General features: G+C 42.8%; 54 protein-coding genes (2 of these 54 cut by a window edge). 46 read left to right on the top strand and 8 right to left on the bottom strand.

The features are described 5' to 3' along the window. From EQM06_RS12080 to EQM06_RS12055, 6 genes are all read left to right on the top strand, one after another. Nucleotides 1-36: the 3' portion of a virulence RhuM family protein gene (locus EQM06_RS12080; RefSeq protein ID WP_128746609.1), read on the top strand. Its footprint begins 978 nt before the window's first position; 36 of the gene's 1,014 nt are visible here — the last part of the coding sequence; its start codon lies beyond the left edge, outside the window; it ends in the stop codon at nt 34-36. A 701-nt stretch (nt 37-737) separates the two neighbouring features. Then, complete coding sequence (locus tag EQM06_RS12075) at nt 738-1,916, top strand: acetyl-CoA C-acetyltransferase (protein WP_128746608.1); 1,179 nt, start codon at nt 738-740, stop codon at nt 1,914-1,916. 159 nt (nt 1,917-2,075) lie between these two features. After that, a complete protein-coding gene (locus EQM06_RS12070; protein WP_128746607.1) occupies nt 2,076-3,236 on the top strand; it encodes a DUF362 domain-containing protein in 1,161 nt (386 codons plus the stop codon). 271 nt (nt 3,237-3,507) lie between these two features. Next, nucleotides 3,508-4,344 carry an amino acid ABC transporter substrate-binding protein gene (locus tag EQM06_RS12065; RefSeq protein WP_128746606.1) on the top strand — a complete coding sequence of 279 codons (837 nt, stop codon included), beginning with the start codon at nt 3,508-3,510 and terminating at the stop codon, nt 4,342-4,344. Between the two features lie 14 nt (nt 4,345-4,358). Beyond that, nucleotides 4,359-5,099: an amino acid ABC transporter permease gene (locus EQM06_RS12060; RefSeq protein ID WP_330548337.1), complete on the top strand. Its 741-nt coding sequence runs from the start codon at nt 4,359-4,361 to the stop codon at nt 5,097-5,099. Further along, a complete protein-coding gene (locus EQM06_RS12055) occupies nt 5,087-5,842 on the top strand; it encodes an amino acid ABC transporter ATP-binding protein (RefSeq protein WP_408608682.1) in 756 nt (251 codons plus the stop codon). The genes EQM06_RS12060 and EQM06_RS12055 overlap by 13 nt, the downstream gene beginning before the upstream one ends. A gap of 95 nt (nt 5,843-5,937) precedes the next feature. Here the strand turns inward: EQM06_RS12055 and EQM06_RS12050 are convergent, their stop codons facing one another. After that, nucleotides 5,938-6,564 carry a DUF4397 domain-containing protein gene (locus tag EQM06_RS12050; protein WP_164914454.1) on the bottom strand — a complete coding sequence of 209 codons (627 nt, stop codon included), beginning with the start codon at nt 6,562-6,564 and terminating at the stop codon, nt 5,938-5,940. A 108-nt stretch (nt 6,565-6,672) separates the two neighbouring features. Beyond that, a complete protein-coding gene (gene coaBC / locus EQM06_RS12045; RefSeq protein ID WP_205666556.1) occupies nt 6,673-7,878 on the bottom strand; it encodes a bifunctional phosphopantothenoylcysteine decarboxylase/phosphopantothenate--cysteine ligase CoaBC in 1,206 nt (401 codons plus the stop codon). A gap of 180 nt (nt 7,879-8,058) precedes the next feature. On the opposite strand from coaBC, the gene EQM06_RS12040 reads away from it, so the two are divergent. After that, nucleotides 8,059-9,735, top strand: coding sequence for a glutamine--tRNA ligase/YqeY domain fusion protein (locus EQM06_RS12040; protein WP_230974975.1), 1,677 nt, complete (start codon nt 8,059-8,061; stop codon nt 9,733-9,735). 99 nt (nt 9,736-9,834) lie between these two features. Here the strand turns inward: EQM06_RS12040 and EQM06_RS12035 are convergent, their stop codons facing one another. Then, nucleotides 9,835-12,420, bottom strand: a complete 2,586-nt coding sequence (locus EQM06_RS12035) for an ATP-binding protein (protein ID WP_164914453.1) — start codon at nt 12,418-12,420, stop codon at nt 9,835-9,837. Nucleotides 12,421-12,589: 169 nt separating this feature from the next. Here EQM06_RS12035 and yhbY point away from each other — a divergent pair, with 169 nt between their 5' ends. From yhbY to scpB, 24 genes are all read left to right on the top strand, one after another. Continuing rightward, nucleotides 12,590-12,892 carry a ribosome assembly RNA-binding protein YhbY gene (gene yhbY, locus EQM06_RS12030; protein WP_128746602.1) on the top strand — a complete coding sequence of 101 codons (303 nt, stop codon included), beginning with the start codon at nt 12,590-12,592 and terminating at the stop codon, nt 12,890-12,892. A 33-nt stretch (nt 12,893-12,925) separates the two neighbouring features. Continuing rightward, nucleotides 12,926-13,729 (top strand): tRNA pseudouridine(38-40) synthase TruA, encoded by an 804-nt coding sequence (gene truA, locus EQM06_RS12025; RefSeq protein ID WP_128746601.1) that lies wholly within the window; start codon nt 12,926-12,928, stop codon nt 13,727-13,729. Nucleotides 13,730-13,794: 65 nt separating this feature from the next. Next, nucleotides 13,795-14,244, top strand: a complete 450-nt coding sequence (locus EQM06_RS12020) for a deoxycytidylate deaminase (RefSeq protein WP_128746600.1) — start codon at nt 13,795-13,797, stop codon at nt 14,242-14,244. A 7-nt stretch (nt 14,245-14,251) separates the two neighbouring features. After that, nucleotides 14,252-15,424 carry an MraY family glycosyltransferase gene (locus EQM06_RS13215; RefSeq protein WP_230974974.1) on the top strand — a complete coding sequence of 391 codons (1,173 nt, stop codon included), beginning with the start codon at nt 14,252-14,254 and terminating at the stop codon, nt 15,422-15,424. A gap of 12 nt (nt 15,425-15,436) precedes the next feature. Next, a complete protein-coding gene (wecB, locus tag EQM06_RS13210) occupies nt 15,437-16,543 on the top strand; it encodes a non-hydrolyzing UDP-N-acetylglucosamine 2-epimerase (protein ID WP_230974973.1) in 1,107 nt (368 codons plus the stop codon). A gap of 35 nt (nt 16,544-16,578) precedes the next feature. Next, complete coding sequence (locus EQM06_RS12010; RefSeq protein ID WP_164914452.1) at nt 16,579-17,907, top strand: MATE family efflux transporter; 1,329 nt, start codon at nt 16,579-16,581, stop codon at nt 17,905-17,907. Nucleotides 17,908-18,311: 404 nt separating this feature from the next. After that, nucleotides 18,312-18,614: a hypothetical protein gene (locus EQM06_RS12005; protein WP_128746598.1), complete on the top strand. Its 303-nt coding sequence runs from the start codon at nt 18,312-18,314 to the stop codon at nt 18,612-18,614. 67 nt (nt 18,615-18,681) lie between these two features. Then, complete coding sequence (gene atpB, locus EQM06_RS12000) at nt 18,682-19,374, top strand: F0F1 ATP synthase subunit A (protein WP_128746597.1); 693 nt, start codon at nt 18,682-18,684, stop codon at nt 19,372-19,374. Nucleotides 19,375-19,513: 139 nt separating this feature from the next. Further along, a complete protein-coding gene (gene atpE, locus EQM06_RS11995) occupies nt 19,514-19,732 on the top strand; it encodes an ATP synthase F0 subunit C (protein ID WP_205666554.1) in 219 nt (72 codons plus the stop codon). 45 nt (nt 19,733-19,777) lie between these two features. Beyond that, complete coding sequence (gene atpF / locus EQM06_RS11990) at nt 19,778-20,284, top strand: F0F1 ATP synthase subunit B (protein ID WP_128746595.1); 507 nt, start codon at nt 19,778-19,780, stop codon at nt 20,282-20,284. After that, nucleotides 20,272-20,805, top strand: a complete 534-nt coding sequence (gene atpH / locus EQM06_RS11985) for an ATP synthase F1 subunit delta (RefSeq protein WP_128746594.1) — start codon at nt 20,272-20,274, stop codon at nt 20,803-20,805. The genes atpF and atpH overlap by 13 nt, the downstream gene beginning before the upstream one ends. Before the next feature lie 16 nt (nt 20,806-20,821). Further along, nucleotides 20,822-22,330: a F0F1 ATP synthase subunit alpha gene (gene atpA, locus EQM06_RS11980; RefSeq protein ID WP_128746593.1), complete on the top strand. Its 1,509-nt coding sequence runs from the start codon at nt 20,822-20,824 to the stop codon at nt 22,328-22,330. Between the two features lie 107 nt (nt 22,331-22,437). Next, complete coding sequence (atpG, locus tag EQM06_RS11975; protein ID WP_128746592.1) at nt 22,438-23,304, top strand: ATP synthase F1 subunit gamma; 867 nt, start codon at nt 22,438-22,440, stop codon at nt 23,302-23,304. Between the two features lie 35 nt (nt 23,305-23,339). Continuing rightward, the gene (gene atpD, locus EQM06_RS11970) at nt 23,340-24,734 is read left to right on the top strand and encodes a F0F1 ATP synthase subunit beta (RefSeq protein ID WP_128746591.1); all 1,395 of its coding nucleotides are present in this window, start codon (nt 23,340-23,342) and stop codon (nt 24,732-24,734) included. Between the two features lie 27 nt (nt 24,735-24,761). Continuing rightward, on the top strand, nt 24,762-25,196 hold the full coding sequence (locus tag EQM06_RS11965) for a F0F1 ATP synthase subunit epsilon (RefSeq protein ID WP_128746590.1): 435 nt from the start codon (nt 24,762-24,764) through the stop codon (nt 25,194-25,196). A gap of 150 nt (nt 25,197-25,346) precedes the next feature. Next, entirely contained in the window at nt 25,347-27,572 is a 2,226-nt protein-coding gene (locus tag EQM06_RS11960) for a diguanylate cyclase domain-containing protein (protein WP_128746589.1), read from the top strand. Nucleotides 27,573-27,825: 253 nt separating this feature from the next. Beyond that, complete coding sequence (locus EQM06_RS11955; protein WP_128746588.1) at nt 27,826-29,208, top strand: citrate/2-methylcitrate synthase; 1,383 nt, start codon at nt 27,826-27,828, stop codon at nt 29,206-29,208. A gap of 381 nt (nt 29,209-29,589) precedes the next feature. Further along, the gene (locus EQM06_RS11950) at nt 29,590-30,681 is read left to right on the top strand and encodes a lytic transglycosylase domain-containing protein (protein ID WP_164914451.1); all 1,092 of its coding nucleotides are present in this window, start codon (nt 29,590-29,592) and stop codon (nt 30,679-30,681) included. Nucleotides 30,682-30,953: 272 nt separating this feature from the next. Then, on the top strand, nt 30,954-31,619 hold the full coding sequence (gene sdaAB, locus EQM06_RS11945) for an L-serine ammonia-lyase, iron-sulfur-dependent subunit beta (RefSeq protein ID WP_128746586.1): 666 nt from the start codon (nt 30,954-30,956) through the stop codon (nt 31,617-31,619). A gap of 18 nt (nt 31,620-31,637) precedes the next feature. Continuing rightward, the gene (gene sdaAA, locus EQM06_RS11940; RefSeq protein ID WP_128746585.1) at nt 31,638-32,513 is read left to right on the top strand and encodes an L-serine ammonia-lyase, iron-sulfur-dependent, subunit alpha; all 876 of its coding nucleotides are present in this window, start codon (nt 31,638-31,640) and stop codon (nt 32,511-32,513) included. Between the two features lie 114 nt (nt 32,514-32,627). After that, a complete protein-coding gene (gene mtnA / locus EQM06_RS11935) occupies nt 32,628-33,701 on the top strand; it encodes an S-methyl-5-thioribose-1-phosphate isomerase (protein WP_128746584.1) in 1,074 nt (357 codons plus the stop codon). A gap of 23 nt (nt 33,702-33,724) precedes the next feature. Continuing rightward, nucleotides 33,725-34,609, top strand: coding sequence for a DMT family transporter (locus EQM06_RS11930; RefSeq protein WP_128746583.1), 885 nt, complete (start codon nt 33,725-33,727; stop codon nt 34,607-34,609). Beyond that, nucleotides 34,599-35,378, top strand: a complete 780-nt coding sequence (locus EQM06_RS11925) for a segregation and condensation protein A (RefSeq protein WP_128746582.1) — start codon at nt 34,599-34,601, stop codon at nt 35,376-35,378. The genes EQM06_RS11930 and EQM06_RS11925 overlap by 11 nt, the downstream gene beginning before the upstream one ends. Then, on the top strand, nt 35,368-35,955 hold the full coding sequence (gene scpB / locus EQM06_RS11920) for an SMC-Scp complex subunit ScpB (protein ID WP_128746581.1): 588 nt from the start codon (nt 35,368-35,370) through the stop codon (nt 35,953-35,955). Before EQM06_RS11925 ends, scpB begins: the two co-directional genes overlap by 11 nt. Before the next feature lie 64 nt (nt 35,956-36,019). Here scpB and EQM06_RS11915 read toward each other — a convergent pair whose 3' ends face one another. Both EQM06_RS11915 and EQM06_RS11910 read right to left on the bottom strand, forming a co-directional pair. Continuing rightward, nucleotides 36,020-36,967: a hypothetical protein gene (locus EQM06_RS11915; protein WP_128746580.1), complete on the bottom strand. Its 948-nt coding sequence runs from the start codon at nt 36,965-36,967 to the stop codon at nt 36,020-36,022. Nucleotides 36,968-37,034: 67 nt separating this feature from the next. After that, nucleotides 37,035-37,937 carry a D-alanyl-D-alanine carboxypeptidase family protein gene (locus EQM06_RS11910; RefSeq protein ID WP_164914450.1) on the bottom strand — a complete coding sequence of 301 codons (903 nt, stop codon included), beginning with the start codon at nt 37,935-37,937 and terminating at the stop codon, nt 37,035-37,037. Between the two features lie 183 nt (nt 37,938-38,120). Here EQM06_RS11910 and scfA point away from each other — a divergent pair, with 183 nt between their 5' ends. The 15 genes from scfA to EQM06_RS11835 all read left to right on the top strand — a co-directional run bounded on the left by scfA (nt 38,121) and on the right by EQM06_RS11835 (nt 54,555). After that, a complete protein-coding gene (scfA, locus tag EQM06_RS11905; protein WP_128746578.1) occupies nt 38,121-38,267 on the top strand; it encodes a six-cysteine ranthipeptide SCIFF in 147 nt (48 codons plus the stop codon). A 310-nt stretch (nt 38,268-38,577) separates the two neighbouring features. Continuing rightward, complete coding sequence (gene scfB, locus EQM06_RS11900) at nt 38,578-39,963, top strand: thioether cross-link-forming SCIFF peptide maturase (protein ID WP_128746865.1); 1,386 nt, start codon at nt 38,578-38,580, stop codon at nt 39,961-39,963. 231 nt (nt 39,964-40,194) lie between these two features. Continuing rightward, entirely contained in the window at nt 40,195-40,557 is a 363-nt protein-coding gene (locus EQM06_RS11895) for a CidA/LrgA family protein (RefSeq protein WP_128746577.1), read from the top strand. After that, a complete protein-coding gene (locus tag EQM06_RS11890; RefSeq protein ID WP_128746576.1) occupies nt 40,554-41,246 on the top strand; it encodes an LrgB family protein in 693 nt (230 codons plus the stop codon). The genes EQM06_RS11895 and EQM06_RS11890 overlap by 4 nt, the downstream gene beginning before the upstream one ends. 13 nt (nt 41,247-41,259) lie before the next feature. Then, nucleotides 41,260-41,856 carry a cytidylate kinase-like family protein gene (locus EQM06_RS11885; RefSeq protein ID WP_128746575.1) on the top strand — a complete coding sequence of 199 codons (597 nt, stop codon included), beginning with the start codon at nt 41,260-41,262 and terminating at the stop codon, nt 41,854-41,856. Beyond that, entirely contained in the window at nt 41,837-42,511 is a 675-nt protein-coding gene (locus tag EQM06_RS11880; protein WP_164914449.1) for a FadR/GntR family transcriptional regulator, read from the top strand. The genes EQM06_RS11885 and EQM06_RS11880 overlap by 20 nt, the downstream gene beginning before the upstream one ends. A gap of 316 nt (nt 42,512-42,827) precedes the next feature. Continuing rightward, entirely contained in the window at nt 42,828-46,634 is a 3,807-nt protein-coding gene (locus EQM06_RS11875) for a phosphoribosylformylglycinamidine synthase (RefSeq protein ID WP_230974972.1), read from the top strand. Nucleotides 46,635-46,644: 10 nt separating this feature from the next. Beyond that, nucleotides 46,645-47,124 carry a 5-(carboxyamino)imidazole ribonucleotide mutase gene (gene purE / locus EQM06_RS11870; RefSeq protein ID WP_128746572.1) on the top strand — a complete coding sequence of 160 codons (480 nt, stop codon included), beginning with the start codon at nt 46,645-46,647 and terminating at the stop codon, nt 47,122-47,124. A gap of 66 nt (nt 47,125-47,190) precedes the next feature. Next, a complete protein-coding gene (purC, locus tag EQM06_RS11865) occupies nt 47,191-47,895 on the top strand; it encodes a phosphoribosylaminoimidazolesuccinocarboxamide synthase (protein ID WP_128746571.1) in 705 nt (234 codons plus the stop codon). A gap of 69 nt (nt 47,896-47,964) precedes the next feature. Then, entirely contained in the window at nt 47,965-49,392 is a 1,428-nt protein-coding gene (gene purF, locus EQM06_RS11860; protein ID WP_128746570.1) for an amidophosphoribosyltransferase, read from the top strand. An 11-nt stretch (nt 49,393-49,403) separates the two neighbouring features. Beyond that, the gene (purM, locus tag EQM06_RS11855) at nt 49,404-50,435 is read left to right on the top strand and encodes a phosphoribosylformylglycinamidine cyclo-ligase (protein WP_128746569.1); all 1,032 of its coding nucleotides are present in this window, start codon (nt 49,404-49,406) and stop codon (nt 50,433-50,435) included. After that, nucleotides 50,429-51,016 carry a phosphoribosylglycinamide formyltransferase gene (gene purN / locus EQM06_RS11850; RefSeq protein WP_128746568.1) on the top strand — a complete coding sequence of 196 codons (588 nt, stop codon included), beginning with the start codon at nt 50,429-50,431 and terminating at the stop codon, nt 51,014-51,016. The genes purM and purN overlap by 7 nt, the downstream gene beginning before the upstream one ends. A 58-nt stretch (nt 51,017-51,074) precedes the next feature. Then, nucleotides 51,075-52,607 (top strand): bifunctional phosphoribosylaminoimidazolecarboxamide formyltransferase/IMP cyclohydrolase, encoded by a 1,533-nt coding sequence (gene purH / locus EQM06_RS11845; RefSeq protein WP_128746567.1) that lies wholly within the window; start codon nt 51,075-51,077, stop codon nt 52,605-52,607. A gap of 39 nt (nt 52,608-52,646) precedes the next feature. Further along, a complete protein-coding gene (gene purD, locus EQM06_RS11840) occupies nt 52,647-53,909 on the top strand; it encodes a phosphoribosylamine--glycine ligase (RefSeq protein ID WP_128746566.1) in 1,263 nt (420 codons plus the stop codon). A 319-nt stretch (nt 53,910-54,228) separates the two neighbouring features. Beyond that, nucleotides 54,229-54,555, top strand: a complete 327-nt coding sequence (locus tag EQM06_RS11835) for a hypothetical protein (protein WP_128746565.1) — start codon at nt 54,229-54,231, stop codon at nt 54,553-54,555. Between the two features lie 101 nt (nt 54,556-54,656). On the opposite strand, the gene EQM06_RS11830 is transcribed toward EQM06_RS11835, so the two are convergent. From EQM06_RS11830 to EQM06_RS11820, 3 genes are all read right to left on the bottom strand, one after another. Then, the gene (locus EQM06_RS11830) at nt 54,657-55,007 is read right to left on the bottom strand and encodes a PqqD family peptide modification chaperone (RefSeq protein ID WP_128746564.1); all 351 of its coding nucleotides are present in this window, start codon (nt 55,005-55,007) and stop codon (nt 54,657-54,659) included. Continuing rightward, nucleotides 54,997-56,913: an OPT/YSL family transporter gene (locus EQM06_RS11825; RefSeq protein WP_128746563.1), complete on the bottom strand. Its 1,917-nt coding sequence runs from the start codon at nt 56,911-56,913 to the stop codon at nt 54,997-54,999. Before EQM06_RS11825 ends, EQM06_RS11830 begins: the two co-directional genes overlap by 11 nt. An 84-nt stretch (nt 56,914-56,997) precedes the next feature. After that, nucleotides 56,998-57,671, bottom strand: partial view of an aminoacyl-histidine dipeptidase gene (locus EQM06_RS11820; protein WP_128746562.1) — the end only. It continues 790 nt past the right edge of the window; the window shows 674 of its 1,464 coding nt (coding positions 791-1,464); the start codon falls outside the window, past its right edge — the gene reads right to left on this strand; it ends in the stop codon at nt 56,998-57,000.

The raw sequence follows: 57,671 nt of genomic DNA, 5'->3' as shown, positions 1-57,671 counted from the left end.
GAAGCTAAGAAGAAAACAAGAAGTAGTAAAAAGTGACGAGACATAATACTTAGGGTTTATGGCATAAGGGGTGTAGATGTATAGTATCTATTATTTCAATTTTCCCAAATCATATGAAATATAGAAGGAAAAAATCATCAAAAGAATGCGGGCTGGGTTTATACGAGGGAAAATAAAAAAGGATATTGTTAAAATAAAAGACAACAAATTGTAAGAGTAAATAAGGATATATATTTATTGTTCCAAGACATTGATTCAAGAATATATGAAATAGAGGAAAGAAACCAGCTGTAAAGATTTGGAAAAATCTGCAGCATTAGAGCACGCTGTTTCATTATGATAAAAACGTATTAATCCTGTTTCCCAAAAGTGGGTTTACGAAAGAGTGCGTAGCCCTGGCAAATAGTATGGAACATGTAATGGTCATAAGCTTTGAGGATATGGCTTGGAAATAGCAAATAATATATTGACAAACTACTGCATAAATATTAAAATGAAGTAAAATTGTGAAATATATAACAATAAGAAGAGATTTTGTCTGGTTAATATATTGCAATTGGCGGAAAATGTGATATGATATATTATAATGCGGGACTTGTGGTGACGAACCGTTATGCTCCCAAATCAAATTGAGATAATTATGTTACATTTATTTTTAAGAAAAACTCTTAAATAAAAATTCATAATTTATTTATAACACATTTTATTTGCAAGTTGTTTTAAGGAGGACTGAAAACATGAGAGAAGTAGTAATTGTGAGTGCAGCTAGAACGCCTATCGGCAGTTTTGGGGGAACTTTAAAGGATGTTCCTACAAGAACCCTTGGTGCTGTTGCAGTCAAAGGCGCTATTGAAAGAGCTGGAATTAAGCCTGAACAGGTTGACGAAGTTGTTATGGGTTGTGTATTACAAGGTGGTCTTGGACAGAATGTCGCAAGACAGATCAGCCTTGATGCAGGACTTCCTAATGAAGTTCCGGCAATGACTATAAATAAAGTATGCGGTTCAGGTCTTAGAGCTGTATCTTTAGCAGCACAGATGATCAAAGCAGGCGATGCAGACATCGTTGTTGCAGGCGGTGCAGAAAACATGTCAAAGACAGCATATGCTTTACCTACAGCAAGATACGGAGCTAGAATGAATAACACTCAGCTTGTAGACATGATGGTAAACGATGGACTTTGGGATGCATTTAATAACTATCACATGGGCATTACCGCTGAAAACATTGCTGAACAGTGGGGAATCACAAGAGAAGAATTAGACCAATTTGCAGTAACTTCACAGAACAGAGCAGAAGAAGCTATCAAAACTGGCAAATTTAAGGACGAAATCGTTCCTGTAACCATTCCTCAGAGAAAGGGCGATCCAATTGTATTTGATACAGATGAATTCCCTAAGTTTGGATCAACGATAGAAAAGGTTGCAAAATTAAAGCCTGCATTCAAAAAGGATGGTATCGTTACAGCAGCCAATGCTTCCGGTATCAATGATGCTGGCGCAGCAGTAGTTGTTATGTCAAAGGAAAAGGCTGATGAATTAGGAATCAAGCCTCTTTGCACCATCAAATCCTATGCTTCTGCAGGCGTAGATCCTTCAATCATGGGTATCGGACCTGTTCCTTCCTCCAAGAAGGCTCTTGAGAAGGCTGGATTAACGATTGACCAGATTGATTTAGTAGAAGCAAACGAAGCTTTCGCCGCTCAGTCTGTAGCAGTTAGAAGAGATCTTGGATTAGATCCTGAAAAGACAAATGTAAACGGCGGAGCTCTTGCTCTTGGACATCCAATCGGAGCATCCGGAACAAGAATCCTTATTTCACTTCTTTTCGAAATGGCTAAGAGAGATGCCAAGACTGGTCTTGCTACTCTTTGCATCGGCGGTGGACAGGGAACTGCTCTTGTTGTTGAAAGATAATAGGCAGATATTAATTCAATAAAAATCATGAAAGATGGCTGGATTTTCAGCCATCTTTTTTGTATAATGGGGTATAACGCAAAATTTTCTTGTTATGTAAGAAATATCTCTTGCCATATAACGAAATACAGGAGTAAGACAGATTTATTGGAGGAACAAATGGATAAATCAAAAGTATATTTTACCAGCATGAAAACAGAGCCCGGAATCAGTTTGCTCATGAAGCTGGATAAATTAATTCGAAAAGCCGGTATGGATTCCATTGATTTTAAAGAAAAATACACGGCAGTTAAAGTTCATTTCGGAGAGCCGGGAAATCTGGCTTATTTAAGACCCAACTATGCTAAGGTGCTCGTAGATTTAATCAAGGAGCAGGGGGGAAAGCCCTTTTTAACAGATTGTAATACCTTGTATGTAGGCGGAAGGAAAAATGCTTTGGATCACTTGGATTCAGCCTACGTGAATGGCTTTTCACCATTTTCCACAGGCTGTCACGTGATTATTGCGGACGGACTAAAGGGAACGGATGAGGCGCTTATACCTGTAAAAGGCGGAGAATTTGTGAAAGAGGCCAAGATTGGGCGGGCTGTAATGGACGCAGACATTTTTATTTCCTTGAGCCATTTTAAAGGGCATGAGTCTACCGGATTCGGCGGAGCTATAAAAAATATTGGGATGGGGTGCGGCTCGAGAGCCGGAAAAATGGAACAGCACAGCGCAGGAACCCCTATGATAAGCCAAAAGAAGTGTATCGGCTGCGGACAATGTACCACCGTGTGCGCACAGGATGCCATCAAGATAGAAGCAAAAAAGGCTTATCTTGATGAGGAGAAATGCGTGGGCTGCGGCAGATGTATAGGGGTCTGTCCCACAGATGCAATTGGTGCAAAGTGGGATATATCCAACGATATTTTAAATAAAAAAATGGCAGAATATGCGTGGGCTGTTTTGAACGGCAGACCGCACTTTCATGTATCCTTAGTGGTAGATGTATCTCCGAATTGTGATTGCCGCCCTGAAAACGACATTCCAATCGTGCCGGATATTGGCATGTTTGCCTCTTTCGACCCTGTTGCTCTGGATATGGCCTGTGCAGATGCGGTAAATAAGCAAATACCGATTTCAGGAAGTTTATTGGAAGAAGCCAGGCATAAACATCACCCAGATACCTGTTCCTGCGGGTGTGGCGGTGAGACGGAAGGGTGCGGTTCCGATCATTTTAAAATGACCCATCCCGATACGGACTGGACGGTTTGTTTGGAGCACTGTGCAAAAATGGGCATAGGAAGCTTGGATTACGAGCTCATTAGTGTAAAATAACATATGAAATACAATAAAGCGTTGTCAATGTTTCAAAATGAAGGATTGACAACGCTTTTCTATTTAACAGGAAATATCGTTTCCTGTTAAGTAAAAAAATGGGGAATGCAGAGGGGGCGCCCCTCGCCGACGAGGGTGCTCGGGACTGCATCCAAAAACAAGTTGACAATAACCATAAAATATGGTACTATAATTTAGCAGTGCTTTAATGAGTTAAAGCGACAATGGGTAAAACAGAAACACTATTTATTACAGAAGGAGGACAATGAGAATGAAGAAATTATTTACAATTTTACTTACAATAGCCTTAGTATTCGGAATGCTCACTGGATGTGGAAAAACAGAACAGAAAGAGGGAAGCAGCTCAGAGCTGACCGGATGGGACTACATAAAGGACAAGGGTGAATTGGTAATCGGACTGGATGATGCGTTTGCCCCAATGGGATTTCGTGATGAGGCAGGAAATCTGGTCGGTTTTGATATTGATCTTGCCAATGCGGTAGCCGAACAGCTGGGCGTTAAAGCTACATTTAAGCCAATAGACTGGAATGCAAAGGACATGGAATTAAAGTCAAAAAGAATCGACTGTGTCTGGAACGGGATGTCTGTAACAGATGAAAGAATGGAAAAAATGGCTTTGACCGATAAGTATTTAAACAATAAGATCATCGTAATGGCAAAAGATGACACGATTAAAGTTGAAAAAGCCGCAGATCTGGCAAAGTACAATGTTGGAACACAGGCGGATTCTTCGGCTCTTGAGGTATTGAAGGCAAATCCGGATTATGATAAATTTGCTGACAAGGTTTCTGAGTATAAAACGTATGATGAGGCTCTCATGGATATGAAAGCTGGTCGAATTGACTGCATTGCGGTAGATCAGGTCTTAGGAGAATACAAAAATTCAAAATTAAGCAAGAAAATGGTGGTATGCGACTATAACTTTGGTGACGACTATTATGCCATCGGATGCCGTAAGGAAGATAAGGATGTAGCGGCTAAAATAACAGAAGGACTCGATGCTGTAATAAAGAGCGGAAAAGCCGAAGAAATCAGCAATAAGTGGTTTGGACGAAACATCGTTATATTGGAAGGGTATGATAAATAAGGAGTAATAGTACAGTGAATCAATTTTTATATCAGCTGACAGAGACTATGAACTATGTGGGCGTTTTAATGCCTACGTTATTGCAAGGAGCTTGGGTAACCGTCAAGCTCTTTGCTTTTACGTTAATTTTGTCTCTGCCTTTAGGTCTGCCTTTCGCACTTGGCAGCAACAGTAAATTTGCACCTTTCAGGTGGATTTCAAAAACATATATCTGGATATTTCGAGGAACCCCTTTAATGCTCCAGTTGTTTTTCTTCTATTTTTTCATTCCTATTGTTATGGATTTAAGATTAGATGCTTTTACGACTGCGGTCATTACTTTTGTTCTGAATTATGCTTCTTATCTGGCAGAAATATACAGAGGCGGTATCGAAAGTATCGATAAAGGACAGTATGAGGCGGCTCAGTCTTTGGGTCTGAGCAGGAGGCAAACTATGTTTGGCATCATACTTCCTCAGACGATAAAAAGAGTATTGCCTGCAGTATCCAATGAAGCGATCACTCTTATAAAGGATACCGCATTAGTTTCCGTACTTTCGGTAGGAGAATTGCTGAAAGCATCAAGCAGTGCAGTAAACCGAGACGTAAATGCGACGGCTTTTGCTATTGCAGCAATTATATACTTAATATTTACTTTCCTGCTGACATTACTAACAGGATATCTTGAAAAGCATTATTCAAAATACGAAGGCAAAGAAGTTCAGACTGTCAACGAAAAAAGGAGGAGCGGCATATGGAAGATATTTTGCAAATGAACGACATCGTGAAAGAGTTTGCAGGATGTACGGCGTTGGATCACGTAAACTTCTCCATGAAAAAGGGGGAAACAGTGGCTATTATTGGTCCTTCCGGCTCAGGGAAAAGTACGCTTTTAAGGTGCATAAACTGCCTTGAAAGGATTACCAGCGGAAGTATTACACTGAATGGAGATACGTTTGCGGAAACAAAGAATGGTCAAAGGGCAGCGTATCTGCCAGATAAGGCATTAAAGAATATATGCGCAGAGACGGGAATGATCTTTCAGCACTTTAATCTTTTTCCGCATATGACTTGCTTAGAAAATGTGTGCTATGCTCCGGTCAAGGTAAAGAAACAGAGTAAAGCAGACGCCCAGAAAAGGGGACGTCAGCTTCTGGATATGGTAGGGCTTGCCCATAAGGAAGACGCTTATCCGGCACAGCTTTCAGGCGGACAGAAGCAAAGAGCAGCCATAGCCAGAGGACTTGCCATGAATCCTGAAATCATGTTGTTTGACGAACCAACAAGTGCTCTTGATCCGGAGATTACCGGAGAAGTTCTCAATGTTATGAGAAAATTATCAACAGCACATACGACCATGGTCATTGTGACTCATGAAATGGGGTTTGCCAAGGAGGTAGCGGATCGCGTCATATTCATGGATGCCGGAAGGATCGTTGAAGAAGGAACAGCCGAGGAGATATTTCAGAATCCCAAAAGCAGCAGATTAAAAGAATTTCTGAGTTCTGTACTGCGATAGGTAATCTGGTGCGGGAGCATAGAAGAGATCATAGAGTTGTGGCATATAGGAAAAATAAAAATCTTTCTATATGCCGCTTTCAGTTTTTGAAGCTTTCATTTGATCATGGGACTGTCCTCGGATATAACCGTTTGAAATGCAGGCATGCCGGATATCAATCCTATGGCATAAACGGTATAAAACGTATGAGATTCAAAGGCAACATCCGGCAGGGACAGAAGCGTTGTAGTGGTTCTTGACATCCTGATCTGCAGGTCATGGGGTTCAGGGGATATAGGTGAATAGGAAGAGGCCTGTTTAAAAGAAATATTTCGAAATAAAAACGTAGTATTTGCCTGTGTCAGATCTAGCTGGGGTGCGTCCGGAGACAAATGTACAAGGCGCACCCATGCATTAACCGCACCTGCAAGCCTGTTGAAATCTGTGATTGCTAAAAAACTGATGCTGCTTAGCAGACCACAAACGGCGACGGTAAAAACATCAGAGGAATGAACAGTTAGCATATTAGATAACAGCGGGAAGCGGTGCTGACCTGTCTCATAAAGCATTATCGTATAGGTACCTTCATCCAGATGCACGTAATCTGTGTAGCTGCCATAGGGCAGATTTTCCGCAATTAATGTATCGTCCGCATATACATCCATATTCGGTGCATCGGGAACAGCATGAAATACGCGGACGTAGCCTAAAGAATTATTTTCAGGAACCGTTAAATTATTCATATTCTCACCCCATAGTTTTAATAAGATAAATTCGTTTAGATTACAATCTAACATAATATATTATGTTACAAAATATATGGGGTTCGTGAAAAAGGCTGTACTGAAAAACTATTCCATAGATTCTTTATAGAGCCTTAAGGCCGCATCAACGATTTCATTGGCCGTATCAAATTTGGACATAATAGGGAATTCTTCAAATCCATCCTTTGTGATAATGGTCACAATGTTGGTATCTGTTCCAAACCCGGCACCGGCTACCTTTAGGTTGTTTGCCACAATCATATCTACATTTTTTTTAATCAGCTTTGCTTGGGAATTTTCCAGCATATTTTCAGTCTCCATGGAGAAACCGCATAGAATTTGTCCCTTCTTTTTTATGGAACCTAAATGTTTCAGGATATCTTCCGTCCTTGTCAAAGGAATCGATAAATCTTCATCCTTCTTTTTTACTTTATTTTCATAGGTTACGGATGGTGTGTAGTCCGATACGGCAGCAGCCTTGAACACCAGATCGGCTGTTTGAATTTTTGCACATACCGCATCATACATTTCTTTGGAAGAGGTGATAGGCATCACTTCCACGAACATAGGGGGCTCCAGAGCTGTTCTTCCGGTGATTAAGGTGACCTGCGCCCCGCGGAGCATACAAGCCTTTGCCAGAGCATAGCCCATTTTACCTGTAGAATGGTTCGTGATAAATCGCACCGGATCTATGGCCTCCTGTGTAGGTCCGGCCGTTACTAGAACCTTTTTTCCTGCCAAATCCTTCTTCAAAGCCAGATGCTTTAAAATGTATTCGAAAAGAACTGCCGGCTCCGGCATTTTTCCTTCTCCCACGTCATTACAAGCAAGCAGACCGGTGGCGGGATGAATGATTTCAAATCCGTAATGCCGTAATTTTTGCAGGTTGTCCTGAGTGATAGGACTCTGATACATATTGGTATTCATGGCAGGAGATACTAGTTTTATAGCTTTAGAGGCTAAGACAGTAGTGGTGAGCATATCATCTGCAATGCCTCCCGCCAGTTTGGCTATGACGTTGGCACTTGCCGGTGCGATCATGATCAGATCCGCCTTTTTAGCAATAGATATATGCGTGACATCAAACTGAAAATCCCGGTCAAATGTATCTGTCAGGCATTTATTTCCTGTAAGGGTTTCAAATGTAAGCGGTGTGATAAATTCACAGGCGTTTTTGGTCATGATGACGTGCACATCACAGTGCTGCTTTTTTAAAGCGCTTGCCAGATATGCCGTTTTATAAGCAGCAATGCTGCCTGTTACGCCGAGAACGACGGTTTTTCCTGTTAGCATAATGTAAGTTACCTTTCTACGCAATGAAAATTTGTGTGCAGCCACAAAATCTTTTGCGGCACGCATTACCATTATTGTAAATACTTATTGCGCGAAAAGCAACCAGAATGTTATAATATTAACTTAGATAGTAACGGCGTTGCCGTTTAAATAATTACAAAGAAAGAAGGAGGAAGGATAATGGCTGACATGGACAAAAAGGTTCGCTCCGAAGCGGCAGAGACGCAGACAGCTTCCAATTTTATTCATAACATTATAGATAAAGATTTGGAAACTCAAAAGTATGGAGATAGGGTATACACAAGATTCCCTCCGGAACCAAATGGATATCTTCACATAGGACACGCTAAATCCATATGTTTAAATTTTTCAACAGCACAAAAGTATGGCGGAAAGTGCAATTTAAGATATGACGACACGAATCCGATCAAGGAGGACATGGAATACGTCGATTCCATCGAGGAAGATGTAAAATGGCTTGGATTTCAGTGGGATAAACGGCTTTGGGCCTCAGATTATTTTGATAAGATGTATGAAGCGGCTGTTGATCTCATAAAAAAGGGAAAGGCTTTTGTATGTGATTTAAATGCAGAGCAGATCAGAGAATATAGAGGAACCTTAAAAGAACCGGGAAAGGAAAGTCCTTACCGAAATCGAAGCATAGAAGAAAATCTGGCACTTTTTGAAGAGATGCGGGATGGCAAATATGCAGATGGGGAAAAGGTTCTCAGAGCTAAGATTGATATGGCTTCTCCAAATATTAATTTAAGAGACCCCGTTATATACCGAATCGCTCATACTTCACACCACAATACGGGAGATAAGTGGTGCATCTATCCAATGTATGATTTCGCTCATCCCATTGAAGATGCTATAGAAGGAATCACACATTCCATATGCACTTTGGAATTTGAGGATCACAGGCCTCTTTACGAGTGGGTGCTCCATGCACTGGGCTGGTGGGAAGCACCGCCGCAGCAGATTGAATTTGCCAGATTGAACCTTACCAATACGGTGATGTCCAAGAGATATTTGAAGGCTATGGTAGAAGATGGAACGGTAGAGAGCTGGGATGATCCCCGTATGCCGACCATTGCCGGATTGAGAAGGCGGGGCTATACGCCGGAAGCTGTAAGAGATTTCTGTGAAAGGATCGGTGTATCCAAAGCCAACAGCCTTGTGGATATAGCACTGCTGGAACACTGTGTCAGAGAAGATCTGAAGAGCAAGGTACAGAGCAGAAATGTTGTGGAAAATCCAATCAAAATAGTTCTGACCAATTATCCGGAAGACAAGACAGAAGAACTGGAAATTGAAAACAATAAAGAAGTGCCGGAGATGGGCAGCCGAAAGGTTCCTTTTTCCAGGGAGCTTTATGTGGACGGCGAGGACTTTATGGAAGTCCCTGTTAAGAAGTATTTCAGGCTGTTTCCGGGGAATGAAGTCCGGTTTAAAGGAGCATACTTTATTACCTGCAATGAGGTCATAAAAAATGAAGATGGCAGTATCAAGGAGCTTCACTGTACGTATGATCCTGAGACGAAAAGCGGAAGCGGATTTGAGGGCCGTAAGGTCAAAGGAACCATCCATTGGGTAGATGCCAGAACGGCAGTTAAAATTAAGATTCGCCAGTATGATTATCTGATGATCGAAGATGAAAACGGCGAAAATATTATAAACCCGAATTCATTAAAAGAAATTGAAGCCTATGCGGAACCTGCCGTTGCCGGAGCAGAACCCGGAGAACGTTTCCAGTTCTTCAGGCATGGCTATTATATTGCGGATACAAAGCTTTCAACTGATACGGAAAAAGTATTTAACAGGATTGTAGATCTGAAGAGCTCCTGGAAGAAATAAAGAGATTCAGCGGCTATATAAAATAAGAATATTAATAGAATCAAGAACAAAAAAATAGGGAGCACAAAAGTATGCAAAAAGTATATTGTGCTCCTTTTTTTAATTACAATCAGAGCCTTCTTTGCATACTCCGTCAAGCTCATATCTAAACATTGGGAGAAGCGTTGTCGCTTTTTCCGATTCTTCTTTCAATGCCTCCTCTAATTCGGATGCAACCTGCTGCAAGGGGATTAATCCTAAAGTTCCGGCGAGACCCTTTACAGAATGGGCTATTCTGTGCGCTTCCGTAAAGTTCTTGTCCAGAAGCAGTTCCTGAATATCATTGTCAACGTGGGCATAAGACGTTTTAAACTTTGTTAAATGCTTTATATATTGTTTCTCTGAGCAGCCTAAGTTCTTGGCGGCTTCCGCAAGGTTTAAATTGTCAGGGGTCTCCGGACTTTCCGACTCGGCAGAAGAGGAAAGCGAATCTGAGTCCTGAACACTTCCGAAGTATGGGAGCAGAGCTCTGTAAAATTCTTTATAACGGAACGGCTTGCTAATGAATCCGTCCATGATCCCTTTATATTTTTCTTTGGTTTCAGCATCAATATTGGTTGCCGTTAAAGCCAGTATAGGGCACGTAACGCCGATTTCGGTTTTCAGAATCTCAGCGGCGGTATAACCGTCCATGTTAGGCATATGGATGTCCATGAGAATCAGCGTATAGTAATCCTCAGGAACCTTGATGCACATGTCAATCGCTTCCTGCCCGTCACAGGCATGTTCACAGATAATGTGAGAATCCCCCAGCATGTTTTGCGTCACTTCATAATTTAATTCAGTATCCTCCACGACCAGAACGCGGTGACCTTCACCGTTCAAAACAGAAAGGGAGCCGGACGCTGTGCTTGAAACGTCACATAAAGCCGGATCCACTGTGCGTGTCCAAATGGTAAACTGAAACCTGCTGCCGGTGCCTTTCTGACTTTCCACCCAGATATCACCGCCCATAGCATGTACCACATGCTTGCAGATAGCCAGTCCAAGACCTGTTCCCTGATGCTGTTTTGTCAAATGATTCTCCAGCTGCTCGAATTCTTGAAATACCTTTGGTATATCTTCTTCATCTATCCCCATGCCCGTGTCTTCCAGTGTAAACTTTAACAGAACAGAATTTTTTTGACTGTCAAGCTGTTCAATGACGAGCCGGATATGCCCTGATGTTGTAAATTTGCAGGCATTGTTTATTAAATTTAAGAGAACCTGCGCCAAACGGGTCTTATCCGTGGATAAACATAAATCCGGTGGAAATTTAAAATCCTTGATAAACTCAAGCCCTTTATTATATATGATTGGTCTGAAAATTTCCTCCGATTCATTGAGCATGTTCATAAGGCTAAAATCTGAAGGGTATAGAATAAAGTTTGATTTTTGTATCTTAGATATATCCAAAACATCATTGATGATATTTAAGAGGAGCTCTGAGGATATATGTATCTTTGATAAAATATCGTTTTGCTTGTTGGTCAGCTCGGTTCCTTTTAGGATATGTACCATTCCACAGATAACATTCAGCGGAGTCTTGATTTCGTGGGATACGTTGGCAACAAATGAAGATTTTGCATTGGCGAAGAATTCAATCTCCTTTAGCTGCTGCTTTAATTCGTGATCCTTTCTTTTGCTGTCCGTACAATCTTGTATCAGCGTAACAAATTTGGGCTCGTCATTATCATCGAAGATGGCAAAGCAGTTATAATTGATATAACGCATGGTTCCTTCGTAGGTATAGGACAGCGAAATATTTTTCTTATTCTCCGCAAAAGAATGCGATGGCAGGGTTGCCGCGATTTCTTGGGGAAGCACCGCAAAAGCTGTCTGTCCCAGTGGGTTTGGCGACTGTATGTTAAAAAGCTGTTTATACGTCGCGTTCATGTATTCATATTTATAGTGCTTGTCCACTATAGCCATACCCACGTCGGCATTTTCAATGGCCTTACTGTAAAGTTGGTTAAAATAAGCGTTGTACTGGTTATTTTTTAAATACAGCGAAACTCCTTTTGAAACAGCCAGTGCGAGTATTGTACCAATGAAAATGGAGAAAGTGGATATAAAGTGCAGGAAGAACTGTAAATTCTTTTCTTTCTCCTTGATACGATCCATGTAATGAGCTGTATATTGATTTTTTAAGTCAATCTTTGCGTCATATAATTCATAAAATGTGCTGCTGCGAAATAAAGACAAGTCTTTTTGATCTACAGCGGATAGAATAATATCCAGCATCTGGTTATATCCATTCAGATAGGATAAAAGCATATTCTGTTCCTTAGAATCAAAAGAAAACGTCGTAAGCGTTTCATCCGCAGAGGTGCTGTGATCGTCGGGGAGCTGGAAGTCACTGAGCTCTCCTCTGTCAGAAAAATTCAGATAATTGGTGTTTGCGTTGTTACAGCTGATAAAATCATTTGCATCATTTGTAAATTTATATTTTGCAGAAGCGTCGCCGGTAGCGATATACTCCTTTGCATCTGAAACCAATCCGTAAAATACTTTATCATATGTACTGTTAAAATTTAAAAGATTGTTTTTACTTTTCTCGTAGTAAATCAGCTGACCGTCTGCTGATACATAGCAGATCATGCAGCATACAAATGTTAAGGACAATATGATAATGGTGATTAAAATATACTTCAATTTGTGCAGCATACCGGATTCCTCCTTTCTAGTGTCAAAATACATTTATAGATGCATTGTAATATGTCGAAAAATAAATGTAAATAGGTTCGACAAAAGCAGACAATTTACTACTACTTTTATTTTTTAAAATGATGTATAATACTATCTGATAATGTATTTTTGAAAGGGAAAAGAAAGAATGATTACGAGTAAACAAAGAAGCTATCTGAAAAGTCTGGCTCATAGCCTGGAGCCATCCGTGTATTTGGGAAAGGGCGGACTGACAGAAAATATTATAAAGGAAGTTGATGTCAATCTGGAAGCCAGAGAACTGATAAAGGTCAAACTTCAGGAAGGCTGCAGCTTGGAACCGAAGGAGGTTGCCAATCAAATAGCAGAGGAGCTGGGTGCGGATTTCGTGCAGGCAATCGGAAAGAAATTTACACTGTACAGGGAATCGAAGGAAAACAAGCAGATCGAACTGCCGAGAGCCAAGAGATGATGAGCTACGGCTTGAGAAATAATGGGACAGCTTATGAAAAATATTTTGCTTACAATAGAATATGACGGAACGCTGTTTTCCGGATGGCAGAGACAGCCGGAAAAACGGACCGTTCAAGGTGAATTGGAACGGGTACTGGGTATCGTGTGCAGATGCCCCGTACAACTCAATGGAACCAGCAGAACCGATGCAGGTGTTCATGCCTTAGGGCAGCGAGCCAGCTTTAAAGGAGATTTTGGAATTCCGACGGACCGGCTGATGCTGGCTGCAAATAATATTTTAGCCGGCGGTATGAATGCTGTGGGAAAAGCAGGGGATCTGAGAATCCTTTCTGCAGAAGAAGTACCAGAGGACTTTCATGCCAGATTTGATGCAAAAGGGAAAAAATATGTATATAAAATCTTAAATTGTCAGGAAACACAAATTTTTAGAAGGAACCAATACTATCAGGTCAGAAAAGAACTGAATGCGGACGCTATGAGGCGTGCCGCCGGATATATTACAGGGACGCATGATTTTAAGTGTTTTCAGTCTGCGGGCGGTCAGGAAAAAAAGACAACCGTTCGGACGGTATATGAATTGAACATAATAGAAGGAAAAACAGAAGCCGGTCAAAGAACTCTTTCGATAGAGATCAAAGGAGACGGCTTTTTATATAATATGGTAAGAATCATTACCGGGACTCTGGTGGAGGTGGGCTTAGGAAAGCTTAGTCCGGAGGCTTTGCCCGACATTTTAAAATCAGGTCAGCGGCAGAAGGCCGGACATACGGCACCGCCCCAGGGACTATATTTATCAAAAGTGTACTACGACCTTGAAGATTTAGCAGGTCTTTGATACAATAAATAGATTAGGACAAAATTCATTTTTTTAAACGCAGCAGATTTCTGGAGGAAATGAGGATGAAAAGACCCAGCTGGGATGAATATTTTATGGGGATAGCTGTATTGACAGCACAGCGTTCTACTTGCTTAAGAAGACAGGTCGGTGCGGCTATTATATGCGATAAGCATATTGTGGCAACGGGCTATAATGGCGCGCCCAGAGGTATCAGGCATTGCGAGGAACGGGGCGGATGCCTGAGGGAAAAACTGCATGTGCCTTCCGGAGAACGGCACGAGCTGTGTATGGCTCTCCACGCAGAACAGAATGCCATCATACAGGCAGCAACCCTCGGACAGAGCATCGAAGGGGCTACCATATATATTACACACCAGCCCTGCGTGATCTGTGCAAAAATGATTATCAATGCGGGTATTGAAAGAATAGTTGTTAAAGAAGGATATCCTGACGAATTATCCATAGAAATACTGAAAGAGGCAGGACTTAAAATAGAAAAGATAGGGGATTAAATTTATTATGGTTTTTTGGATTGCATTTTTAACAGCCTTTGCGCTGTCAATTATTTTCACGCCGGTAGCGATTAAGCTGGCTCCTGTGATTGGAGCGGTAGATATACCGAAAGACGCAAGAAGGATGCACACGAAGCCGATGCCGCGATTTGGCGGATTAGCAATATTTATAGGAGCTATGTCAGCCGTATCCTGGATTACGTGGTGTGGTTGGCCCATGCTGGCAGAGAATTTCAAGCAAATGGGTGCGGTCATATTGGAACAGCCTGTAGAAAGTATGCCGGGCGTTCTTCTGGGCGGTGTGCTGATTTATATACTTGGCATTATAGATGACTTGAAAGGACTGCCCGCAAAAGTTAAATTTTTAGGACAAACTCTGATTGCATGTGTTCCTTACGCATTTGGGGCAAGGATTGAATTCGTCACCAATCATTTTGGCGCATCTTTTGGAGATACCCACAGCTATTTCGCAGGAGTGATATGCTTTTTCATAACGATTATCTGGATTGTAGGAATAACCAATACGGTCAACTTGATTGACGGATTGGATGGACTGGCTTCGGGAGTAGCCTGCATTTCCTCCCTGTGTCTGGCTTATACAGCATACATTCACGGCTCGTATTTACCGGCGCTTGCCATGCTGGCTTTGGCCGGAAGTGCACTGGGATTTTTGCCGTATAACTTTCACCCGGCTAAAATCTTTATGGGAGACGGCGGTTCGCTGTTCTTGGGATACATGCTGGCCACCCTTTCCATCGTGGGGCCTGTGAAAGGGGCGACGATTATGGCTGTTATTGTTCCGGTACTGGTTCTGGGGCTGCCGATTTTTGATACGGCATTTGCCATCTTTAGAAGATTGGTGAATCACAGACCCATTATGGAAGCGGATAAGGGACATCTTCACCATCGCCTGATGGCCTCCGGCATGGGGCAGAGGAGGACGGTTCTTACCTTATATGGAATAAGTGGTATCATGGGCGTGGCAGCGGTGCTGTTCAGCCGGGACTTATTTGTAGAGACAGCCGGACTCATCGGTATTGCCGCCATGTATATCTATGTATTTCTGACAGACGCAAACAACTGGAGATTGCAGATCAAGGCGGTAAATATCGCTCATGAAGAAAAACAGCAGAATAAGATGGAAAAGAAACAAAAAAATTCGGACCCGAAAAAAGAATAGGAGTGTGTAACGATGAAAGTAATGACTGTCTTTGGAACGAGACCGGAAGCTATAAAGATGGCTCCTTTAGTAAAAAAACTGAATGAAGCAGAAGGCATAGAATCTGTGCTCTGTGTAACGGCCCAGCACCGGGAAATGCTGGATCAGGTATTGGAACTGTTTCAGCTGACACCTGATTATGATTTGAATATCATGAAACAGAACCAGACCATCAGCCAGATCACATCCAATGTGCTGATTGGACTGGAGGAAGTCTTGAAAAAAGAAAAACCAGATGTGGTTCTGGTACACGGAGATACGACGACGACTTTTGCGGCCGCGCTCGCCAGCTTTTATCAGCAGATCAAGGTGGGGCATGTAGAAGCAGGACTTCGGACCTACGACAAGTATTCTCCTTATCCAGAGGAAATGAACCGAGTCTTGACCGGCCATATCGCAGATTTTCACTTTTCTCCTACGGAGAGAAACCGGGTGAACCTTTTAAAAGAAGGCGTGTCAGATGACCAGATTTACATTACGGGAAATACGGTCATTGACGCACTTTTTCAGGTGGTGGACAAACCGTATGAGTTTGAAGAGGAGACACTTAAGGCGATTGATTTTGAAAACAGGCGGATTATTACGGTGACTTGTCACCGAAGAGAAAATTTAGGGGAAAATATGGAACATATTTTCGGAGCGATTCGAAAGATTGCCGAGGATTTTGAAGATGTGGAGATTATTTATCCGATGCATATGAATCCAAAGGTTCGGGAAACCGCCAATAAGATCTTAAATGGAATGGACAGAGTGCATTTGATTGACCCGCTTCAATATCAGCCTTTTCAAAATCTTATGGCCAAATCTTATCTGATCATTACGGATTCCGGTGGAATTCAGGAGGAAGCCCCTTCCCTTGGAAAGCCGGTGCTGGTCGTAAGAAAAGAAACCGAAAGGCCGGAAGCTGTTGAGGCGGGAACGGTAAAACTGGCCGGTGTTGAAATGGAAGCAATCTATAGCCTGTCCAAAGAACTGCTGACAGACAAGAATGCTTACGATGCCATGGCCCATGCGGTAAACCCTTACGGAGACGGTCATGCTTGCGAAAGGATTGTTGAGATATTAAAGAAGAAACTTTAGTAACGATTGAAAATAAATACGTATTAAAAAAGCTGGTGGTCATCGCTCTGCCCATAGCCATGCAGAGCCTGATTTCTTCCTCTCTCAGCCTGATCGACAATTTAATGGTCGGAAGCTTGGGGGAAAAAGAGCTGGCGGCAGTAGGCATAGCCATACAGATTTATTTTATACACTGGATTGTTATGTTTGGGTTTACCAGTGGGGTGTCGACCTTTATGGCGCAGTTCTGGGGCGTGAAGGACCTGGCAAGCATCAAGAAGACCACAGGCTTTGCTATTTGTGTATGCTTTTCCATAAGTGTTATATTCTTTACAGTGGCTATGTTTTTTCCGCAGAAAGTCATGCGGCTGTTTACCGATATTCCCGAACTGATTGAGCTGGGTACAGGCTATATCCGCACAGGATCCTTTACCTTTCTGACCATCAGTATCACCGTGCCCTTTACGGCGGCACTCAGAACGACTCAGCAGACTAAGATACCGCTTTATATTAGCCTATTCGTCTTTAGTGCGAATGCCTTTTTGAACTATATCTTTATTTTTGGAAAGTTTGGAGCACCGGAACTGGGCGTAATCGGCTCCGCTTTAGGAACCTTGATTGCCAGATGCTTTGAGCTGTGTTTGATTCTTTTTGCCGTATTTGGTAAAAGGAATATAGTGGCGGGTCGTTTCTCCGAGCATTTTGGATGGAGCAGAGAGCTGGTGGGAAGGATCATAAGAAATGCGATTCCAACTACGATGAATGAAACCTTTTGGAGTGTAGGCACTTCCATGTATGTGGCGGCGTATGCCCGGGTAGGTGTGACTGAATATGCGGCTGTGCAGGCAAGCAATGTAATCAATAATTTGTTTACGCTGGCAGCTTTCAGCATTGGGGATGCTACGCTGATTCTCGTTGGACAGAAGCTTGGCGAGGGAAAGCTGGATTTCGCGTATGAGCTTGGCAGAAAGCTTCTGCGGGTCGGTATCGTTTTGGGTCTTGTTTCCGGCGGCGCACTGATAATCAGTTCAAAATTCATCATAGGATTGTTTGAACTGACTCCGGAAGGCCAGAAATATGCTTTTTATATTCTTATCATATATGGGGCTTTTATGTGGCTGACTGTATATAACGGAATCAGCGTAACGGGGATTCTGCGTTCCGGCGGAGATACGATTTTTGCCATGGCCGCAGAGACGGGAACCATCTGGCTGTACGCCGTACCCACCGCATTTATTACGGCACTGGCACTGCATCTGCCGATTTATTGGGCGGTATTCTTTGTTAAGATGGAAGATGTCATTAAATCTTTTATATTAGTAAAAAGATTTCGATCTAAAAAATGGGCAAGGAATGTGATACAGGACATCGCCGTACCGGATTAGGAGATCTGTTCAATGGAGTGGACTAAAAGAAAAATTTTCATAATCAGGAATGATTATAAAAATTCATCAAATACTAAAGGCAAAGTACTGTCTTCTGGAGGATTCCAAGGAAGAGCAATTTATCGGTAGGACAAATTTGTTGCGATAAGCACGGATAAAACTGCATAAAAATACTAAGTTGCTTATAATAGTTTTTTTAAATGGTTTTATAAAAATAAACGATAATGACAAATACAACCCAGTAATTTCAGTCATTATGGGCTTTTTTTCGACAAAATCGGACAGGACGTGAAAATTTTTAAAACAACAATTCTTTACAACAGAAAAATTCAGAGTATAATAAAGTCATTGTTATAAAATCGTACGTTGGAACAGTTTGTTTACAATGAGAGAGGTTTGTTAGATTGGAATATGTGATAGGTGCCATAGTTGGTATTTTATATGGCGGGTTGGCTGGATTTTTAAAATACATTTTTCTTTGGAGAAAATTAGTTAAAGAAACAGACAATACCATTACGATGGGAGCAGTGACGACGAGAATGGGAATAAGCTACGTCACGAATGTAGTGGTGTTGCTGATTACTTTCCTGATTCGAAACAGAATTCCATTTGATTTTGTTGCTTTAATAATAGGAACTGCATTTTCCTTGGCTCTTACAGGAAAAATTTTCTCATTACAGAAGTTGATGGAAAAAACAAAATTATAAAAGAAGCAGAATTTATAAAATATATGTTATATAAATAGATCAAAATTGCATTTAGGAGGAAGCAAAAATGATAGAAATGTTAAATTCAATGGGAGTTACGAACGCCATGATAACCAGCACGGTTATCACGCTGATTCTCTGCTTTTTAGCTATTTTAGCGGGAAGGCACATGGAAATGATTCCATCGGGTCTTCAAAATGTGATGGAAATCATCGTAGATGGTCTGGATCATTTTTTCCGAGATTTAATGGGTGAGTATGCGGGACGTAAATATTTTCCGCTGGTAGCAACCTTGTTTATTTATGTGCTGATATGCAACTATTCAGGTCTGCTTCCTCTTTCGGGAGAACTGCCGGGTCTGAAAGCACCTACTAGTTCCATTAACTTTCCATTAGCCTTGGCGCTGATTGTATTTTGCAGCATACAGTATGTCGGAATCAAAGAAACTCATGGCTTGAAGTACTATAAGCATCTGCTTCAGCCAATTGCGGTACTATTTCCGCTGATGTTGCTGGAGGATCTTGTAAAGCCGGTATCTCTTACAATACGACTTTACGGAAACATTTTCGGTGAAGAATCCGTAACCAATGTATTTTTTGGTATGGTACCGATTGGTCTCCCTGTTATTATGCAGATATTCAGTGTGCTGATGGGACTGATTCAGGCCATGGTATTTGCCTTACTGGCAGGCGTTTATATTTCAGAGGCGGCAGAGCATGGTGCTGAGGAACATGAACGTTTGGCAGCACAGAATGTATAAGTATAAAAGTGATTCAAATTCTTTCTACTATTTAAGATATCTATTTTAGCTGGAGGTTTTAAAGACCCACAGTAAAATATATATAGATTTAAAAACATACGGCTGAAGTTTATCAGCAGAAATGAAAGGAGAAAATAAAATGACAATCGCATTAGCAGTAGCATTAGCTATCGGACTATCCACTATCGGCCCTGGTGTTGGTCAAGGTATAGCATCAGCAAAAGCTTTGGAAGGTATGGCAAGACAGCCTGAAATGGTAGGTACTCTTCGTACAAACTTAATTCTTTGCCTGGCATTCATGGAGTCTTTGACAATCTACGGACTATTAATCGCATTTCTTTTAATGGCAAAAATGTAGTTGTTTTGTTAAAGACAACGAGTCGAACGCAGGGAGGGTTTATTTATGGCTGAAGCATTAGGTATAAACTTATCAGAGATTATCTTTGCTATTGTAAACTTCTTAATCCTTGTGACCGTGTTGGCAAAGTTCTTATACAAACCGTTTATTGAAATGCTTGAAAACAGAAAGCAGACTATTCAAGATTCCTTTGATCATGCAGCAGACACAAACAGAAGAGCTGACGAGAAAATGGATGAATACAACAAGCGCATTTCAAATGTTGAACAAGAAGGTAGAGAAATCATTAAAAATGCAAAGGCAAAAGCTGAAGTTCAAGCAAGTGATATTATTAATGAAGCAAATGCAAAAGCAGCAGAATTAAAACTTCGTGCAGAAAGTGAAGTGGAACGCCAGAAGGCGAAAGCTTTAGCAGAAATGAAGTCTCAGGTCGCTGCTATGGCACTGCTTGCTGCTGAGAAGATTCTGGAGAAAGACTTGGAATTGGAAGGTCAGGAGCATTTAATTGATAGTATCGTTGAACAGGTAGGTGCGGCGAAATGGCAGAATTAACGGTTGGAATGACATATGGTAACGCCTTGTTTCAGGTGGCTAGTGAGGTTCATAAGACAGAAGTGATCCTCGACGAAGCCATACAGCTTCTTGAGTTGTTGAAACAGGAGCAGGATCTGAGTGCCTTTATAGACACCCCGGTAATCTCCATTGCTGATAAGAAAGACGTTTTAAAGTCGATCTTGGAAGGCCGCATTTCGGAAGAACTTTTGAACTTTCTATACGTCATGATAGACAAGGGAAGAACAAAGCATTTTGAGAGAGCCATAAAGGTTTACAAGGAACTTTTAGATAAAGAAGAAGGGCTTGCCTACGGAAAAATATTTTCTGTAAAGCCCCTTAGCGCTGATAAGCTCCAAAAGTTTGAAAAAGAAACAGGAAAGCTTTTACAAGAAAAGGTGAAGCTTGAAAACGAGATTGACACCAATTTGATTGGTGGCATCAAAATATTAATTGACGGCAAGGTGATTGACGCTTCCTTGAGAAAGCGTCTGGAAGACCTTAGCAATACTATTATATAGAGAGGAGGTTGTTGACATGAACCTCAAACCCGAAGAAATAAGTGCCGTAATCAAAGAGCAGATCAAGAATTATAAAAACAAGCTTGAGATTTCAGATTTTGGTACTGTTATACAGGTCGGAGATGGTATTTCCAGAATTTATGGACTCGAAAAATGCATGGCAGGTGAATTGCTCGAGTTTCCAGGGGAAATATATGGTATGGCGTTGAATCTTGAAGAAGATAACGTTGGTGCAGTTATGCTTGGTTCCGACAAGAATATAAAAGAGGGCGACATTGTAAAACCTACAGGAAAGGTAGTTGAAGTACCCGTAGGTGAAGATCTGATTGGCCGTGTAGTAAATGCATTAGGTCAGCCTCTTGACGGTAAAGGTCCTATCAAAGCAGAAGATCACAGACCGGTTGAATACCCGGCACCGGGCGTACTGCAAAGAAAATCAGTTGATCAGCCTTTACAGACCGGTATCAAGGCCATTGACGCCATGATACCAATCGGAAGAGGACAGAGAGAACTGATTATCGGAGACAGACAGACCGGTAAAACAGCTATAGCGATAGATACGATTCTAAATCAGAAGGATTCCGGTGTAATCTGTATCTATGTTGCTATCGGACAGAAAAAATCCACAGTAGCCCAGTTGGTACAGACTCTTGAAGATAAGGGTGCCATGAGCTACTCTATTGTTGTGTCTGCGACGGCGAGTGACGTTGCTCCGCTTCAATATATAGCACCTTATGCAGGATGCGCTATGGCAGAGCATTTCATGTATCAAGGCAAGGATGTTTTGATCATCTATGATGACTTATCAAAACATGCGGTTGCCTACAGAGCTATGTCACTATTGCTTAGAAGACCACCAGGACGAGAAGCTTATCCCGGAGACGTATTCTATTTACACAGCAGATTGCTTGAAAGAGCAGCAAAGCTTTCTGATAAGCTGGGCGGCGGTTCCATTACGGCATTGCCTATCATCGAAACACAGGCTGGAGACGTATCTGCATATATTCCGACAAACGTTATTTCCATCACGGACGGACAGATCTTCCTGGAAACAGAATTATTCTTTACAGGACAGAGACCAGCAGTTAACGCCGGTATTTCCGTATCCCGTGTAGGTGGTAATGCACAGATCAAGGCGATGAAGCAGGTATCCAGCAAGATCAAGCTGGAGCTGGCACAGTATACTGAGCTTGCAAGCTTCTCCCAGTTCGGTTCGGATATTGATAAGGATACGAAGGAAAGACTGGATCACGGAAAGGTCTTAATGGAAATATTAAAGCAGGGACAGTACAAGCCAATTGCGGTTGAGCATCAGGTTATGATTATATATGCTGCGGCTAATAACTTCCTTGCGGACATTCCTATTGAAGAAATTAAAGAATTTGAAAGTGGATTATATGACTTTATGGATACACAGTATCCAGAGGTTGGTAAGAACATCAAATCCAACGGCAAACTGGATGATGCTACGGAAGAAATTCTTAAAGGAGCAATTGCGAAGTACAAAGAAGTACGAGACAAGTAGGGCATGTCAATAGCAGCAGCTTCTTTAAATCTTAGATTTGTGAAGCTACTGCATCAGACTGTCTCGAATTATTTCGTAATGGAGACAGTCTAGTATAGGAGGAAAAAATGGCTTCAAATAATATGCAGGATATAAAGCGCCGTAAAAAGAGCGTAACCAGCACAGAGCACATAACCAGTGCGATGAAGCTCGTTTCTGCTGCAAAGCTGAGAAGAGCTAAGGCCACCTTCGAAAAAACAACTGAATATTTTCATTATATTACAGAGTCTATAGCAGATATTTTCAACAATATCAGTGATGTTCCGGAACAGTATCTGGCCGGAAGCCGTGAAATCAAAAACACTTGCTACATTATCGTAACAAGTAACAGAGGATTATGCGGCGGATTTAACTCCAATATCATAAAACGAGCTGAAGCTGAAATGAAGGATTATCCTGAAAAGCCGATTCTTATTGCTGTAGGATCGAAGGGGAAGGAATACTTTGAAAAGAGAGGATTTGACATTTACAACGAATATTCGGAACCTCCGGAAGATATTTCTTTCCTTCAAACAAGACAGATCAGCAGGCCGATCATAGATCGGTATAATGCCGGAGAAATTGATGAAGTAGTGATTATTTACACCTCCTTTAAAAACTCCATGGAGCAGGAAGTGAAAAGCGAACGATTGCTGCCAATCGACATGCAGAAGGATCCGGAAGTGATAAAACATGACCGAGAGGTGGAGTATGAGCCATCTGCCGAAGCCGTATTTGACTATTTGATTCCTAAATATGTTGAAATAAAGGTATACGGAGCGATTGTTGAATCTGCTACCTGTGAACATGCTGCCAGAAGAATGGCCATGGAAAGTGCAACGGACAATGCCAGAGAGATGCTGGAAAATCTGTCCTTGTTCTATAACAGAGCTAGACAGGCAGCTATTACGAATGAGATTATTGAAATTGTTGCAGGGGCTGGGGCCCAAGAATAAGTTGTTACAAAAGAAGTAGGGAGGTGGTTTGGAATATGGAACAGAATAAAGGAATTATTCACCAGATTATCGGACCGGTTATTGATATAAAATTTTCGCCCGAACATATGCCTGAACTATTAAATGCCATCATTATCAAGTATGAGGGCAAGGATATCGTAGCAGAGGTTTCAAAGCACGTCGGCGATGATATCGTAAAATGCATTGCATTGTCTTCAACGGACGGCTTGACCAGAGGAATGGAGGCTATTGATACAGGCTCCCCGATTCAGGTGCCGGTAGGTAAAGAAGTACTGGGCAGATTGTTCAATGTTATAGGTGAAACCATAGACGAGAAGGGTCCTGTTGTTACTGCGGAAAAGCACTCTATTCACAGAGATGCTCCACCTTTTGAAGAACAGGATACAAGCGCCAGGATTTTCGAAACGGGAATCAAGGTCATTGACTTGATCGCACCGTACACAAGAGGCGGAAAGGTTGGTCTTTTCGGAGGTGCCGGTGTAGGAAAGACAGTTCTTATTCAGGAGCTGATCAATAATATCGCAAAGGAACACGGCGGTATTTCCGTATTCGCAGGCGTAGGCGAAAGAACAAGAGAAGGTAATGACCTGTACTATGAAATGATAGAATCAGGCGTTATTGAGAAAACAGCGATGGTATTTGGTCAGATGAATGAACCGCCGGGAGCTAGAATGAGAGTAGCCCTGACAGGTTTGACCATGGCAGAATACTTTAGAGACGTGGAAGGACAGGATGTACTTCTGTTCATTGATAATATCTTTAGATTTACACAAGCGGGTTCAGAGGTATCGGCACTACTTGGACGTGTACCGTCAGCAGTAGGCTATCAACCAACACTTGCGACTGAAATGGGTGCATTACAGGAAAGAATTACTTCGACAAAGAAGGGTTCTATCACATCAGTACAGGCTATTTATGTACCGGCTGATGACTTGACTGACCCGGCACCGGCAACTACTTTTGCTCACTTGGATGCTACGACAGTATTGTCACGTTCCATCAGTGCGCTTGGTATTTATCCGGCAGTTGATCCGCTTGAATCCACTTCAAGAATCATGGATCCGAATATCCTTGGTGAAGAACACTATGAAACAGCCAGAAGCGTACAGGAAGTTCTGCAGAGATACAAGGATTTACAGGATATTATTGCTATTCTTGGTATGGATGAATTATCAGATTCTGATAAGCTTATCGTTTCCAGAGCAAGAAAAATTCAGAGATTCCTTTCACAGCCGTTCAGCGTTGCCGAACAGTTTACAGGTATGGAAGGAAAATATATTCCGTTAAAGGAAACCATTCGTGGATTTAAAGAAATTCTTGAAGGAAAACACGATGATATCCCTGAGTCTCTATTCTTGCTTGCGGGCGGTATAGACGAAGTTGTAGAAAAGTTTAAGGCGTCAAAATAATTTTTCGCCGGGAAGGGAGATAAGAAAATGGCTAAGAGTGTCCAACTTGAAGTTATAACACCTTCAAAACTATTCTATAAAGATAAGGTTGAGATGGTTATAGTCCGAACCCTAACAGGTGAAGAAGGATTTATGGCAGATCATACCTGGGCGTGTAAGCTCCTCGATATCGGCATTATGCTGATTAAGGAAGAAGGCTCTACTGAATTTAAGGCGGCAACCATAGCCGGCGGATATATTGACATAAAAGAAAATTTTGTCATATATACAGATGCGGCTGAATGGGATGAAGAAATAGATGTAGCAAGGGCTAAGAAGAGGAAAGAAACCGTAGAAAAGTGGCTGGAATGCCATGATTGTACGAATGCAGGCGCAGACGAGATCGCCAGAGCGCAAGTCAGTCTGCTAAAACAGATCAGCAGAATGAATCTGGCAGAAAACGGAGCCAGACGAAAACGATAAAAAAACAGGTGGATTTTAATCCACCTATTTTTTTTACTTATTTTTTAAATACCTTCCAATTAATTTTTGAAAATTCCAAAATCAGGTAGAAAGTTGTCGGAATTTTTACTATACTATAGGTAAATTTAAAATTAAGGGAGAAGCAATATTATGGTGAAGAGTAATCAGCATGTAATTGAAATTGCAGTCAGGATTTCTATTGCTTTTTTAGCTTTATTAATAATGCTTTTTTTTACACCGCCCCAGACTTCCTTTGGAGAAGTAAAAAGTAATCCGGAAAGGAAAATTGTAAGGGTTGGATATTATCTGTATGATGGCTATCAAGAGGCAGATAAAAATGGAACCTATTCGGGATATGGATATGATTACTTACAAGAAATATCCCAGTTTGCAGGATGGGACTATACTTTTATCATCGCAACCTTCCAGGAATGCGTTCAAATGCTGGAAAGAGGGGATGTGGATATTGTGGGCGGACTGGATAAGAATGCCTTAAAGTCTGATAAAATCATTTATTCTCACTTGTCCAACCGGGTTTCTGAAACCGAACTATATACAACGATGAATAATATGAATTTGAATTTTGATGATTTTTCTAAAATGAACGGAATTTCAGTAGGTATTTTGAAAAATGATTATCAAGAGCTATATTTGAATGAGTATGCCAAACAAAATCATATAACGCTACATAAAAAATATTATGATTCGTTAAAAGATATGGAACGTGCTCTGGAGCAGGGAGAGATTCAGGCAATTCTTACCTCTGCTGAAACGAATAAAAAATACAGCAAAGTCATTGGAAAGATGGACGAGCATCCGCTGTATTACGGGATTAATAAAAAAAATCAATCCTTGATGGACGAGCTGAACAAGTCCATGCAAAACATAAAAAACAGCAATCCTTCTTACGATATGCAAATACAAAATAAATATTTTATCAAAGGAAAAATGGCAGCACCTTCTTTCACCGTGGAAGAACTTCGTTACATTAAAAAGAAAGGAACGGTAAAGGTAGCCTACGATCAAGGCTGGCAGCCTATTGAATATTACGATGAAAAGACAGGCGACATCAAGGGGGTCACGAAGGACTTATTTGATCTGTTGTCCAAGTATACCGGACTAAAATTTGAGTTTGTGAGAGCAGGAGATCTAAGTGAGGCTTTGGAGGATGTAAAGACGGGGAAAGCCGATATGATCAGCCTGGTCTCTCATGACTATAACATCTCGGAGCAGAGGGGAATTTATACCTCCAGTATCTGTATTAACGCTTCTTTGGTGGGCGTTCTGGCAAAAGATCGGAATTTTGACGGCATCAAGCAGATCGCCATGCCAAAGGATTATTATTTAGATATTTTAAAGAATTATAAAGTAAAAGAATACGATACGGTGGAAGATTGCTTTGAGGCGGTCAATTCAGGGGAGGCAGATGCGACCATTGCCAATGCCTATGCTGCGAATTATTATTTGGCTAATCCTAAGTTTGTCAATCTGATCCGGCAGGATCTGATTGGGTATTCGGAGGATTTATCATTAGGTGTTTCAAAAAATGAGGACATTGAACTGCTAAATATTTTAAATAAAGGATTGCATTGCATTTCTGATATGGAGTTATCCAACATTATCTTAAGCAATTATGTGGTATATGAGCAGCCTAAGTTCCGGAAACTGTATTATTCAAACCCCATATTTTTTTTAGGCTCTATTATTGTTTTGGTAGCGGCAGTTATGGGTATTCTGATTTATATCATCCTGCTGAAAAATAAGATGTATGCCACTAATATGAAAATGATTGAATTTTTAAATATAGAAAAGAGCAGAATGGAAAATACTTTGCGAAATGAAGCGGAAAGAGATTCTTTGACAGGGTTGTTTAATCGGCGAAAAATTGAATCCGAAGTAAAGGAGTTCCTGTTAAAAATAAGCGTGGACAATCAAATAAGCTTGCAGGATACCAATGTTCCCAGCCATGATCTTCACAGCTTTATGATCATGGATCTGGATGGATTTAAAAGTATTAATGACCACTATGGACACCCGGAGGGAGATGCGCTGTTAAGGCGGATCTCTGTGGAATTGGAACTGGCTGCCGGGCAGGACAATTTGGTGGGCAGACTGGGGGGAGATGAGTTTGTATTTCTCTTTAAGAATATTACGGGTAAAAGCGAATCGGCACATTTAGCCAAGAAAATCCATAAGGTCATCAGGCAGATCGCACAAGAGGATGAGAAGTGGAAAGCCATATCGGTGAGCATCGGAGTGACCCTGTTTGGATATGAAACCTATAGCTTCAAAGAATTATATCAAAGGGCAGATCAAGCTTTATATCAAGCCAAAAAGACCGGTAAGAATAAAGTTGTGTTTTATGGGGAACTATAAAAAGTTGAAAGGAATATCATGAAAGGCTGAAGCCCAAGTTCAAGCGGATTCAGTCTTTTTTCGTCATATTTTCTTGTCAATAAAAGGCGTAAACGGACTAACTTGTCTTTACAATGAAGGCGTTTTTATTTATAATATATTGCGAAAATATTGAAATAGTGGTATAATACACACTATCATCTCAGTAAAGCGGTAGTTTGTTAATATAAAAATGTATTAATTTGCTTTAAATTTAAAACAAGGGGGACAAAATATGTATAGTGAGAGATTAGACGATAAATATTCGACAATAACTGCAGAAATACAGGAGCTGGCCGATGAGTGTGTAAAAAATAGTACGATTGATACCTCGTTGTATAAAAAATATGAGGTCAACAGAGGACTTCGTGATTTAAACGGAAATGGTGTACTTACAGGTCTTACTGAAATTTCAGGAATATATGCTTTTGATATCGACCCGGAAACGGGAGAAAAGATGCCGGCGGCGGGCAGGCTTTATTACCGGGGGGTCAATATAAACGACATTGTAAAGGGCTTTGTGAAAGAAAAGCGTTTTGGATTTGAGGAAGTGACCTATCTGCTTATCTTTGGAAAACTGCCGACGAAAGAACAGCTGAGCAGCTTTAACGAGCTTCTGGCAGAATACCGTACGCTGCCCCCGAGCTTTGTCAGAGACATTATTATGAAAGCACCCAGCATGGATATGATGAACAGCTTGGCCAGAGGTGTACTGACTCTTCATTCCTATGACAACAGGCCTAATGATACTTCTATACCGAATGTGCTGAGGCAATGCCTGCTGCTCACAGCGGTGTTTCCGTTACTGGCGGTTTACGGCTATCAGGCGTCCAGACATTATCACTACAGAGACAGTTTGTATATACACATCCCGAAACCGGAATTGTCTACGGCGGAAAATATTTTGCATATGCTGAGACCGGACAGCCACTACACGGAGCTGGAAGCCAGACTTCTGGATTTAGCATTAGTACTCCACGCAGAGCACGGCGGCGGAAACAATTCGACCTTTACGACCCATGTGGTTTCTTCCTCCGGAACGGATACGTACTCGGCCATAGCGGCGGCATTGGGATCCCTTAAGGGGCCTAAGCATGGAGGTGCTAATATTAAGGTCGTGCAGATGTTTGATGATATGAAAGCTTGCATTACAGATTGGAACGATGAAGAGCAGATTCGAACCTACTTAAAGAAGCTGCTGCACGGTGAAGCTTTTGATAAATCTGGATTGATATACGGTATGGGACATGCGGTGTATTCCCTGTCCGATCCAAGAGCAGAAATTTTTAAAAAATTCGTGGAAAATCTGGCAAAAGAGAAAAATAGGGAAGCAGAATATAAGCTGTATGCCAGTGTGGAACGGATTGCCGCTGAAATTATTGCAGAGGAACGAAAGATTTATAAAGGGGTCAGCGCAAACATTGACTTTTACAGCGGCTTTGTTTACAGTATGCTGGATCTGCCGTTGGAGCTTTATACACCTATTTTTGCTATCGCCAGGATGGCAGGATGGAGCGCGCACCGAATAGAAGAGCTGATCAATGCAGGTAAAATCATCAGACCGGCATATAAAGACGTAGCGGACTTGTGCGATTATGTGCCTATAGCAGAAAGATAAAATGAGGAACCGAAAGGACTGTAATATGTAATGTAATGGAGAGCCATACCACATAATTGTTGTATGGCTATTTCTGTGTTCCCTGCGTCGATTTTTCAGATCCACGGTACAGGACAAGAGCATGTCGAAAAGGAAATTTATATATAGGATATTTAAGAATATATTGTCAAATATTAAAGAGCATATTTGTAATGTCAAGCAAAAAATAAAGTTTTTTTAAAAGAACATGAGCTGAAATAACGTTGAAAAATACACAAGTTAGCAAACGGTTACCCTGGTTTAAATTTTCTGAATATAAGCAAAAAGGTATACTTTTTGTTAAAAAGTGCTATAATAACAATGTCTTACAAAGAGACAAAGGAAAGAGAGGAGAAACAAGGTATGGCAAAGAAGCTTATATCTGTGTGGCTTTCATTGACCATTGTACTTTTCTCATCAATTTCTATATATGCTGAAGAATACGTTCAAGGAGATTTTTTTAACAAAAAAGTCGTTATAAATGGGAGTGAGATTGTAAATTACAATCTGCAATATCCGTTCTTCCTTTATAAAGACACGACTTACATTCCATTAAGCCCAGATATGGGAAATATCTGTGGATTTGAGGCAGAAATGGACTGGGAAAGCCGCACATTAAAACTTCTTAAGACGGAAGGAACTCAAAAGATAATTAGTAAAAATTGGGCCAAGAATAATGGTTACGATATGAAATTAGAAGTTATATCAGGAGTTAAAGTATTAGCTTATCAAGAGCTTTCAGACAAAGATGAAGCAGAAGCTCAGGCTGAGGATTCAACCGGAGTGATCGAGGCACCTGAGATGCTGGTCGAAGAAGTGAACTTAAACGGTATGCCGGTATTGGCGATCGGAAAGTATTTATTCATCCCTGTAAAGGCGATGAGTGAAAGCAAAGCGTTTAATTGGGATTTATACTATGATGCTTATTATGGATTATGTATAAGCACGATTGAAGGCAAAACCGCAAAAAGTTTCTGGAGTGAGCCGGAATCCAGATACAACAAAGGGTTAGTAAATTATATTTTACATTATAACGGCAGCCTGTCACCTTCCTATGCACAAGATCTGGTCTTTATGTTTAAAAGAGCAGCGAATCTGTATAAGGTAGATGAGAAGCTGTTACTGGCCATCGCCCACAAGGAAAGCACCTTCAATGCAGCTGCGGTTTCGCAGAGCGGTGCCATAGGGCTGATGCAGATCATGCCGGCTACGGCAGCCAATTTTGGTCTGACACCACAACAGTTACGAGATCCGCGCTCGAATATTAATGTCGGAGCGAGTATGATCGGTACGGGAATTACGAACTATAACGGAGACAGAGCAAAGGCGCTGTCTGCATATAACCAAGGCTCATCAAGGGTTAGCCGAGGAAACTACTCCACAGCTTATGCGACAAGAATCATGTCTGCATATAGCGGAGTACAAAATTTTCTTTCTGTAAACGGATATAATTAATTGGCAAAATAAGATTTTTACACAAGAGAAAAATCGCAGGACAGAAAGAGGATTAAAAAAATCACGACCCAAAAAGCATATAAGATAGAAAAGTAAAAGACCGAGGAGCATTCTCCTCGGTCTTTTACTTTTGCGGAAGCGGTAAGAGTACTTTTTATTTGTAAATATTGTAAATTACAAGTATAATGTTATAAGGTTAAGCTGTAAAAAATTTTTATTGTATAAAAGCAGAAGTAAATCAAAATATAATATAAAAAGGGTAGAGGTGGCATATGAACACGAGTATTTTTCAGGTAGCAGGGCCGGTCATGATTGGTCCCTCCAGCTCACACACTGCTGGGGCGGCTAAAATCGGCAGGATAGCCAGACAGATTGTAAACGGAGATTTTGACCGGGTGACGTTTGGCCTTTACGGTTCCTTTGATAAAACGGGAAAGGGGCATGGGACGGATAAGGCGCTGCTGGCCGGTGTCATGGGAATAAGAGAAGATGACGAACGGATTTCCAAATCCTTTGAGCTTGCTGAGCAGGATAATCTTGAATTTGAGTTTTATTCTGTTGATCTTCCCGGAGCTCATGAAAATTCGGTGATCATCACCTTCTATAAAAATGGAGAGATCCGGTCAAGGATACAAGGGGCTTCCGTAGGGGGAGGAAACGTAAGAATTGTGAAGATAGACGGATATGAAATTGGTATCAGCGGAGAGCTTCCCACGATATTTGTCAAACAAAATGACCAAAAGGGCGTCATCAGTCATGTGGCTACGATTTTGGCAGACAATGGAATCAATATTGCAACGATGAAGGTCAGCCGTATGCAGAAAAAACAGGATGCCATCTGTGTGATTGAAATTGATGATTCCATTGACGAAGAGATACTGAATCAGCTCAAGGCTCATCCATATATTCAAATCGTACGCTTCATTGCCTGCGCATAGGGGAAAGGAAACAGAAACATGTATAAGAATATAAAAGAACTTTTAACATTGGCACAGGAAAGGAACGAAACGCTTTCTCAGATCGTACTGGAAAACGAAGTCAAACACAGCGAGAAGAGTCCGGAAGAGATCTTACAGATTATGAGCGACCGATATGAGGTCATGAAGAATTCGGCGAAAAAAGCCTTGGAGCATCCTACAAGCCCGGAGGGAAACCTTATCTGTGGAATCGCTTCCACGCAATATGCGTATGCAACCGGAGAAAAAAAGAATCTTTGCGGTGATTTTATCAATCTGGTTATGGCCAGGGCGCTTTCTTCCAGTGAGGTCAATGCGTCCATGGGTAAAATTTGTGCCATGCCTACGGCGGGGTCCTGCGGAATCGTGCCGGCGGTCATCCTATCTGTAGCGGAAGAAAGAAAAGCAGCGGAAAAAGATGTGCTGATGGCGATGATTACCGCTTCGGGGTTCGGGGCTATCGTAACGGAAAATGCCACGGTAGCAGGCGCCGAGGGCGGATGTCAGGCTGAATGCGGAGTTGCAGCCGCTATGGCGGCAGCTGCTGCTGTAGAACTTTGCGGAGGCACACCTTTGCAGTCCGTGACCGCTTTCAGCTTGTCGCTTATGAACATCATGGGGCTGGTATGCGATCCGGTGGGCGGTTTGGTACAGATTCCATGTGCGCAAAGAAATGCTTCTCAGGCGGTCAATGCACTGCTTAGTGCGGATTTAGCCATGGCGGGCGTTCAAAGCTATATTGATGCAGATGAGGTCGTGGAAGCCATGTACAAGGTGGGCAAGCTTTTACCTATGCAGCTGAAAGAGACAGCGTTGGGCGGAGTAGCGGCGACCTGCAGCGGAGCGTGTTTAATGAAAGCCCTGCCGCAGCTGTAAGGAAATTTTGGGTTCAAGCTGTTCAACAGCAGGATAAAAGTGTATAATTAAATGTTAGGATAATGAATAAAACGGCCGGAAACGGCCGTTGATTACAGATTGGGAGGAAAAGATATGACATCGTTTATGTCACCTATAAAGTATGAGCATGAAAAAATGTATCTTCTTGATCAGACCTTATTGCCGGGACAGGAGGTGTATCTTGAGATTCAGAACAAAGAGGACTTGTGGGAGGCGATTTATAAACTAAAGGTCAGAGGAGCGCCGGCTATTGGAGTAGCGGCAGCCTGCGGCATATATGTCTGCACCAGAGATATGGCAGCGGCGAGCTTTGAAGAATTTTGCCATGCCTTCCATGAAGTGAAGGAATACCTTGCTTCCGCAAGACCTACAGCGGTCAATCTTTTCTGGGCTCTCAACAGAATGGAAGCGAAGCTTCTCTCTTTAAAAGAAAAAGCGAAAACTGAAACATGGGAGAGGGCTCAGATACATATTACACAGGAGCTGAAAGAAGAAGCACGGAAAATTTATCAGGAAGATGTGGATTCCTGCTATGCCATGGGAAAATACGGGCTGTCTCTTCTGAAACCCGGGATGGGCATTCTGACCCACTGCAACGCGGGTACCATCGCAACGGCCAAATATGGAACCTGTCTGTCTCCATTGTATTTGGGACAGGAACAGGGATACCATTTTAAGGTTTTTGCGGATGAAACAAGACCGCTTTTACAGGGAGCCAGATTGACTTCATGGGAATTAGATAAAGCGGGGATAGATGTCACGCTTATTTGCGATAACATGGCTTCCATTGTCATGAAGAACGGCTGGATCGACGCTGTGGTGGTGGGCTGTGACCGAATGGCGGCAAACGGAGACGGGGCAAATAAAATTGGGACATCGGGAGTGGCCATATTGGCGAAAGAATACGGCATTCCCTTTTATATGTTTGTGCCTACTTCGACTATTGATCTCAATACGCCTGCCGGAAAGGATATTCATATTGAACAAAGAAAGGGTGAAGAGGTCTATAAGATGTGGTATGAAAAACCAATGGCTCCGGAAGGAGTAAAGACATATAACCCGGCCTTTGATGTGACGGATGCAAAATATATTACCGCCGTTATAACGGAAAAGGGCATCATGTATCCGCCTTATGATATAAATTTGCCCAAGGTATTTGAAGTTTAGGCTTAATGAGTTAAGGAGCACTTATGAATATTTTTGAGAGAAACGTAAAAAAGGTAGTAATTTTAGCAGTAGTTGCAGCAGCATTTTCTCCGATCTTTGTTCGGCTCACTTCTGCACCCGCCATGGCAATCGGATTTTATAGGCTGGCTTTTGCCCTTCCTGTATTTGCAGTGATGACCCTGGTGAGACACCGGGAAGAGGCTTTGTCCATGACGAAAAAGCAGCTGGGCGGCTGCGCTGTTGCCGGTATATTTCTGGCAGGGCACTTTTTTTCATGGTTTACAGGAATAGAGCATACCAGTGTTGCCAGCGGAAGTGTTTTAGCCATGACGGATCCGTTTATGATCCTGCTGATTTCCGTTTTTATCTTTAAAGAAAAGACAAATAAAAAGGCAGTAGCAGGAGTTATTGTTGCCTTTATAGGAAGCGTTATCATATCGGGAAGTGACTACAGCATTTCTGCCGACACCCTGTTCGGAGATATTATGTGCCTGTTTGCGGCATTATTTATAGGTTTGTATTTTATTGCCGGTAATAAGTTTAGAAAGGGCATCAACGCAGCCGTATATGTATTTTTTGTCTTTTTGTTCTGCTGGATTACCTTCACCATTGGAATGCTGGTGACCGGAACGCCTTTTACCGGATACAGCGCAAATGATATGTTCTGGATCTTTGTAATGGCCATGGTGTGTCAGATTGGCGCACATGCCGTATTCAACTGGTGTCTGGGATATACCTCCGCCTTATATGTGGCAACTTGTGAGAATTTAGAGACGTTTATTTCAACGGGAGTAGCGATGGTCTTATTTGCCGAAATTCCTTCTATCTGGCAGATCGTAGGCGGTCTTACCATCGTTGCGGGTGTCATGTATTACACAAGACATGAGGGCGACAGCAATGGCATATAAAGTAAAATTGGATATCTTTGAAGGCCCCTTTGACCTACTGGTATATTTAATTGAAAATGCAGAAATGAGTATCTATGATATTCAGGTCGCAGAAATCACGGAACAGTATCTGGCATACCTGGAGCAGATGCAGGAGGCAGATGTAAATGTGGCGACTGAATTTATGGTACTGGCGGCTTCGCTGATTGAAATTAAATCTAAAATGCTGCTTCCGAGAAGTACACCTGTGGAAGAGGGCGTTGTGGAAGAGGACCCGAGAACAGAGCTGGTCGAAAAGATTCTGGAATATAAGAAATTTAAGGCGGCGGCAGAGCTTTTGGAAGGTTATGAGGATGAAAAGATGCGAAGCTTTGAAAAGCCGAAGGAAGATCTGGAACCCTACAGAAATGAAGCAGATGAGTTCTTGTCGCTGGACATTAAGCAATTTGTATCGGCCTTCAATCTGTTTTTAAGGAAAAAACAGCGGATTGAAGAGGTCAGAAAACATTATACAAGAGTGGAAAGACAAAAACAGAGTATTGAAATGAAGGTTCAATATATCGTAGATTTTTTTAAAAAGCACTGTTTTAAAAAGGTATCGTTTAAGGAACTAATAAACGGCGAAAGTGACCGGTATGACGTGGTTCTTACCTTTACCTCTATGCTCCAGATGATCCGGGACAGGCTGGTTCGGGTGGAGCAGCAACGGGCTTTCGGTGATATGGAAATAGAGCTGATGCCGCCCGCAGAAGAGCACGGTGGTATGATAGGAGAATGGGATGACAACTAAAAAAACGATTAAATCTGCTTTTGAGTCGATGATGTTTGTATGGGGAGAGCCTTTGGACGTAAAAACAGCAGCAGAGGTATTTAACATGAATTGGAAAGATGCCTATGATTATTTTCTGGAATTAAAACAGGAATATGAGCAGGAAGGCAGAGGAATAAGAATAGTGGAAGTGAACAAGTGCTTTCAGTTTGTGACGGATGCCGATAATTCTTCCTATATTGAAAGGCTGTGTACGCCGGTAAAGGAGAAAAAACTATCTCAGTCGGCTTTAGAAGTTTTGGCCATTATTGCCTATAAACAGCCGATTACAAAGGGCGAAATTGATTCGATCCGGGGAATCAAATGCGATCGGGTCATAGAAGGGCTGATGAAAAAGGAATTGATCCAGGAAAAAGGCCGGTCCAACGCCATTGGAAGGCCTATTCTTTATGGAACTACAGACGCATTTTTAAAGCACTTCGGATTTGAAAGCATACAGGATCTACCCGATATAGAGAACATAGAAAGCGCTGTTGCGGCAGGCGATCCTGAGGATGAGGTGTATGCCCAACAAATCGCACTAGATTTTGATACGTAACTGAAAAGCCGCTGTTTCCAATGGAGATAGCGGCCTTTTTAAAGAGTGAACCAATACCAAAGAACTACAGGCATTTGCACCTTTTATGAATGGTTCCATCCGGATCCACACAGCTGCAAGCACCGCATATTCCCTCACCGCAGCAGATATTTGCGTTGTTGCTATGTACAAACACCGGAGGGGTTGGCAAGTTTGAAAGCTCCTTTTGGATTTCTTCTATATAAAAATCCGAGGCTAAAGCGGCGACGATGGTATATCCGCCTTCTGTAATTTTTTCATGCAAAACAGACGCGCCGAGGCATTCTTGCAGGCTTTTTATATGCACCTTATCCGCGCCGGAAAAATGCAGATAATCCCATATTAACTGCGGGCAGATTTTATCGGGATCTACAATAATTTCGGTTTCTGTATTGCTTCCTGCCCAGTTCAGCAGGTTGATGGCAGGGGCGAAGCCCACCCCTTTTGTTAGAACCAGTAACTTTGAATCAGGAATGATTCGGCTGAATCGGCCGATTATGTTGGATATTCCGGAGATACCTCCCCTGTATACACCTCGAACAATCAAGTTTTCTTCCTGCATGCAAAGGGCTTTGGTTTTGGCAGAGATACTTTTTATGAGAACGGTAATAAAGCCTTGCTCCGTATCCGCCTGCATGATGGAAATAGGCGTCTGGTAATAACTGGCACAATCCGGGGCCTGTAAAAATATATAGCTGCCGGGAATGGCAGACTTTAAGGCAAAGCCGCGCCCCACTTCCAAAGTAATAACGTATAAATCTTCTAAGTATTTCTTTTTTGATACAATTCTTGCACTGAAATCTTTTCTTGGATTATTAATTTTTTGGTTGCTCTGAATAAATTCATTATATATACAGACCCCTTTCCACAGACAGTCGCAGTATTCTTTCCCCTGTAGTCTGCTGCATATAAGGCAATCTCCAGTGGCAGCCAGATAGCAGGGGCAGTTTTCTGTACCGCTGTCTATGCAGTCCATGTTGTTCATAGAATTCATGAGTCATCCTCCCACCTGATTAATTTAATTACTATCAGTATATTTTTATGGGAGGGAAGGGGTGATATTATTTTAAAGAAAAACCGTAATCCATCAGCTTGTAGGAGTCGTTGAACCAGTCAGGAGCTTCCATGACGACGCAAATTAGCTGTTTCCCATCTCGCTGGGCCGAGGCGACCAGCGTTCTTCCGGATGCCTTTGTGTAGCCGATTTTGATTCCGTTTCCTCCTTTGTATTGGTGAACGACTTTATTTTTGTTGTAAAAGTAATTATATTTATCGGGAGCTCTGCCGGCTTGCCATGTCTCCGCAGCAACAATTTTTTTGAAGGTTTCGCTCTTCATAGCCGCTCGGGATATACGGGCCATGTCGGCAGCGGTAGTATAATGATTTTCATCAAAAAGTCCGCTGGGGTTTAAGAAGTTTGTATCCGTGCATCCAAGCCTATGGGCTCGGGCGTTCATCATATCCACAAAATTTTGCTGATTGCCGCCTATGATACAGGCCAAAGCGGTAGCGGCATCATTTCCGGAGCGCAGCATCATGCCGTATAGAAGATCTTCAATACTGACCGTTTCATCCGGAGCCAAATAGATGGAAGAACCTTCGACGCCCACGGCTTCGGCGGGAATCTTCACCTTTTGAGTCAGATCGCTATGCAGACGCTCTGCGGTTTCAATGGTAAGCAATGCGGTCATGATCTTGGTCGTGCTGGCAGGGTAAGCCTTATCGGTGGCATTGCGTTCATAAAGAATCTTGCCGTTAGCTGCATCGATAAGGATGGCCTGTTTGGCAGAGATGTCCGGAGGGGCTGCGGCAGAGGTCTCTTTGGAGATAGGCGGCAATAAGAGGTACGTTATAATCAAGCTTACAATAAGAGTAAAGAAGATACCTGCCCGGAAGAACTTAGAAGAAAAAAATCGTTTTGTCTTGGGAATGTTTTTATGCTCATAGATTTTACTTAATTCCATTATATAACCCTCCATCTAAATATATTTACGATGATAAGGATTGCTTTATGCAAAAAAGTGTCGGGAATATCCCATATGACTTGATAAAATAGCACACCTGTGATAGTATAGTAAAGGTAATTTTAAAAATAATTATTCTTGTGTAGTCTTGGCACTGCCGGACTGCCGGGTTGGAGGTACAAAATGAAAAGAATACAGACTATTGAAACAAGAAATCTTGTGGATTCAGCTAAGAAAGGCGGATGCGGAGAATGCCAGACATCCTGCCAGTCAGCAAGCAAGACTTCATGCAGCGTTGCTAATCAGCAGTGTGAACAGCTAAAGAAATAAGCTAAACTTTTCAAATCGCTATAGGCTGCAAAAGCTTGTAGCGATTTTTACATTCTGCCCAGTGCTTCAGCACTGCTGGCAGAATGTATGCTAGAAAGTTCCAAGAGACAGAGTCGATTGGCAAACTTTCATCGTATAATAAAGCAGGCCCAGTGCTTCAGCACTGCTGGCAGAATGTATGCTAGAAAGTTCCAAGAGACGGAGTCGATTGGCAAACTTTCATCGTATAATAAAGCAGGCCCAGTGCTTCAGCACTGCTGGCAGAATTTACGAGATAGATTATATAGAGGATGAAGAAAGGATACCGAATATGGTACATACTTATAAAAGCAACGGTTATAACATTGTTTTAGATGCGAACAGCGGAGCTGTTCACTGCGTGGATGATGTGGCATACGACATCATTGAGATGCTGGAAGAGGGTATTAACAGAAACAATATTACGGTTAATATATTGAAAAAGTACAGCCACCTCCCCGAAGTAACCAAAGAAGAAATAACGGAGATCTTTGATGATATAGAAGAATTGAAAAGGCAGGGAAAACTGTTTTCAGAAGATATTTATGCCAAGATGTCCTCCGAGTTTAAAAAGCGTCAGTCCGTAGTGAAGGCGATCTGCCTGCACGTGGCTCATGACTGCAATCTGGCCTGCAAATACTGCTTTGCGGAAGAAGGGGAATACCAGCAGGGGCACAGAGGGCTGATGTCTTATGAAGTGGGAAAAAAGGCTCTTGATTTTCTTATTGAAAATTCAGGAACCAGAAAAAATCTGGAGGTGGATTTTTTCGGAGGAGAACCCCTTATGAATTGGGATGTGGTGAAGAAGCTGGTCGCATATGGACGTGAACAGGAAAAGCTTTATAACAAGAATTTTAGATTTACGTTGACGACCAATGGAATCCTGCTGGACGACGAGGTCATGGAGTTTGCCAATCGGGAGATGGGGAATGTTGTTCTCAGTCTGGACGGACGAAAAGAGGTCAACGATAAATTAAGAGTATCCAGAAATGGCAAAGGCTCTTATGATACCATTCTGCCTAAATTTTTAAAGATGGCAGAAGAACGAAATCAGCAAAATTATTATATTCGGGGAACCTATACGCATTACAATACCGACTTTGCCAATGATATATTACACATGGCAGATCTGGGCTTTAAAGAACTCTCCATGGAGCCTGTAGTGGCGTCTCCGGAAGCGGATTACGCCTTGACGGAAGAGGATCTTCCAAAGCTTCTGGCAGAATATGACCGCCTTGCCTGTGAGATGATCAAGAGAAAGAAAGAGGGAAAAGACTTTCATTTCTATCACTATACCATTGATCTGGCAGGAGGACCCTGTATCGTAAAACGAATCTCCGGATGCGGCGTAGGGACGGAATATCTGGCTGTTACACCGGAAGGGGATTTATATCCCTGTCATCAATTTGTAGGAGACGAGCATTTCCTGTTGGGCAATGTCTTTGAAGGAATAAAAAATGCTGATGTATGTGATGAATTTAAGGCTTGTAATATTTATTCCCACGAAGAATGCAAGAATTGCTTTGCCCGCATGTATTGCAGCGGCGGTTGCGCAGCCAATGCTTACCATACCACGGGGAGCATCTCAGGCGTGTATGATTTCGGATGCGAGCTGCATAAAAAAAGAATTGAATGCGCTATTATGATTCAGGTAGCTGAAAGATTTGGGCAGAATTAATACCCAAAGAGCATAAGGAAAGTAAAACAGGTTTTTGTTCCGGATAAATGGGGGCAGAAACCTTTTTGCTGTCCCGCCATTTAAATTTTTTTTTCTATAAGCATCGCAGAAAATGCAGATATAGCTGAATAATTGGATAAAAATTGAGGGATCTATGGCGGAAACAGTTGACAGACAGATTAAATAAGCGTATTCTGTTAAATTGGTAAGACCAATTCAGAAGGAGTACATATGAAATATTTAAGACAATTTGGAATCATTTTATTGATTACCTTTTTAGGAGAAATTTTAAAAACAATTATTCCACTCACTATTCCCGCCAGCATATACGGTCTGGTGCTGATGCTTATAGCCCTCCAGACTAAAGCGATCCATTTGGACAGCGTGGAGGACGCAGGCGTATTTCTTATAGAAATCATGCCGGTGATGTTCATTCCTGCGGCGGTAGGCCTGATGGATTCATGGGCGGTGTTAAAGCCTATCTGGATTCCGGTAATCGTGATAACCGTGGTGACCACCATCCTGGTCATGGCAGTAACGGGTAGAGTCACCCAATTTGTAATAAACTTGGAAAAGAGGAGGGGAGCAAAATGAGCAGTTTTTTAGAAGGTTCGACGTTTTTTGGAGTCACCGTCAGTTTGATAGGCTATCAACTGGGCGTTCTTTTAAAACGAAGGTTTAAAAATCCTGTTTTTAATCCGCTGTTAATCAGCATACTATTTGTAATACTCATGCTCCTTCTATGCCGTGTTCGATATGAGGACTACAATGAGGGCGCTAAATATATAAGCTTTTTACTGACGCCGGCTACGGTATGTCTGGCTTTGCCTTTGTATCAGCAGATGGAATTGTTGAAAAGCCACATAGCGGCTATTTTGGCCGGGAGTGTAGCCGGTGTACTCACTGCGTTGGGCAGTGTTTTTATTCTGGCAAAAATATTTGGACTCAATCACCAGGAATATGTCACCCTGCTTCCCAAGTCCATAACGACTGCTATTGGAATGGGCATTTCGGAAGAACTTGGCGGCATCGTAACCATTACGGTAGCCGTTATAATTATCACAGGAATATTGGGTAATGTCATAGGAGAAGGGGTCTGTAAGCTTTTCAGGATTAAGCAGCCTATAGCAAAAGGCTTGGCACTTGGAACGGCAGCTCACGCCATAGGAACGGCAAGAGCTATGGAAATGGGTGAAGTAGAAGGTGCTATCAGCAGTCTGGCCATAGCGGTATCGGGACTTTTGACCGTAATTGGTGCATCAATATTTGCATACTTTATATAGCGAGGTGGAAAAGATGATTATTACCATAGGAAGAGAATATGGAAGCGGCGGACACGATATTGGGGAGATGCTTGCCGAAAAGCTCGGCATAGTTTTGTATGATAAGGAAGATCTGGCTGAAAGATCAAAAATACTGGGCTACTATGAGGAGGAAAAAACCTTCTATGAGGAACAACCTGCGAACAGTCTCCTTTATGCCATATCCAAGGGGGAGGAAAATGGAAAAATGAGCGCTAAACCGTTTAAACATATAAAGGAGATCACGGAGAATCAAGCCTGCGTCATTATAGGAAGGTGCGCGAATGTTATTTTCAGAGAAGAGGTGGAGCATATCAGTGTTTTTGTGCATGCAGATCTTTTCAAAAGAGCAGAAAGGATTGCCGATACGAATCATATCAGCAAAAAAGAGGCTGAATTATTAATTCGCCAAACCGATAAAAGAAGGGCAGAGTTTCATCATCAATACACCGGCGAGGATTGGGGCGATTCCAGAGGATACCAATTATCAGTAGATAGTGGCAGGATAGGCATAGAAGGAGCCGTACAAGTAATCTGTGACTATATGGAAGCTAAGAGGCGGTGGGAGAACGGTGGAAAACAGGGAATATAGAAAAGTCATCGAGTATGTCAAAAATGAAATAAAGCGAGGGCACATCCATCTGGAGGATAAGCTTCCCGCAGAGCGGGTCATGGCGGAAGAACTGGACATGAGCAGAGGTTCTGTTCGGGAAGCCCTGCGAACCATGGAGAACATGGGTATGCTGGAAAGCAGGCAAGGGTCGGGAAATTACCTGACAGGAAATTTGAATAAGGCTTTTCAAGAATCCATCAGCATGATGTTTTTATTAAAACAGGTGAGCTACAGCGAGGTCAATACCCTGAGAAGAGCAGTGGAGACGGAAGCTTATACATTAGCCATAAAAAATATTTCAGATAACCAGATAAAACAGCTGAAAGAGGTACTTGAATCCATGCAGACGGTTGAAATAGACGAGCTGATTCTAAGGGATAAAGAATTTCATTATCAGATGATCCGTGCTTCGGAAAATCATTTGATTATAAGCATTATGGACGCATTAGAGGAAATTTATGCCGCTTCGGTGGAGCATATGCTGCGATCCGTATCGGAGCAGACAAAAAACAAGCTTGTCCTATGCCATGAAAAAATGTTGGACTGCATGATAAGAAAAGATGAGGATGGCGGTAGGAAAGCCGTGAATGAACATTATGATCTGCTTGAGTCTTGTTATCACAGAAAGAAATAAAACTTGAAATAAAACAAATGAATAAAATGTAAGGCGATGAACGACTTCAATTGTTAGAACAAAAATCTAACGAATTGGAGTCATTTTTTGTTCAATGATGGATCGGATGTCTGATAAAAGACAAATTCCGAACAATATAAAAATATTTGCCTTAAATAGTTCGTATTTATGCTAAATTTTTTTAAAAATAATCAGGTATTTCTTGTATTGCGCTAAAAAATATGCTAATCTTTAACCATAAAGAACAGAAAGAAGTAAAAAATACGAACAATTAATCATAAAAATCCGATGAATGTACGGAGAAAGGAATACGTATATGGTAAAGTGCATCTTTGTAGAAAAAAAGAAAGGGTTTGATGTTGAGGCACAGGGGCTGAAGGAGGAACTCCGACAGAACCTTCATCTGGAAAAGTTAACGAACGTTCGAATTTTGAATAGATATTATATAGACGGAATAGATGAAAGCACCTATGAACAGTCGATATATACTGTTTTTGCAGAGCCTGCCGTTGACTGTGCCTATGAAGAAAAAACGCCGTCAGATTTAGGGACAAATATGTTTGCGGTGGAGTTCCTTCCCGGTCAGTACGATCAGAGAGCGGATTCGGCAGCGCAGTGTATCAAAATGATGGAAGCAAAGGCTCAGCCTGTGGTAAAGTTTGCGAGACTGATTGCCTTACAGGGAGACATTACAAAGGATCAACTGGATGCAGTAAAGCATTACTGCATTAATCCGGTGGATTCACAGGAAGCGTCCATGGAAAGACCGGAACATTTACATATGGAAAGTGCTGTGCCGGAAGACGTAGCTGTGATAGAAGGATTTACTGCTATGGATTCCAAAGAATTGGAATCTTTCCGGAAAGAAAACGGATTTGCCATGAGTGCAGAGGATCTGCTGTTCATCCAACATTATTTTAAAGCCGATGAAAAACGGGATCCCAGTATTACAGAGTTAAAGGTAATCGACACCTACTGGTCTGATCATTGCAGACACACGACGTTTATGACGAGATTAACGGACATCCAGTTTGAAGAGGGAGCCTATGCCGATTTGATCGAAAAGGCTTTTGATGAATATCTGGTCATGAGAAACGAGGTGTATGGGGAAAGAGCATATAAATCTTCCGAAGAGGGGGGCAAGGATATTTGTTTGATGGATCTTGCCTGTATCGGAGCAAAATATCTGAAAAAGCATGGAATGGCTGAGGACTTGGATGAATCCGAGGAAATAAATGCGTGCAGTATCAAGGTGAAGGCGAGAATAGATGACAAGGAGGAAGACTGGCTTGTCATGTTTAAAAATGAAACGCATAACCACCCCACAGAAATTGAGCCTTTTGGCGGTGCGGCTACCTGCCTTGGAGGGGCTATCCGAGATCCGCTTTCAGGCAGGGTGTATGTTTATCAGGCCATGAGAGTGACCGGCTCTGCAGATCCGAGAAGGCCCATTGAGGACACTCTTGATGGTAAGCTTTCTCAACGAAAGATTACCCAAGGAGCAGCATCAGGATACAGTTCTTACGGAAATCAAATCGGACTGGCTACGGGACAGGTAACGGAAATATACGACGAAGGCTATGTGGCAAAGCGAATGGAAATTGGTGCGGTGATCGGTGCCGCTCCGGCATCCCACGTTAGACGGGAAAGACCGTTAAAGGATGACATCATCATTTTGGTAGGGGGAAGAACCGGGCGAGACGGCTGCGGAGGTGCCACCGGCTCCTCTAAGGAGCATACTGAAGAGTCTATTTTGAACTGCGGAGCCGAGGTTCAAAAAGGCAATCCTCCGGTGGAGCGAAATATTCAGAGGTTGTTTAGAAGAAAAGAGGCAGCAACCTTGATTAAGAGGTGCAATGATTTTGGAGCCGGAGGGGTCTCCGTGGCTATCGGTGAACTGGCGGACAGTCTGGATGTGAATCTGGATCTGGTTCTGAAAAAGTATGAAGGATTGGACGGAACAGAACTGGCCATCTCAGAATCACAGGAGAGAATGGCTGTGGTCGTTTCTAAGGAGGATGCGGATCAATTTATCGCCTACGCTCAGGAGGAGAATCTGGAAGCAGTGGCTGTGGCAAAGGTTACGGATACGGGGCGCTTCCGGATGTTCTGGCGGGGAACGTGTATTTTAAATTTAAGCAGAGCATTTTTAAATACCAACGGAGCTACGCAGGAAGCAAAGGTTCTGGTAAAAAATAAAGCTTTGTCTGATTCGGATAAAGAAAAAACAACAAAAGCAGATTGGGACAGTCTTTTATCGGATTTGAACTGTTGCAGCCAGAAAGGCTTAACGGAGCGCTTTGACAGCACCATCGGGGCAGCTACGGTGCTAATGCCGCTGGGAGGAAAATATCAGCTTTCACCGGCAGCCGGTATGGCGTGTAAGCTGCCGCTGACAAAGGGAGAGACGACAACTGCTACGCTGATGGCCTACGGATTTGATCCGAAGATCGCCGCATGCTCCCCTTATCATGGAGCGTTATATGCGGTCATTGATTCCGTGACCAAGATTGTTGCCATGGGCGGTGACTATCAAAACATCCGTCTGACCTTTCAGGAATACTTTGAGCGGATGACAGAGAATCCGGAAAGCTGGAGCAAACCGTTTACGGCTCTTCTCGGAGCATTAAAGGTTCAGAAGGAGCTGGGCATTCCGGCTATCGGAGGAAAGGACAGTATGTCCGGTACTTTTATGGATATTCACGTCCCACCGACGATGGTATCCTTTGCGGTGGCGGTGGCGGATGCAAGAGAGGTTCTTTCCACGGAATTAAAGAAAGCAGATAGTCAATTAATCTATCTTTTCACAAAGCGGGATAAAAATCAAATCCTGGATTTCCATACGTATCGGAAAAATATGGCCCGGGTTCGAGAGCTTGCTAAAGAAGGAAAAATTCTTTCGGCAAATACCGTTGGAAGAGGAGGAATTCTCCTTTCTGTTGTAAAGATGGCAGTCGGTAATAAAATCGGTGCTTCATTGGAGCATGTGACTCAGGAGGAGCTTTATGAACCGCAATATGGAGCATTGATTCTTGAAGTAGAAGGCAGCGCAGATACGGCCTCCCTGTTTAATGGTGTTTCGTATAAGAGAATCGGATATACCTGTAAACGGGAAAGCATTACTGCGAAAAGTGCCGGTGAGAATAATAACCGTTCAGAGACTTTTGAAATGGAACTGGAAGAGGTGATCCGAAAATGGACGGAACCGCTGGAAAGTGTATTTCCGGTGAGAACCTCCGATTTTAAAGGAACCATGGATCGGACAGACGTTCCAAGCATTACATACCCGGTGGAAAAAAGGGTGTCACCGGCCATCAGAATGGCAAGACCAAAGGTGTTGATTCCTGCTTTTCCGGGAACGAACTGCGAGATGGATTCCAAAAGAGCTTTTGAAAAAGCAGGAGCAGAAGCAGAAATTTACATTATGAGAAATATGACACAGAATCAGCTTATTGATTCGATGAAGGAGCTGGAAGAAAAAATTAGAAAAAGCCAGATTTTGTTCTTGCCCGGAGGGTTTTCCGGCGGAGATGAACCCGACGGTTCAGCAAAGTTTATTACAGCCGTGTTCAGAAATCCGAGAATAAAAGAAGCCGTCACTGAGCTTTTGGAAAACAGGGACGGATTGATGCTCGGTATCTGCAACGGATTCCAGGCCCTTATAAAGCTGGGTCTGGTGCCTTACGGAAGGATTATGGAGATGGACGAGAACGCACCGACGCTTACCTATAACAAAATCGGCCGTCATGTTTCCTGTTTGGTGAATACAAGAATTGCCTCCAATAAATCCCCTTGGCTTGCCGGTACATCGGCAGGGGATATTCATACCGTTGCGGTATCCCACGGAGAGGGCCGTTTTATTGCCGGAGAAGCACGGATGGCAGAGTTGATTGAGAACGGTCAGATCGCAACTCAATACGTTGATTTTGACGGGAAGCCTTCCATGGATATTCAGTTCAATCCGAATTACTCGGCCTGTGCTGTAGAGGGAATTACTTCTCCGGATGGGAGAGTATTTGGAAAGATGGGGCATTCAGAACGAATTGGCTCGTATGTATATAAAAATGTAGAAGGAAATACGGATCAAAAAATCTTTGAATCCGGTGTGAAGTATTTTAAGTAGGAGGAGACAGATGAAAGCAGCAATCGTAATGGGAAGTAAATCAGATTATCCCGTGGTACAGAAAGCAGAAGATATTTTTAAACAATTCGGAGTGGCGTGTGAGACCAGAATCATTTCTGCCCACAGAACGCCGAAGGTGGCAGAGGAATTTGCCAGGACCGCAGAAGAAAAAGGAATTGAAGTGATTATTGCGGCAGCTGGAAAAGCCGCACATCTGGCCGGAGTGCTGGCAGCGACTACTCCCCTTCCGGTCATAGGACTTCCGATGAAATCCAGCACAATGGATGGACTAGATTCTCTGCTTTCCGTGGTTCAGATGCCAAAGGGTGTGCCTGTAGCCACGGTAGCTATTGACGGCGCAGAAAATTCAGCATTGCTGGCTGTTCAGATGCTCGGTATCAAATATCCTGAGCTGAGGCAGAAAATAAAAGAATATAAAATCAAAATGGAACAAGACATTATAGCACTGGATGCAGAATTTAATAAATAAAAGACAATGAAATGCGGGAACTAATAACAGGATATATGAATGAAAAAGTAACGGGAGGAAAGAAAAATGAAAAAGTTAGAAATGCTGTATGAAGGAAAAGCAAAAAAGGTGTACAAGACAGAGGATCCAAAAAAACTGATCGTGGATTATAAGGACGATGCCACGGCATTTAATGGTCTTAAGAAAGGACAGATCGCCGGAAAGGGCGTGGTAAACAATACCATGGCCAACATTATTTTTAAGATGCTGGAGGAGAAAGGCATTCCGACCCATCTGCTCGAACAGCTAAACGAAAGAGAAACTTTAGTAAGAGCGGTGCAAATTCTTCCTCTTGAAGTCATCATCAGAAATGTATCTGCCGGATCTTTTTCAAAGAGATACGGTGTGGAAGAAGGTATCGTCTTTAAACAGCCGGTTTTAGAGTTTTCCTATAAAAATGACGAGCTGGGCGATCCGCTGATCAATGATGATCATATTCTTGCACTGGAGCTGGCCACACCAGAGCAGCTGGAAGATGTAAAGAAATATGCTTATGAAGTCAACGACGCACTAAAAGAATTTTTCTTACAGCGGGATTTGAAGCTGATTGACTTTAAGATTGAGTTCGGCTTATATGACGGCAAGGTCATCCTTGCAGACGAGATTTCTCCTGATACATGCAGACTTTGGGATGTCCACACCAACGAAAAGATGGATAAGGACAGATTTAGAAGAGATTTGGGGCAGGTAGAAGAGACCTATCAGGAAGTGTTCAGCAGGATACAGAAATAGCCGTGTGAAAAGGGCTTGTAGGGATGACTTTTAGCGGTTTATGTATATAAAAGAAATTGGAGAACATAAATGATTGATATAAATCAGGAATTGAAGACTTTTGAGGATGAAAAGTTTCATGACGAATGTGGGGTCGTCGGTGTTTACGAACCCGGAAACAAGCAAAATGCCCGCTCTGTATATTTCGGACTGCATTCTTTGCAGCACAGAGGACAGGAAAGCGCAGGTATCGCGGCAAACCTGGGAGGAAAAATTCAATATTACAAGGAAATGGGTCTGGTGCAGGAAATTTTTAATGATGAGATCATCGAAAGGCTTCAGGGCGATATAGCCATCGGTCACGTAAGATACAGCACTGCCGGAGAAAGCCATGCGGTCAATGCCATGCCGCTGGTAGTCTACCATAAAGGCGGTGCGCTGGCCTTGGCACATAATGGGAACCTGGTAAATGCCCGGATATTACGGGAAGAAATGCAGGATGACGGTGTCATTTTTCAAACGTCCATCGATTCTGAAGTAATAGCGGCACTGATTGCACGGCACTTAAAGAACAGTACCATTGAAGAGGCTATCACCCGGACGCTGCAAGAAGTACGGGGTGCATATGCACTGGTCATCACCTCAGCCAATAAATTAATTGGGGTGCGGGATCCCAACGGCATAAGACCTTTGTGCATCGGGAAAACAGATCAGGGCTTTGTGCTTTCTTCCGAAAGCTGTGTTTTTCCTCTTTTAGGAGCAAAGCTGCTGCGGGATGTAGAGCCGGGTGAAATGATCGTCATTGAAAACAATGAAATAAAATCCTATCAATATGCCAAAACCGGAAAAAGAGCTTCTTGTGCTTTTGAATACGTGTATTTCTCAAGACCAGATAGTGATATGGACGGAAGAAATGTGTATACGGCGAGGAATCTGTGCGGAAGAATCCTTGCTAGGGAGCATCCGGTGGAGGGAGATGTTGTTATTTCTGTACCGGATTCCGGTACAGTAGCCGCAATCGGATATGCCAAGGAATCGGGCATACCATACGGAGAAGGATTCATAAAGAACCGATACGTAGGAAGAACGTTTATTCAGCCGGATCAGCGTATGAGAGAACTGAGCGTCAAGTTGAAGCTTAACGTGCTGAAAGAAAATGTCGCAGGGAAACGGGTCATTATGATCGATGATTCCATTGTTCGGGGAACCACCAGCGTCAAGATAGTAAAAATGCTGAAGGATGCCGGGGCAAAAGAAGTTCATGTTCGGGTGGCTTCTCCGCCTGTAACGGACCCTTGTTTCTTTGGGATTGATACACCGGACAAAAATAAGCTCATTGCAGCGACTCATGCCATCGAAGAAATCAGAAAAGGAATGGGTGCAGATTCCTTAGGCTATTTGAGCGTGGAAGGAATGCTGGAAGCCATAGGTCTGGGGGAAGATAAGATTTGCACAGCCTGTTTTACCGGAGATTATCCCATGGAGCTGCCTGAACGGAGCATGAAATTTGAAGAATAACGGAGGATGATATGGAGAGCAAACTAACGTATAAAGATGCCGGAGTGGATACAAAAGAGGGTGAAAGAGCCGTAGAGCTGATGAAGCCTCACGTAAAGAAAACCTTTAATGAAAATGTCCTTACAGGTTTGGGCGGATTCGGAAGTCTCTTTAAGCTGGATACCTCCGGCATGGCGGAACCCGTTTTAGTTTCAGGAACAGATGGGGTCGGAACCAAGTTGAAAATTGCATTTCTGATGGATAAGCACGATACGGTAGGTATCGACTGCGTAGCTATGTGTGTGAATGACGTCCTCTGTCAAGGGGCAAAGCCCCTGTTCTTTCTTGATTATATAGCGACCGGAAAGGTCAAGGCGGAGAAGGTCTCTGAAATCGTAAAGGGCGTTGCAGAAGGCTGTTATCAGAGCGGGAGTGCGCTGGTCGGCGGAGAAACGGCCGAGATGCCGGATTTCTATCAGGATGGGGAATACGATATGGCTGGCTTTTCCGTAGGTGTCGTGGATAAGAATAAAATGATTACCGGCGCAAATATAGAAAAAGGGAATCAAGTCATTGGCATCGCTTCCAGTGGGATACACAGCAACGGCTATTCTCTCGTAAGAAAAGTATTCTTTGAAAAGATGCGGATGAAAGTCGGTGATTATGTGGAGGAGCTGGGCATGACTCTGGGAGAAGCTCTGCTGACCCCCACTAAAATCTATGCGAAGGCCTGCCATGCCGTTTTAGATAAACATTCTATCAACGGAATTATACATATTACCGGGGGTGGATTCTTTGAAAATATTCCCAGAATTATTCCGAAAGGCTTGGGCGTAAAAATTAAAGTAGGCACATGGGAGGCTCCGCCTATTTTTTCCTATATTCAAAAATGCGGAAATATTGATCAGACAGACATGTTTTCCACGTACAATATGGGGGTCGGCATGATGATGATCGTGCCGGAATCAGAGGCGGAAGCCGTTGTTGCCTCTCTGAGGGCTGCGGGAGAAACTGCGGAGGTTATCGGTGAAATCGTTGAAGGGGAAGGTGTGGCTTTATGCTGAGGATTTCGGTTCTGGTTTCCGGTGGGGGGACGAATCTGCAGGCTGTCATGGACTCCATAGAATCCGGCAAAATCAAAGATGCGGAGATTGCCTGCATTATTTCCAGCAATCCAAAGGCATTTGCTTTGGAAAGAGGGAAGAAGCGTCATATCAAAACGTTCGTTGTTGATAAAGGACAATATCCGGCTATGTCTCTCCGGACAAAGGCACTGCTTTCCGCATTGCAGGAAGCTCGGACGGATCTGGTGGTTCTGGCAGGATATATGAGCATTTTAGAGCCGGAACTGATAAAGGCGTACAGCGGAAGGATTATCAATATACATCCTTCCCTGATTCCCAAATACTGCGGAAAAGGTTTTTTTGGACAACGGGTTCACGAAGCCGTTATCGCCGCCGGCGAAAAAGAAAGTGGTGCGACTGTTCATTTTGTGGACGAAGGAGTGGATACGGGGCCGATCATCCTCCAGCAAAGGGTGCCGGTTCTTGCAGGAGATACGCCCGAAGAACTGGGAGCACGGGTTCTTGCAGTAGAGCATCAAATTTTAACGGAGGCTATCAATAAAGTGATTGCAGAACTTTAGTTTTACAGCTTCTGTTCAAAATAAAAAGGTTTTAACCGATATAGTTGGAGGAGAAAAAATGAGAGCGTTAATAAGTGTTTCTGATAAAACAGGTGTAGTGGATTTTGCTAAGGCATTATCCGAACTTGGCGTTGAAATTATATCTACAGGCGGGACTCATCAGAGGCTTGCCGATAATGGCATACAGGTGATGGGCATTTCCGAGGTCACTCATTTTCCGGAGTGCCTGGATGGCAGGGTCAAGACCTTGCATCCGGCTGTGCACGGAGGAATTCTCGCCAGAAGAGATAGACCCGAACATATGAAGCAGCTGGAGGATAATCACATTGAAACCATTGATATTGTCGCTATTAACTTATATCCGTTTAAGGAAACAATTTTAAGGCCGGGGGTCACGCTGGAAGAGGCTATTGAAAATATCGACATAGGAGGACCTGCTATGCTCCGCTCTGCTGCAAAGAACCATAAAGATGTAGTGGTGGTTTGTGACCCTGCGGATTATGAGAGCGTAATTGGGGAGCTTAAGCAAAATAACGGTGTTTCTATGGATACAAAATATAAACTGGCTTTAAAAGTATTTCAGCATACGGCAGCTTATGATGCCATGATTTCAGAGTATCTGAGAAGGCAAATTGATGCGGAACTTCCGGACAATCTGACAATGACCTTTGAAAAAAAGCAGGATTTAAGGTATGGAGAAAATCCCCATCAGAAAGCTTGCTATTATCAAGAAATACAGCCCCTTGAAGGAAGCTTGGCACAGGCTGTTCAGCTTCACGGGAAAGAATTATCTTTTAATAACATCCATGATGCAGAGGGAGCACTGGCCACGCTTAAGGAATTTGAACAACCTGCTGTGGTGGCAGTAAAGCATGCTAATCCGTGTGGTGTGGGTACCGGGTTCGACATTCTGTCCGCCTATAACAAGGCTTATGAATGTGATCCCACTTCTATTTTCGGAGGAATTGTCGCAGCAAACAGAATAATTGACGCGGGCACGGCGAGAGAAATGAGTAAAATCTTTCTTGAGATCATTCTTGCACCGGGTTTTACAGAGGAAGCTTTAGAAATTTTAGAGCAGAAGAAAAATATCAGGTTACTAAAGTTAGGGAGCATTACAAGGAAATTGGAAGGACAGATTGATGTCAAGAAGGTTTCGGGCGGATTGCTGGTACAGAACACAGATGATCTGTTGTTTCATGAAGAGGAATTGAAGGTGGTTACGGATCGGATTCCTACGGAGCGCGAAATGGATGATATGAGACTGGCCATGAAAGTGGTGAAGCATATTAAATCCAACGGTATTGTTCTTGCCAAAGAGGGTAAGACCATAGGCATAGGCCCCGGACAGGTCAATCGGATATGGGCTGTTGAAAATGCTATCAGTCAATCCAATTTTTCGATTCAGGATTCGGTTCTGGCTTCGGATGCGTTCTTCCCATTTGATGACTGCGTAACAGCAGCTGCGGCAGCAGGTGTAACCGCTATTATTCAGCCCGGCGGATCTGTGCGGGACGAAGATTCGATTAAAAAGGCCAATGAACTGGGCATAGCCATGGTGTTCACCGGAATTCGGCACTTTAAGCACTAAAAAGGATGTTGTCATGTGGAATAACGGAAGGGATTTGTTATGAAGGTACTGATTGTAGGCGGCGGCGGCCGGGAACATGCGATTGCATGGAAACTGGCTCAGAGCGATAAGGTGGATAAGGTGTATTGTGCTCCCGGCAATGCGGGAATTGCAGAGCTTGCGGAGTGTATCCCGGTAAAAGCAGAAGATATAGGCGGTATATGTAGGGCGGCAAAAGAAAATCAGGTTGATCTGGCGGTCATAGGACCGGAAGTGCCGCTGGCCATGGGTATGGTAGACGAATTGGAAAAGGTGGGCGTAAAAACCTTTGGCCCCAATAAAAAATGTGCACAACTGGAAGCCAGCAAAGCGTTTACCAAGGCTTTTTTGGAGAAACACAACATTCCTACGGCGAGATATAAAGAATTTACCCATAAGGCAGAGCTGTTAAACTCTTTGGGCATCTTTGGGTATCCAATGGTTATTAAAGCTGATGGTCTGGCTGCGGGAAAGGGAGTTGTTATTGCAGAAACCGAGGAAGAAGCCAGAAAAGCCATCGAAGAAATGATGGGGGACAAGGTCTTTGGAGCGGCTGGAGATAAGGTGGTCGTGGAGGAATACCTCACAGGAGTCGAAGCTTCTATGCTTTGCTTTGTAGACGAACACACCATTGTTCCCATGGAATCCGCACAGGATTATAAGCGAATCTTTGATGGGGATAAGGGACCGAATACCGGCGGAATGGGGACCTATTCTCCGAGTCTTGTGTTTAATCCGGAGCTGGAAGAAAGAATTCGCACAAAAATATTGGAGCCTACCTTAGCTGGATTTCAAAAAGATGGCCTGAATTTTAAGGGGGTTTTATTTATAGGGCTGATGATCGGTGAGGATGGGCCAAAGGTCATTGAGTTCAATAACCGCTTTGGCGATCCGGAGACTCAGTCTGTATTACTTCGACTGGAAACGGATTTATTTGATATTTTCAGCGCAGTAGTTGACAATAAATTAAGTGATGTAAATATAAAGTGGAGCGAGAAAAAGGCGGTTTGTGTTGTCTTGGCTTCCGGAGGATATCCGGGCGCGTATGAAAAGGGAAAAGAAATATGCGGGCTGGATCAGGTGGATAAAGATGTGATCGTATTCCATGCCGGAACAGCACTGAAAGAGGAAAAGGTCGTGACGGATGGGGGTAGAGTTCTGGGAGTTGCCGTTCTGGGCGATACTCATGAGGAAGCACGGAAAAAAGCCTTTGAAAACGTTAAGAAAATTAGTTTTGACGGAATGCAGTATAGAAAAGATATTGGAGTGGTTGTAATAAAGTAATAAATAACAATGCATGATGTGCAGCAATCTAAAATAGAGAGACGAGTACATAGTGGAAGAATAAAAGCGGTTATTGACAAATGTTGATAATGGTTGTATTATGTATGTGATAAAAGAATACAATAGTTAATAAGGATTATTGAGGTCGGAAATGGTTCCCGACACACTCGCAAAGAGTACCTGAGATGATGGATACACCGCCCATCCAATAATCCATAAGAGTTAAAAGACCTAAGGTTTATTCCAAGGGTCTTTTGTTATATCAAGCTTCTTCTATATAATTGAAGTTGAGATTCATATAAGAAATGGAGGGAATTCGTTGAAGAAAAAATTTGGTGTTGGAACTTTATCGCTTATTTTATTTATTTTCGCAATGGTATGGACTAGCGATATAAAATCGTTAGATGGGTTTTGTTTAGGAGACACTGTTTTGAACTTTATTAATTTGCCGGCATACTCCATTTATCCGAACGGCAATCCGGGACTACACTATACAACTTTTTATTCTTTTGCAATGTTGATAATAGCTATTATACTCGGTCACAAATTTCCGGAGCATATATTTGCGAAGTCTGGAAAGATTCTTTCTATTATTTTTTCACTGTTATTTGTATATACTTGGTTCGTCTCTTCTATGACTGCATAAGGTCAACGTAGGAACGGTTGCTTGATATGACAAACAAGTTAACGGTATAGCAAAACCCCCCTGATGCAGCAACGAAACCGCATCAAGGGGGTCTTTATTTCTCAGAGCTGAACTTCTTCAATGTATTGGTATTGATCTTGAATATGTCTCAAAAACAGGGACAGCCTTTCATAGAGCGGCTGCACCTTATCTCCGAATTCAGCCTCAAGTGCTTCGCCGATCTCTCGCACCGTTTTATGACCGTCGATTTGTAAAAAAGCATAACTTCCGAAGTCATCCATCGTAATCCGCCGATATTCTGGAATTTTGACCCGCAGCTTACGAAAGAAACGTTGAATCATATGATCCTGTTTAATCAGTATGGTCACGATGCCTTCCTCACTGACTTCATACAGAAGCTTATTTGAAACTCGAAAAATGACGTCTAAGAAATTATCTTGCTTAATCGACATGTTTTGACTTACCGGTTAAAAGAGGGATGGCAGTGGCAATCACCAATACGACCAGTAAGAGGATGGCCATACCATTCGAGCTGGCAAATCCGGATGGAGAGGCTGATCCAACCACGCCGGTTACTTGCAGGATGATACCGATCAGTCCGATGATGGAACCACCGGCAACCAGTCCGGAGGACAGGCTCACGCCGTTTCCGATTCGATAATCCCTTTCTTCTTCGCTCTTTGATGCTTTTTCCACAAATACGCGAAGCAGAGCGCCTACCAAAATGATGGAAGTAGTGGAAATCGGCAGATAGAAACCGATAGCAACTGTCATAACAGGCAGATCCAGCAGGAAGAACACAATGCCTAGAGCGATACCGGCTATGATCATGACCCAAGGCAGTTCGCCTGACATAATGCCGGAAGTCAAGGTTGCCATTAAGTTCGCCTGAGGAAGAGCAAACGGTACATTGTCGCCGGTCATGGACAGCTGGTCGGCAAGTAATAGGATAACGCCGGTAACAACGGCTACACCCACAATAGTGGCGATGCAATAGTATTTCTGCATCTCATTCTTATCGCCGCCGATGACGAACGTAACCTTCTGAGACTGACAATAGCCGCCGGCTGTAGCAATGGCGGTAACAATAAAAGTACCAAATAATAGCAAAATACGGTTATCAACTGCGCTGCTCCAACCCATGCTCACAAACAGCAGCGTGACGATCACGATAGAGGCGATGGTCATACCGGAGACCGGCAGATTAGAAGTACCGATGGTACCGGTCAATCGTCCGGCAACAATGGTGAACAGCAGGGACAGAAGCAAGGACAAGATGGTGGTCAGAATTGCCATCAAAACGTTGCCGCCGGAAATTAAAAATCCACCGACAAAGCCGACTACAACACCGCTTAACAGAATAACGGTCTGCTGAGTGCCGCCGCCATTCCCCGCAGCCTTAGCCCCCATAGTTTCTTTAATGGAGGAAACCACAGTTGGAATCAGGCGAATCGCACCGATCAGGCCGCCGGAAAGCATGATTCCGGCACCAATATATTTGACATAGCTGCCGGAAATATCGCCCACCTGCATGGCACCGATGGTGACAGACGGATTGTTCCATACCGGATCAGTGCTCCCGCCTAAAGCAGCAAAATATCCGATTAGAGGTGTGATAACAAAGTTGGACAGGATGGAGCTGGAGAACATAGTCAGCGCCACCGGCAAGCCAACGATAAAGCCGATTCCCAGCAGCAGAGGGTTTACCTCTAATTGAAACCTCCATTTATAGAAGGATTCATTGACATAACTGATGACATTGTTGGTCACATTCAGGAAGGAGCTGGTCACAACAGTCAGAAGACCCCCGATGACAAAACCGATTCCCATGAACTTGATGGAATCCTTGGCACCTTCGGAGGCTATCAGCGTTTCGGAAATAGCCATGGATTCCGGATACATCAGTGCACCGTGCTCTTCAACGATCAGATAGTTATAAATTAGGGAAGTTGCCCCCAGACCGAACAGCGCACCGCCGATACCGATCACCAAGCCCTCCAGAGCAGAAACGTGCGAACCGATTAAAAGGATGGCAGGCATAACGAAAATCATGCCGCTGGCAATGGATTCACCACCGCTGGACATGCCTTGAATCAGGTTCTTGCCCAAAAGGCCTTTTTGCTTGGCAAAGATCGCCACAAACACAGATCCCAAAATGGAACCCGGAATACCTGCGGCTACAGTGAGGCCGGCCTTCATACCGGAGTAAGCGGTAGAGGCTGCAAACAATGCGGCCAGTAAAATACCGATAATTAAAACGGCAGCGCTTCCTCCCAGTTTGGAGCCGCTGGAGATATATGGCACGTAGTCTTTTCCGGCTACGCCGCCATAAGCTTCTTTGGATAGTTTTTTATTCATAAAAAACACTCACCTTTCAATAAATTATTGAGAATAGATTTTATTTTCAATTTTGCTAACTCCTAAAGGTTCAGCCGATTTGAATTAGCACATGGCCTTAAGTGCTTCTTTTAAAAGTTCCCATGTTCGCTGGGTGGAAGGAATACTCAGATGCTCTTCTGCTGTGTGAACGCCCACCATGCTCGGTCCAATGGAAATCATATCCATTTTACCGCCGAACATTTCATCAAATATAGCACATTCAAGACCGGCATGAATAGCATTTATTAACGGCTTCTGACCAAACATCTTTTCATATAGGTCAGCAAACAATGTGCGGACTTTTGAGTCCGGATTGTACCGCCATTCCGGATAGGAAGATTCTTCAATCACCTTTCCGTTCGTAAGATTTGCAAGAGAAACAATGGTATGGAAAATATCCGCTTTAATACTGCCGACAGAACTTCTGATGGCACTGATAATTTCTACCGCATTCTCTTTTGTTTCAATAACGCCCAAATTCAAAGAGCTCTCCACAAGACCTTCAATGTCCATGCTCATGGTTTGAACTCCATTGGGGATAAGGTACAGAAATTGGATGATCTGATGTGCGCTGTTTGCTGTAAAAGCCTGCTCAGGCTGCTTTTCCGGCGAAGCCAGAAGAATACGCAGATCGGGATCTACTGTTTTACATTCATCCTGCAGTACCCGCTCCAGTTTCTCTACTTCTTCGCGCAGCAAGGCTTCATCTTCCTTGCGAAATCCTAAAACAGCTCTGG

It is taken from the genome of Aminipila luticellarii (assembly GCF_004103735.1).
GTDB lineage: Bacteria > Bacillota > Clostridia > Peptostreptococcales > Anaerovoracaceae > Aminipila > Aminipila luticellarii.
This window is presented reverse-complemented; position numbering and strand designations above follow the sequence as displayed.

Excerpts from the sequence above, each read along its gene's own strand:
- EQM06_RS12040 (WP_230974975.1), top strand. The coding sequence starts at position 8,059 with ATGGCTGACATGGACAAAAAGGTTCGCTCCGAAGCGGCAGAGACGCAG.
- EQM06_RS11955 (WP_128746588.1), top strand. The coding sequence starts at position 27,826 with ATGTATAGTGAGAGATTAGACGATAAATATTCGACAATAACTGCAGAA.
- EQM06_RS11925 (WP_128746582.1), top strand. The coding sequence starts at position 34,599 with ATGGCATATAAAGTAAAATTGGATATCTTTGAAGGCCCCTTTGACCTA.
- EQM06_RS11895 (WP_128746577.1), top strand. The coding sequence starts at position 40,195 with ATGAAATATTTAAGACAATTTGGAATCATTTTATTGATTACCTTTTTA.
- EQM06_RS11885 (WP_128746575.1), top strand. The coding sequence starts at position 41,260 with ATGATTATTACCATAGGAAGAGAATATGGAAGCGGCGGACACGATATT.
- atpD (WP_128746591.1), top strand. The coding sequence starts at position 23,340 with ATGGAACAGAATAAAGGAATTATTCACCAGATTATCGGACCGGTTATT.
- EQM06_RS11890 (WP_128746576.1), top strand. The coding sequence starts at position 40,554 with ATGAGCAGTTTTTTAGAAGGTTCGACGTTTTTTGGAGTCACCGTCAGT.
- EQM06_RS11830 (WP_128746564.1), bottom strand. The coding sequence starts at position 55,007 with ATGTCGATTAAGCAAGATAATTTCTTAGACGTCATTTTTCGAGTTTCA.
- EQM06_RS12050 (WP_164914454.1), bottom strand. The coding sequence starts at position 6,564 with ATGAATAATTTAACGGTTCCTGAAAATAATTCTTTAGGCTACGTCCGC.
- EQM06_RS11875 (WP_230974972.1), top strand. The coding sequence starts at position 42,828 with ATGGTAAAGTGCATCTTTGTAGAAAAAAAGAAAGGGTTTGATGTTGAG.
- purE (WP_128746572.1), top strand. The coding sequence starts at position 46,645 with ATGAAAGCAGCAATCGTAATGGGAAGTAAATCAGATTATCCCGTGGTA.
- purN (WP_128746568.1), top strand. The coding sequence starts at position 50,429 with ATGCTGAGGATTTCGGTTCTGGTTTCCGGTGGGGGGACGAATCTGCAG.
- sdaAA (WP_128746585.1), top strand. The coding sequence starts at position 31,638 with ATGTATAAGAATATAAAAGAACTTTTAACATTGGCACAGGAAAGGAAC.
- EQM06_RS12065 (WP_128746606.1), top strand. The coding sequence starts at position 3,508 with ATGAAGAAATTATTTACAATTTTACTTACAATAGCCTTAGTATTCGGA.
- EQM06_RS12020 (WP_128746600.1), top strand. The coding sequence starts at position 13,795 with ATGAAAAGACCCAGCTGGGATGAATATTTTATGGGGATAGCTGTATTG.
- EQM06_RS11825 (WP_128746563.1), bottom strand. The coding sequence starts at position 56,913 with ATGAATAAAAAACTATCCAAAGAAGCTTATGGCGGCGTAGCCGGAAAA.
- purC (WP_128746571.1), top strand. The coding sequence starts at position 47,191 with ATGAAAAAGTTAGAAATGCTGTATGAAGGAAAAGCAAAAAAGGTGTAC.
- purF (WP_128746570.1), top strand. The coding sequence starts at position 47,965 with ATGATTGATATAAATCAGGAATTGAAGACTTTTGAGGATGAAAAGTTT.
- purH (WP_128746567.1), top strand. The coding sequence starts at position 51,075 with ATGAGAGCGTTAATAAGTGTTTCTGATAAAACAGGTGTAGTGGATTTT.
- EQM06_RS11965 (WP_128746590.1), top strand. The coding sequence starts at position 24,762 with ATGGCTAAGAGTGTCCAACTTGAAGTTATAACACCTTCAAAACTATTC.
- EQM06_RS12070 (WP_128746607.1), top strand. The coding sequence starts at position 2,076 with ATGGATAAATCAAAAGTATATTTTACCAGCATGAAAACAGAGCCCGGA.
- mtnA (WP_128746584.1), top strand. The coding sequence starts at position 32,628 with ATGACATCGTTTATGTCACCTATAAAGTATGAGCATGAAAAAATGTAT.
- atpG (WP_128746592.1), top strand. The coding sequence starts at position 22,438 with ATGGCTTCAAATAATATGCAGGATATAAAGCGCCGTAAAAAGAGCGTA.
- yhbY (WP_128746602.1), top strand. The coding sequence starts at position 12,590 with ATGATTACGAGTAAACAAAGAAGCTATCTGAAAAGTCTGGCTCATAGC.
- wecB (WP_230974973.1), top strand. The coding sequence starts at position 15,437 with ATGAAAGTAATGACTGTCTTTGGAACGAGACCGGAAGCTATAAAGATG.
- atpA (WP_128746593.1), top strand. The coding sequence starts at position 20,822 with ATGAACCTCAAACCCGAAGAAATAAGTGCCGTAATCAAAGAGCAGATC.
- atpE (WP_205666554.1), top strand. The coding sequence starts at position 19,514 with ATGACAATCGCATTAGCAGTAGCATTAGCTATCGGACTATCCACTATC.
- EQM06_RS11910 (WP_164914450.1), bottom strand. The coding sequence starts at position 37,937 with ATGGAATTAAGTAAAATCTATGAGCATAAAAACATTCCCAAGACAAAA.
- atpH (WP_128746594.1), top strand. The coding sequence starts at position 20,272 with ATGGCAGAATTAACGGTTGGAATGACATATGGTAACGCCTTGTTTCAG.
- EQM06_RS13215 (WP_230974974.1), top strand. The coding sequence starts at position 14,252 with ATGGTTTTTTGGATTGCATTTTTAACAGCCTTTGCGCTGTCAATTATT.
- coaBC (WP_205666556.1), bottom strand. The coding sequence starts at position 7,878 with ATGCTAACAGGAAAAACCGTCGTTCTCGGCGTAACAGGCAGCATTGCT.
- truA (WP_128746601.1), top strand. The coding sequence starts at position 12,926 with ATGAAAAATATTTTGCTTACAATAGAATATGACGGAACGCTGTTTTCC.
- EQM06_RS11960 (WP_128746589.1), top strand. The coding sequence starts at position 25,347 with ATGGTGAAGAGTAATCAGCATGTAATTGAAATTGCAGTCAGGATTTCT.
- EQM06_RS11915 (WP_128746580.1), bottom strand. The coding sequence starts at position 36,967 with ATGAATTCTATGAACAACATGGACTGCATAGACAGCGGTACAGAAAAC.
- scfA (WP_128746578.1), top strand. The coding sequence starts at position 38,121 with ATGAAAAGAATACAGACTATTGAAACAAGAAATCTTGTGGATTCAGCT.
- EQM06_RS11930 (WP_128746583.1), top strand. The coding sequence starts at position 33,725 with ATGAATATTTTTGAGAGAAACGTAAAAAAGGTAGTAATTTTAGCAGTA.
- sdaAB (WP_128746586.1), top strand. The coding sequence starts at position 30,954 with ATGAACACGAGTATTTTTCAGGTAGCAGGGCCGGTCATGATTGGTCCC.
- scpB (WP_128746581.1), top strand. The coding sequence starts at position 35,368 with ATGACAACTAAAAAAACGATTAAATCTGCTTTTGAGTCGATGATGTTT.
- EQM06_RS12075 (WP_128746608.1), top strand. The coding sequence starts at position 738 with ATGAGAGAAGTAGTAATTGTGAGTGCAGCTAGAACGCCTATCGGCAGT.
- scfB (WP_128746865.1), top strand. The coding sequence starts at position 38,578 with ATGGTACATACTTATAAAAGCAACGGTTATAACATTGTTTTAGATGCG.
- atpB (WP_128746597.1), top strand. The coding sequence starts at position 18,682 with ATGATAGAAATGTTAAATTCAATGGGAGTTACGAACGCCATGATAACC.
- EQM06_RS12035 (WP_164914453.1), bottom strand. The coding sequence starts at position 12,420 with ATGCTGCACAAATTGAAGTATATTTTAATCACCATTATCATATTGTCC.
- purM (WP_128746569.1), top strand. The coding sequence starts at position 49,404 with ATGGAGAGCAAACTAACGTATAAAGATGCCGGAGTGGATACAAAAGAG.
- purD (WP_128746566.1), top strand. The coding sequence starts at position 52,647 with ATGAAGGTACTGATTGTAGGCGGCGGCGGCCGGGAACATGCGATTGCA.
- EQM06_RS11950 (WP_164914451.1), top strand. The coding sequence starts at position 29,590 with ATGGCAAAGAAGCTTATATCTGTGTGGCTTTCATTGACCATTGTACTT.
- atpF (WP_128746595.1), top strand. The coding sequence starts at position 19,778 with ATGGCTGAAGCATTAGGTATAAACTTATCAGAGATTATCTTTGCTATT.